The following is a 56425-nucleotide window of genomic DNA, read 5'->3' on the forward strand; positions in this document are numbered from 1 at the left end:
CGACGCTACGGTCGCCGCGCGGTCACCGACAGGGACACGATCGGGGCTCGGGTGACGCGTGTGCCTGATGGTGTGACGCTGGGTTGACGCGGACGCGCGCGGCCCCTCCGCCCGGGGCGGCGCCCTGCGCTCCGCCCGATGACCACGCTCCGACCGCCTGCCGTGGCGCTGGCCGGTTTCCTGCTCGCCGCGGGCTGCGCCGGCGCCCCGCCCGCTCCCACCCCGGCCCCGCCGCTGCCCACGCCGACGACCGCGCCCGCCGCCACCACCGCACCGGTGGACACGACGACCGCCGCCGCCCCGGCCGACCTCGTCGCCGAGGCCTCCGCCGACAGCCCCGGCTTCGGCCTGCTCGAGGCCGTGCGCCTGGCCGGGCAGGACGGCGTCGACCGGATCGTGTTCGAGTTCGACGGCGCCGTTCCCGGCTACCGCATCTCCTACGCCGACCTCCCCGTCACCTCCGACCCCGCGGGCGAGGAGGTGCCGCTGGCCGGGGGCGCGGCGCTGCAGGTGTCGCTGATCGGGTCGAGCTCCTACGCCGAGGTCGGCGACCCCCAGCCCGCCTACACCGTGGCCGGCCGGATCGTCGGTGGCGAGGGCTGTGACCGTCGGAAGTGCGACGTGGTGGTCGTCGCGGGGGCCCTGACGTCACGTTCCCGCCACCCCCTCACCCCGCCGCGTGGATCGCCACCTCCGTGGCCTTCACCGCGAACCACAGGTCGTCGCCCGGCTCCACGCCGAGGTCCGCCACCGCCTCCGGTGTGACGTCGGCCGCCAGCCCCTCGACCCACGTCGGCCCCCCCGGCACGGCACCCGCCCGCAGCCGCACCACGTCCCCGCGCGGTTCGATGGCGGCCAGGCGCACCGGCAGGACGTTGCGGGGGCTGCCGGTGGGGCGGGTCGCGTGCACCGCCACCGCCGACGGCGGGAACACGGCCACCGCGGCCTCCCCGGGCTCGACGCCCTCGGCCCGGCCCGAGACCAGCAGGCCGTCGGGGGTGCGCAGGCCGGCGGCGTCGCGGACGCCCGGCACGAGGTCGAGCCCGGCGATCCGCGCGGTGAACGCGCTGCGCGGGCGGGCCAGGACCTCGCGCACCGGACCCTCCTCGACCACGCGCCCCGCGGTGAGCACGACGACCCGGTCGGCCAGGACCAGCGCGTCGAGCGCGGAGTGCGTGACGAGCACGGCGGTCTGCTCGGCGTCGCGGATGACGCGCCGCAGCAGCCCGCGCATCGCCGGGGTGGCGTCGACGTCGAGCGCGGCGAGCGGCTCGTCGAGCAGCAGGAGCCCGGGCGCGGGGGCCAGCGCGCGGGCCAGCGCGACCCGCTGCTGCTGGCCGCCCGACATCTGCGCGGGCCTGCGGTCGCCGAGCTCGGTCGCGTCGACGCCCGCCAGCAGCTCCTCCGCCCGGGCCCGGGCTTCTCGGCGCGGCACACCGTGGGCGCGGGGGCCGAAGGCGATGTTGTCGCGCGCGGTGAGGTGCGGGAACAGCAGCGCCTGCTGGGCGAGCAGGCCCACCCCGCGCAGGTGCGGCGGCACGTGCACGCCCGCCGCGGTGTCGGTGACGACCCGCTCCCCCACCCGCACCGACCCCTCGTCGGGGCGCAGCAGGCCCGACAGCACGCCGAGCAGCGTCGACTTGCCCGCGCCGTTGGGCCCGAGCACCGCCAGCACCTCGCCGGGCGCCGCCGACAGCGCCACGTCGAGGGTGAAGGCGGGACGCCGGACGACGAAGCGGGCGTCCAGGCCGGTGCTCACGCCCGACACCTCAGGACGGCGCACCTCACGACAGCACCGACCGCGGCCGCGCCACCGCGATCACCAGGATCGCGACGACGACCAGCAGCAGCGACAGCGCCACCGCCGCGTCCACATCGGACTCCCGCGCGAGGTAGACGAGCAGCGGCAGCGTCCGCGTGGTGCCCTCCAGGCTGCCGGCGAACGCGATCGTCGCCCCGAACTCCCCCAGGCACCGGGCGAACGCCAGCACCGCGCCCGACAGCAGCCCGGGCAGCACCAGCGGCACCGTGACCCGCCGGAACGCCAGCCACGGCGACGCCCCGAGCGTGGCGGCCACCGACTCGTAGCGCTGCCCGGCCGTGCGCAGCGCCCCCTCCAGGCTGACGACGAGGAACGGCAGCGCGACGAAGGTCTGCGCGAGCACCACCGCGGCCGTCGTGAACGGCACGGTGATCCCGAACGCCAGCTCCAGCCCCTGCCCGACCAGCCCGGTCCGGCCGACGAGGTACAGCAGCGCCAGCCCCCCGACGACGGGCGGCAGCACCAGCGGCAGCAGGACGACCGAGCGCAGGAACTGCATCCCGGGGACCCGGCCGCGCGCGAGCACCACCGCCAGCGGGCCGCCGAGCAGGATGCACAGCACCGTCGACACCCCCGCGGTGACCAGCGAGAGCCGCAGCGCGCTCAGCGACGCCCGGCTCAGCAGCAGCTCCGGCAGCCGGGCGAGGTCGGTGCGCAGGGCGAGGCCGACGACGGGCAGCGCGATCAGCGCGAACGCGATCCCGGCCGGGATCCAGAGGAACCACGGCAGGCCGACCGGCGCGTCGTGGCCGTCCCGACGCCCGGTCCGCGAGGTGGGGGTCGTGGTCACGGCGCCCCGACGAACCCGGCGTCCGTCAGCACGGCCTGGCCGTCGGCGCCGGTCACCAGCGCGGTCCAGGCCCGCGCCAGGTCGGGCTGCGGGGCCGAGGTGAGGACGCCGATCGGGTAGTCGGTGACGGCCTGGCCGGCCTCGGGGAACGCGATGCCCTCGACCGCGCCGCCCGCCGAGGCGACATCGGTGACGTAGACGAGGCCGGCGTCGGCGTTGCCCGTGGCGACGCGGCCCAGCGTCGAGCGGACGTCGGGCTCCTCGCTGACCGGGGTGAGCACGACGCCGGTGGCCGTCTCGATCCTCTCGACCGCGGCGCCGCACGGGACCTGCGGCGCGCAGACGACGACCTGCAGGTCCGGGCGGGCGAGGTCGGCGAAGCCGGTGATGCCCTCGGGGTTGCCCGGCGCGGTGACGATCTGCAGCTCGTTCCGCGCGAAGACCGCGGGAGCGCCGTCGATCAGGCCCGCGTCGGTGACGGTCCTCATCGTGGCGGCGCTCGCGGACGCGAACACGTCGGCCGGCCCGCCGTTGACGAGCTGCTGGGCGAGGTCGGACGACGCGCCGTAGTTGAGGACGACGTCGACGCCCGGGTTGTCGGCCTCGAAGCGCGTCTCGAGCCCGGTGAACACGTCGGTGAGCGACGCGGCGGCGAACACCGTCAGGGTCCGGTCCTCCGGGCCCGACTCCGCGGGTGCGGAGCCGGTGGTGTTCCCCCCGCAGCCGGCCAGGACCAGCACGGCGGCACCGACGGCCAGCAGGCGCACGTTCACGGGGTTCCTCCCGGGGCCTCGACGACCGCGTCGGTCGACGTGATGACGGCGACCGCGAGGACACCGGGTCGGAGCTCCATCTCGTGCACGGCCTCGGCCGGGAGCAGCGAGACGAAGGGCTGCACGGGCAGCATCCCGGCCTCCACCCGGCGACGGACGGTGTCGTCGCTGACGCCCGGCAGGCGGGCGGCGTCGGCGATCCTGAACTGCGGCACGGAGCGGATCCTAAATGCGCACCTGCGAGTTCGGCCAGTCGGCTCCCGAGGTGTGGTGCAATGCCTGTCGTGGACTTCGAACCGAGTGCCGTCGCCGCCGACCACACGAAGCGCATGCGCGCGTTCCTCGACGAGAAGGTGCTGCCCGCCGAGGCCGTCTACGACGCCTACCGCGCCGAGCGCCGCGGCACGCCCCAGGAGTGGGACCTGCCGCCGGTGGTCGAGGAGCTCAAGGCCGACGCGCGGGCCCGCGGCCTGTGGAACCTGTTCCTGCCCGCCCTGTCCGGGCTGTCCAACCTCGAGTACGCCCAGGTGGCCGAGGTGTCGGGCTGGTCGCCGGTGATCGCGCCCGAGGCGATCAACTGCCAGGCCCCCGACACCGGCAACATGGAGACGCTGCATCTGTTCGGCACGCCCGAGCAGAAGGCGGAGTGGCTGGAGCCGCTGCTGGCGGGCGAGATCAGGTCCGGCTTCGCGATGACCGAGCCCGACGTCGCCTCCTCCGACGCCACCAACGTCCAGACCACGATCCGCCGCGAGGGCGACGAGTACGTGATCTCGGGCCGCAAGTGGTGGATCTCCGGCGCCGCAGACGCGCGCTGCACGATCTTCATCGTCATGGGCAAGACCGACACGGAGGCGGCGACGCACCGGCAGCAGTCGATGGTGCTCGTGCCGCGCGACACCCCCGGGCTGACGATCACCCGCAACCTGCCGACGTTCGGCTACCAGGACCAGCACGGGCACTCCGAGCTGGAGTTCACCGACGTCCGCGTGCCCGTCTCGAACCTGCTCGGCGAGGAGGGCGGGGGCTTCGCCATCGCCCAGGCGCGGCTGGGCCCCGGCCGCATCCACCACTGCATGCGCCTGATCGGGATGGCCGAGCGCGCGATCGACCTCATGGTGCGGCGCGCGCAGTCCCGCGTCGCCTTCGGGCGGCCGCTGTCGGAGCAGGGCGTGGTGCGCGAGCAGATCGCGCAGTCGCGCATCGAGGTGGAGCAGGCGCGGCTGCTGGTCTACAAGACGGCGTGGCTGATCGACCGCTTCGGCGCGAAGGGCGCGGCCACCGAGATCGCCGCGATCAAGGTGATCACCCCGCGGATCGCCTGCGACGTCATCGACCGCGCCATCCAGATCCACGGCGGCGCCGGCATGAGCGACGACACTCCGCTCGCCTACTTCTACGTCTGGGCGCGCGCCCTGCGCCTGGCCGACGGACCCGACGAGGTCCACCTGCGCACCGTCGCCCGCCAGGAGCTCGGCCGCCACAACTGACCGCGGCGTGACCCGGCTCACCTTTAGGAGACCGAGAGCCGGGCAGCTGCGGCCTGTTGCGCAAATCCGATCCGCGTCTGCGGAACACGACATCCGCGCAGGTCATGGGCCGAATGGACCAGAGGACGGGGCCGCTACTCTCGTGTGGTGACGCCATCCGAGCTCGGCCTCCCCGCTGTGCGGAGGGCCACCACCCGAGACCCGGCACGCCCCGACGACGCACGCCTGATCGACACGTTCGGGCGGGTCGCCACCGACCTCCGGATCTCGCTGACCGACCGCTGCAACCTGCGCTGCTCCTACTGCATGCCCGCCGAGGGCCTCGACTGGATGCCGCGCGACGAGCAGCTCACCGACGAGGAGCTGATGCGCCTCATCGGGATCGCGGTGCACGCCCTCGGCATCGAGGAACTGCGCTTCACCGGCGGCGAGCCGATGCTCCGCAAGGGGCTCGAAGGGCTCGTGTCGGCCTCGGCCGCGCTGGAGCCCCGCCCCGACATCTCGCTGACGACCAACGGCATCGGCCTCGCACGGCGCGCCGAGTCGCTGGCGGCCGCGGGGGTCAACCGGCTCAACGTCTCGATGGACACGCTGCGCCCCGAGCGCTTCGCCACCATCACCCGACGCGACCGCCTCTCCGACGTGCTCGACGGCCTCGCCGCCGCCCGCGCCGCGGGCCTCGGCCCCGTCAAGATCAACACAGTGCTGCTGCGCGGCCTCAACGACGACGAGGCCTGCGACCTGCTGCGCTTCGCCGTCGAGGGCGGCTACGAGCTGCGCTTCATCGAGCAGATGCCGCTCGACGCCCAGCACGGCTGGGAGCGCACCGAGATGATCACCGCGGGCGAGATCCTGGAGAAGCTGCAGGCCGAGTTCACGCTCACGCCCGACTCCGTCGCCCGCGGCGGCGCCCCGGCCGAGCGCTGGATCGTCGACGGCGGCCCGGCCGCGGTCGGCGTCATCGCCTCGGTCACGCGCCCGTTCTGCGGCGCGTGCGACCGCACCCGCCTGACCGCCGACGGCCAGGTCCGCTCGTGCCTGTTCGCCCGCACCGAGACCGACCTGCGCGCGATGATCCGCGGCGGCTGCAGCGACGCCGAGATCGCCGAGTCCTGGCGCGACGCGATGTGGGGCAAGCTCGCCGGCCACGGCATCGACGACCCGGGCTTCCTGCAGCCCGACCGCCCGATGAGCGCGATCGGGGGCTAGGAGGATGGACACCATGACCACCACCACCGTCACGGTGCGCTACTTCGCAGCCGCGCGGGCCGCGGCGGGCACCGAGGTCGAGAAGGTCCAGCTCCCGGCGGGCTCCACCGTCGCCGCCGCCCTCGACGCGCTCCGGGCCCAGCACGGCCCGGAGTTCGCGGTGGTGCTGGCGCGGTGCAGCTTCCTGCTCGACGAGGTCGCCGTGCGCGACCAGGCCACCACGCTGGACGCCGACGCCGTCCTCGACGTCCTGCCGCCGTTCGCGGGCGGCTGAGCCCCGCTCAGGCCCCGTTCCGCCCCACCCCGACCGGGCCTACCCCGTCCCGCCCCACCACATCCCGGTAGCTCCGCCACCCGCCCACCGAGCGGGCGGCGAGCACCGCGTGGGCGATGGCCCGCGCCACCACCTCCGCCGCCGCCGCGTGCAGGGCCACGAGCTCGGGCAGCTCGGGGGCCGGGCGGGCGGCGGTGGACAGGCCGAACACGACGTCGCCGTCCATCGCGGTGTGCACCGGCGACAGCGCGCGGGCCATACCGTCGTGCCCCATCGTGGCGAGGCGGCCGCAGCCGGCCTTGTCCAGGGCCAGGTCGGTGGCGACCACCGCGAGCGTCGTGGCCGTGCCCGCCGTGGGCGGGCCCGGCACGGCGAGCGTGCGCAGCTCCGCGAGCGCGTCGGGGCCGACGTCGAGGTCCGGGGCGAGGTCCGGACCGGCGCCGAGCAGCCGCCCGGTGCGCAGGTCGACCGCCGACCCCACCGCGTTGACGACGACGAGCGCCGCCACCACCGCCCCGCCCGCGAGCGCGGTGCTCGCGGTGCCGACACCTCCCTTCAGCCCGCCGGCGACCGCGCCCGTGCCGGCCCCGACGGCGCCCTGCTCGACCGGGCCGTCGGAGGCGGCGTCGAAGGCGGCCGCGCCCGTCGCGGCGCCGGGGCGGGCGGTGAAGTCGCCGCCGCGGCCGAGGTCGAACACGACGGCGGCGGGCACGATCGGCACCACCCCGCCGGGCACGGGGAACCCGGTGCCCGCGGCCTCCAGCCGCTCCACGACGCCGTGCGCGGCGGCCAGCCCGTACGCGCTGCCGCCCGACAGCACGACGGCGTGCACACGCTGCACGGTGGCGCCGGGGTGCAGCAGGTCGGTCTCGCGGGTGCCGGGCGCCGCCCCGCGGACGTCGACCCCGGCGAACGCACCCTCCGGCGGGGCGAGCACGACGGTGGTGCCGCTGAGCGCGCCCGGCCCGGCCAGGGCGGCGTGGCCCACCCGCAGGCCGGGCACGTCGGTCAGGGCGTCGAGGAGGGCCATGGGCCCATCCTGCCGTCGGATTCCCGCCAGCGGGTCCGGCGGGCCGCGGCGATGCTGGGGCGGTGCACACACCCGACTGGACCGCGCTGGAGGCGCGTCTCGACGCCGACGGCGTCGCCCTCACACCCCTGCTGACGCCGGACGAGTGCGCGGGCACCGCCGCCCTGTTCGACGACGACGAGTGCTTCCGCAGCACCGTCGTCATGGCCCGGCACAGCTTCGGCGAGGGCAGCTACCGCTACTTCGCCGACCCGCTCCCGCCGCTGGTGGCGCACCTGCGTGAGGCGCTGTACCCGGCCGTCGCGGCGATCGCGAACCGCTGGGCGGAGCGCCTGGGCGAGCGCGCGTTCCCCGGGACGCACGCGGAGCTGCGCGCCGAGTGCGCCGCGCTCGGCCAGTCGCGTCCGACGCCGCTGCTGCTGCGCTACGGGCCCGGCGGCTACAACTGCCTGCACCAGGACGTCTACGGCGACCTGACGTTCCCGCTGCAGCTCGCCGTGATGCTGAGCCGCCCCGACGAGGACTTCACCGGCGGCGAGAGCGTGTTCGTCGAGCAGCGGCCGCGGCAGCAGTCGCGGCCGGTGGTGCTGCGGCCGCGCCTGGGCGAGGCCGTGCTGTTCCCGGTGCGCCACCGCCCCCGGCTCGGCGCGCGCGGCTGGAGCCGGGTGCAGATGAGGCACGGGGTCAGCGCCGTCCACGGCGGCAGCAGGCACGTGCTCGGCGTGATCTTCCACGACGCCCGCTGAGCCCGGACCGCCCTGATCCCGGACCGCGCCGACCCCGGACGCCCTAGCCGAGGGACCGCGCGAACCCGCTGACGTCCCGCACGGCCGCCAGGTACACGTCGGGCAGCGCGGCGCGGAACAGCAGCTCGCCGACGTGGCACAGGCCCAGGTTGACCTTCCCCACCGAGCTGACGCCCGAGCGCAGCAGCAGCCGGTGGTAGGCGAGCCCCTCGTCGCGCAGCGGGTCGAGCTCGTTGACCGAGACGACGTGCGGCGGCAGCCCCTCCACGTCGGCGGTGCCCGCGCGGTAGGGCCAGCACGTCACGTCGTCGGCGTTGGCGCCCTCGGGGTCGTAGACGGCGGCCAGCAGCGGGAACAGCTCGTGTTGAGCCAGTACTGGTCGTTCTCCCGCAGCGACGCCAGCTCGGTGGGCGTGTCGGCCCAGTTCCCGAGGATGTAGGGGCACTGCGCGTAGACGCCGGCGATCTCCTCGACCCAGCCCTCGCGACGGGCCTTGAGCGCCACGGCGAGCGCGAGGTTCGCGCCGCCCGAGTCGCCCGTGACGAGGACGTGCGTGCCGCCGAGCTCGGCGAGGTGCTCGTGCACCCAGCGCAGCCCCGCGGCGACGTCGTCGAGCCCGGCCGGGAACGGGTGGGAGCCGCGCACGCCGCCGCCGTTGCGGTACTCCACGCCCACGACGACGTTGCCCGCCGCGGCGAGCTCCTCGCGCCAGCGCCGGTAGAGCGGCCCCTCGGTGGACAGCATGACCATGCCGCCGCCGTGCACCTGGTAGATGCAGGGCAGCGGGCCCTGCGCGCCCTCCGGCTTGTGGACGTGCAGCAGGATCTCGTGCCCGCCCTCGCCGGTGATCGTGATGAGCTCGTGCGTGACGCCGGTGAGCGGCGGTGAGCCCTCGGCCAGCGCCGTGAACAGCCCCTCGAACCCGACCTCCACCGCCTCGACGAAGCCGAGCAGCTGCTCGCGCGGCGCGTCCGGGCCCAGCGGTGCGCCGTCGGCGTGGCCGTCGATGCCGATCGCGCGGAACACCGCGACCATGCGCGGGTCGGCCCGCGGGTCGGTGCCGATCGTCAGCGCCGGGTCGCCCAGGCGGCCGGGTGCGGTGGCCGCGCCCACGGGGGTGTCGATGCTCATGCGCTCTCCTCGTCGAGATCTGCGACGCACCGGCCGCTCCTCCGCACAGGTGCGACAGATCGGCGATGCGTCGCATAGTATGAGCCGCGTCACAGTGGGCGTCAACGGAAGCGGGGCGAGGGTGCCGGAGCGGGCCACACCGCTGGAGCGGCAGCTGGCCGGTGGTGCCGCCGGCCGGCCCACCCCGCTCGACGCGTTCGCCGCCGCCCGGCGCGGGTTCCAGGCCGGGGAACGCCTGGACATGCAGGCGCTGGCCACCGGGCTGGGCGTCAACCGCGCCACGCTCTACCGGTGGGTGGGGTCGCGCGAGCTGCTGCTGCGCGAGGTCGTGTGGTCGCTGACGCGGCGCACGCTGGCCGACCGCGCTGACGGGGAGCCGCTCGCCGAGACGCTCACGCGGTTCGTCCGCGACGTCCTCGCGCACCCGGGCATGCACCGGTTCGTCGCCGAGGAGGGCGAGGCGGCGCTGCGGCTGCTGACCATGCGGGGCGGCGGCTACCAGCAGCGGCTGATCGCGCTGGTGCGGGAGATGATCGTGGACGACACGGCGGCCGGGCGGCTGCGCAGCCCGGTGCCGGTGGACGACCTCGCGTACACGCTGGTGCGGGTCGTCGAGTCCTACGTGTACCTCGAGGTGATCACCGGCGAGGAGCCCGACGGCGACCGCGCGGGCCGCGTCCTGCGCGCGCTGCTGCCCGGACCGCAGGACCCCTAGACGAGTAAGTCCTAACGGCGTGGCACCCACGAAGGTGGACGGAGGGTGTTGAAGGTCAGTGTGTGACGACCAACCTCAACACCCTCCTGACCGCACTTTACGTCAAGATCGATGACTATCTCGGGCGCCGCACCCGCACCGGGAGACCACCGAAACTCTCCGACGCCGAACTGCTCACCCTCGCCGTCGCCCAGGTCCTGCTCGGCGTGCGGTCCGAGGCCCGGTGGCTGCGGTTCGTGCCCACACACCTGCCCGGCGCGTTCCCCTACCTGCCCGGCCAGTCGGGCTACAACAAGCGTCTACGCGCGGCGTTGCCCCTGATCAAACAGCTGATCCGGGTACTGGCCACCGACACCGATCTATGGGCCGACCCGGTCTGGGTCGTGGACTCCACCCCGGTCGAGTGCGCCCGTTCCCGCCCCACGGTCAAGCGCTCCAACCTCGCCGGCTGGGCCGGCTACAGCTACTGCGCCTCGCACTCACGGTTCTTCTGGGGACTGCGCCTGCACCTGATCGCCACCCCGTCCGGGCTGCCTATCACCTGGGCCCTGGCCGACCCCAAGATCGACGAACGCCAGGTGCTCATTGCCGCACTGGACCACGACCACACTCTGACCGCCGACCGGCCCGGACTCACCATCATCGCCGACAAGGGCTACGTGTCCCGCGAACTCGACACCTACCTCGCCGAACGCGGTATTGCACTACTGCGACCGTCCTACCGCAACCGCACCCCGCATCCAGCCGAGCATCTGCTCAAACCCGTCCGCCAACTCGTCGAATCGATCTTCGACACCCTCAAAGGACAGCTCGACCTGGAACTACATGGCGGACGCACCATCGACGGGGTCGGCGCCCGGATCGGACAACGCCTCCTCGCCCTGACCGCCGCGATCTGGCACAACCGGGCCACCGGCCAACCGATCACCCGCTCCCTGACCGCCTACGACCACTGATCGCATTCGGACTTACTCGTCTAGGTCGGCTGCTCCTGGGTCGGGTCGACGTCGCATACCGGGAAGGGCAGGCGGCCGGAGACCTTGACCCACCAGACGTCGGCGCCGCGGTGCAGGCGCAGGGCGTAGCGGTCCTCGCCGGTGCGGTCTGGGGGCAGGACCACGCCGATGCGCGCCCAGACGGGAGGGGCGTCCTCCTCCAGCGGGAGCTCGACCCACCACCCCTCGACCATGCCGCGGGCGGTGATGGACATCTGCTCGGTCACCCGGACATGCTGACAGGGCCGGTGCACCGGCGACCACGGGGTCGCCGGTGCACGGGGCTCAGGCGCGGGCGCGCCGGACCAGGAAGACGATCAGGAACAGCAGCGCGCCGCCGCCGAGGACCGGGGCGAGGCGCTTGAGGACCGGGCTGCCCGCCGTGTCGAGCAGGTCGATCGCGTCGATCTCGCTCTTCATCGGGGTGAACTGCTTGGCGGGCGCGGTGGCCGTGACACCGGAGGTGGCCGGGGTCGAGGACAGCGTGGGGCCCGAGGCCGCGGTGCCCGAGGCCGCGGTGCCCGAGGCCGCGGCACCGTTGGTGCCCACAGCGGTGTCGGACGAGGACGCCGCCGCCGGGGTCGGGGCGGGGGCCTCGACCTCGGGCGCCAGCTTCTTCGCCACGCACGCCGCGAACTGGCCGATGATCTTGTCGGCCACATCGGAGATGACGCCGCGGCCGAACTGCGCCGGGCGGCCGGTGATGGTCATGTCGGTGACCATCGTGACGGCGGTCTTGTTCGGGCCGTCGGCCACCATCGTGCCGGTGACGGTGGCGTTCGCCGTGCCGTTGCCGCGCGAGTCGCGGCCGCTGGCCTCGATCTTGACGGTGTGTTTGGCGTCGTCCCGGTCGACGTAGGTGCCCTTGCCCTTGTAGGTCAGGGAGATCGGGCCGAGCTTCACCTTCACGGTTCCGGTGAAGGACTCACCCTCGTACTCGGTGAGCGTGGCGCCCGGGAAACAGGGCGCGATCATGTCGGGGGTGTTGAGAGCGACCCAGGCCTTCTCGATGGGCGCTTCGATGGTGAACTTGTTCTCCAGCTGCATGGGGTCTCCTCACGAGACAGACGCCCGTCCCGGCGGCCGGGACGGGCGTCTGCGGAACGGTACGAGCGGGCGTCAGCCGGCGGCGGTGAGCACCGCACGGCCGGTGAGCACCTTGGCCAGGTGCTCACGGTAGTCCGCGGCGGCGTCGGCGTCACTCGGAGCCGACGTGCCCTCGGTCGCGTGCTCGGCCGCGGCGCGGATGGCATCGGCCGTGGCCGGCTGTCCCACCAGCGCCTGCTCCACGCCGGTGGCGCGGATCGGCGTGGTCCCCATGTTCGTCAGCCCGACGCGGGCCTCGGAGATGGTGCCGCCGTCGACCTTGACGGCCGCGGCGACCGCGCACATCGACCAGGCCTGCGCCGTGCGGTTGAACTTCTCGTAGTGGCTGCCCCAGCCGGTGTACTTCGGGAACCGGATCTCGGTGAGGATCTCGGCCTCACCGATGGCGGTCGTGAAGTAGTCGACGAAGAACTCCGCCGCGCTGACCGTGCGGGTGCCCGAGGCGCCCGCGATGACCAGCTGCGCGTCCAGCGCCAGGGTGGGGGCGCCCAGGTCGCCCGCGGGGTCGGCGTGGGCGAGCGAGCCGCCCAGCGTGCCGCGGTGCCGGACCTGGTTGTCCGCGACGGTCTCGGTGGCCTGGCCCAGCAGCGCGACGTGCTGCTTGACCAGGTCGTCCCGGACGATGTCGTGGTACGGCGTCATGGCGCCGATCACGATCTGGTCGCCGTCCTCGCGGATGCCGCGGAGCTCCGCGATCCCCCCGAGGTCGATGATCACCGACGGCGCCGCGAGGCGCAGCCGGAGCACCGGGATGAGGCTCTGGCCGCCGGCCAGGATCTTGGCGTCGTCACCGCCGTCGGCGAGTGCCTGCACCGCCTCGGCGACCGACGCCGGCTTGACGTAGTCGAACTTGGACGGGATCACTGGACCTCTCCCTGGGGGTTGTTCGGGTCGATCGAGCCCAGGCCGGCACCCGGCGAGTGGGTGTCGATCGGGGTCTCCTGGGTGGCGACGCCCTTGGCGTCCTGGATGGCCCGCCACACGCGCTGCGAGGTGCAGGGCATCTCGACGTTGGTCACGCCGAGGTGGCGCAGCGCGTCGATGACCGAGTTGACGATGGCCGGCGTCGAGGCGATGGTGCCCGCCTCGCCGACGCCCTTGACGCCCAGCGGGTTCGACGTGGCCGGGGTCGACACCGTGGAGGTGTCGAAGCTCGGGAGGTCGGCGGCCGAGGGCAGCGTGTAGTCGACGAACGTGCCGTTGACGAGCGTGCCCTGGTCGTCGTAGTTGGCCTCCTCGAACAGGGCCTGCGCGATGCCCTGGGCGAGACCGCCGTGCACCTGGCCCTCGACGATCAGCGGGTTGACGACGGTGCCGATGTCGTCGACGCAGACGTACTTGCGGAGGTGGACCCGGCCGGTCTCGGTGTCGATCTCGACGGCCGCGAGGTGCGTGCCGTGCGGGAAGGAGAAGTTCTCCGGGTCGTACACGGCGTCGGCGTCGAGGCTCGGCTCCATGTCCTCCGGGTAGTCGTGCGCCATGAACGCGGCGAACGCGATCTCCTGGATGGCCTTGCCCTTGTCGGTGCCCTTGACCGTGAAGGTGCCGCCCGAGAACTCGATGTCGTCCTCGGACGCCTCGAGCAGGTGGGCGGCGATCTTCTTGGCCTTGGCGACGACCTTCTCCGCGGCCTTGACGATCGCGATGCCGCCGACGACGAGCGAGCGCGAGCCGTAGGTGTCGAGGCCCTTCGGCGAGATCTGCGTGTCGCCGTGCAGCACCTCGACGTCCTCGAACGGCACGCCGAGCTGGTCGGCGACGATCTGGCTGAACGCCGTCTCGTGGCCCTGCCCGTGCGCCGAGGCGCCGGTGATGACCTCGACCTTGCCGGTGGCCAGCATGCGGATGCTGGCGGCCTCCCAGCCGCCGGCGCCGTAGGCCAGCGAGCCCAGCACGCGCGAGGGCGCGAGGCCGCACATCTCGGTGAAGGTCGAGATGCCGATGCCGAGCTGGACCTTGTCACCGCTGGCGCGGCGCTCCTCCTGCTCGCGGCGCAGGCCCGCGTAGTCGAAGGCCTCCATCGCCTGGGCGGTGGCCTGCTCGTAGTTGCCCGAGTCGTAGGTCAGGCCCACGACCGTGGTGAACGGGAACTCCTCGTGGGTGATCCAGTTCTTCTTGCGCAGCTCCATCGGCTCCATGCCGAGCTCGACCGCGAGCTCGTCCATGATCCGCTCGATGCCGAACGTGGCCTCGGGACGACCCGCGCCGCGGTAGGCGTCGGTGAGCGTCTTCGTGGTGAACACGTTGGTGCACGTGAACTTCAGCGCCGGGAACTTGTAGATCGAGTTGAACATGAACGCGCCGAGGATCGGCACGCCCGGGCCGACGAGGCCGAGGTAGGCGCCCATGTCGGCGAGCAGGTGGACGTCGAGGCCGGTCACGGTGCCGTCGCGCTTGGCCGTGATCGTCAGGTCCTGGATCTGGTCGCGGCCGTGGTGCGCGGCGAGCAGGGACTCCGACCGGGTCTCGTTCCACTTGATCGGCTTGCCGGTCTTCTGCGCGAGGACGACGCAGAGCATCTCCTCGGGCAGGACGCCGATCTTGCCGCCGAAGCCGCCGCCCACGTCGGGGGCGATGACGCGCAGCTTGGACTCCGGGACGCCGAGCGTCACCGTGGTCATGGTGCGCAGGATGTGCGGCACCTGCGTGGCGGCCCAGACGGTGATCTGCTCACCGGTCGGGTCGACGACGCACGCGCGCGGCTCCATGAACGCGGGGATCAGGCGCTGCTGGATGAAGCGGCGCTTGACGACGATCGAGTCGGGGTCGGCCTCGGCCGCGGAGATGGCGGCGGCGACGTCCTCGCCGGTGCCGGCCGCGCCGGAGTCGAACACCCAGGTGGCGTTCTCGTTGGTGCCGAGGTCCGGGTGGACCAGGGTGGCACCCTCCTTGATCGCGTCCTCCATGTCGAGGACGGGCTCGAGGGGCTCGTAGTCGACCTCGACGAGGTCGGCCGCGTCGCGCGCCTCGGCGGCGGAGCGGGCGAGCACGACGGCCACGCCCTCACCGGCGAAGTGCACGGTGGTGGTGGCGAGCAGCGGGCGCTGCGGGGCCTTCATGTCCGGCGTGATCGGCCAGGCGCAGGGCAGGCCGACGGCCTCGACACCCAGGTCGGCCGCGGTGTAGACGCCGATGACGCCGGGCGAGGCCTCGGCGGCGGACTTGTCGACGCCGGTGATGGTCGCGTGCGCCAGCGGGGAGCGCACCACGTGCAGGTGCAGCATCCCGTTGAGGTTGATGGAGTCGGTGAACTTGGTACGGCCGGTGATGAGGCGCGCGTCCTCCTTGCGGGTACGTGCGCGGCCGAACTCGAGCGTGGTGGGGTCAGCGGTCGTCGTCATGCTCAGTTGCCTCCACCGGCCACGGGGACCGGGGCGTCGGTCTGGGCGTGCGCGCCGGGCTTCATCTTCTGCGCCGCGCTCTGCACCGCCCGGACGATGTTCTGGTAGCCCGTGCAGCGGCAGAGGTTGCCCTCGATGCCCTCGCGGACCTCGTGCTCGTCGGGGTCGGGGTTGTCCCCGAGCAGGTCGATCGCCTGCATGATCATCCCCGGGGTGCAGTAACCGCACTGCAGGGCGTGCTTCTCGTTGAAGGCCTCCTGGACGGGGTGCAGCTTCCCGTCGCGGGCGATGCCCTCGATCGTGGTGACCTCGGCGCCGTCCGCCTGGACCGCGAGGACCGAGCAGGACTTCACGCTCTGCCCGTTGAGGTGGACGGTGCACGCACCGCAGTTGCTGGTGTCGCACCCCACGAGGGTGCCGGTCTTGCCGAGGCGTTCCCTCAGGTAGTGGACCAACAACGTACGGGGCTCGACGTCGTCGGCGTAGTTCACGCCGTCGACGGTGACCCGGACCTGTGCCATGTGTCTTCTCCTAGGCAACGACGTCGGTAGGTGGTGGCTGCGCACACGGGTGTGGCAGCGCCCACATCTCACCGCTGATCATCGGGGCCCGCAACAAAGCTCACCCTGGCTTGGAGCGCGCCGATCGGCGCTCGTCGGACGCCTGTCCGTACGGATCCGCTGACGCGGATCGGATCAGCCGACGACTCCGCAGGAGCGGACGGCTCACATCGACTTTATCAACCGTTCGGACCAACCCGGAGGGCTGGTCCGGAGGGTAGGAGCGGCGCCGCCGTGCGGTGCGCGGCCGCGCCCCACCACAGTCCGGCGCCGTAGGCGAGATCGTCCAGGCGGTGCGCGACCAGGTGCGTGGCGGGGTCGGGGCGCACCCGGGCGTCGCGGTCGCGGTGGCGCCACCAGTCGACGGCCCCCTCGGCCAGCGCCACGGCCAGCACCCGGCGGCGGGCCCGCCGCGACACCGCGCAGGCCACCAGGGACAGCGGCCAGTAGTGGCGCGTCACGGCGTCGGCGGTCTGGGACAGCGCCCCGAGCGCCCCGAGCCCCACCAGCCGCGCGGCCGTGACCCGGGGGCGGCGCACGTCGAGCCGGCGGGACAGGCGCTCGACCGCCACCGCGCCGACCGCACCCGCCGCGGCCAGCGCCCACGGCCGCCCGACCAGCGCCAGCCCCGCGACGGCGGCCGAGGTCGGACTGAGCACCATCGGCGGCACGGCGCCGTGGTGGCGCAGCGCGAGCGGCGCCGCGCCGGTGCCGTACTGCGCCTTGCGCCACCACCACGCCCGTAGCGTGGTGCGGTGGTCGTGCGCGACGCGGGAGCCGGGCACGTACCGCAGGCGGTGTCCGCCGGCGTGCAGGCGCAGGACGAGGTCGACGTCCTCGGCCACGTGCATCGCCTCGTCGAACCCGTCGCCCACGGCCCCGCGGCGCACCACCACCGCCGCGCTGGGCACGTACGCGACCCGGGAGCGCGGGACGACGAGCGCGGGGTCCGGCCCGAGGTCGAGCGAGGAGTGCACGGCCTCGTAGCGCCCGAGCCAGCCGACGACCGGTGCGAGGGCGACGATCCGCGGCGCGGCCAGCGCCACGGCCGGGTCGGCGAACACCGCCAGCAGCGGCGCGAGCCAGCCCGGCTCGGGCACGACGTCGGAGTCGAGGAAGGCCACCAGCGGCGTCGTCGCGGCGCGCAGCCCGGTGTTGCGCGCGGCCGAGGCGCCGCGGCTGCGCTCGTGGCGCAGCACCCGCGCCCGCGGACCCGCCGCCGCGCGGATCGCCGCGGGGTCGGCCGAGCCGTCGTCGACGACGACGAGCGCGCCGACCTCCCCCACCGCAGCCACCAGCCGCGTCAGCCCGTCGACGCGGTCCTTCACCGGCACGACGACGGTCACCGCGTCCGGACCCGGGCCCGCCGGCCCGCCGACGGGGTGGGCGATGCCGACGTCGAGCAGCCGGCGGGCGAGCGCGCGCGAGGTCGGGCCGTCGACGGTGAAGCCGCCGGGGGCCAGCAGGTCGCGCCCGGCCCGGGCGAGCCGCAGCATCCGCGGCGGCGCCCCGCCCAGCAGCACCGCCCCGTCGTCGACGCTGCGGGTGCGGCGGTCGAGCGCCACCCGCAGCCCCTCGGGGAGCACGGTGCTGGTGGGTCCCCGCTCCCCGGCGTGCTGGTGACCGGCGGGCGTTCCGTGCATGGGGGGAGCGTAGGGCGTGTCTGGCACGCTCCACCCGTGTTCCCGCTCCCGCTCTACGGCCACCGCTCCCTCGCCGAGGTGCTGCCCGCGCTGCTGCGCGCTCTGGGCCTGCCGGAACCCGCGTCCGACCTCGTCGTGGAGCCGGCGCGGGCCGCGGCCCTGCTCCTGATCGACGGGCTGGGCCGGGAGCTGCTCGACGCGCACGCCGCCGACGCCCCGTACCTGTCGTCGATGGCCGACGCCGGCCCGGTGACGGTCGGCTTCCCGTCCAGCACGTCCATCTCGCTGACGTCGGTCGGCACCGGGCTGCCGCCGGGCGCGCACGGCGTCCTGGGCATCTCCTTCCGGGTGGCGGGCGAGCTGCTCGACTCCCTGAAGTGGACCTCCCACGGCGCCGGCGAGGCCGTCGACCTGCGCGAGTCGCTGGTGCCCGAGCAGGTGCAGCCCTCGCCGACGGCGTTCGAGCGGGCGGAGGCGGCCGGGATCGGTGTCACCGTGGTGTCGCAGCGGGTGTTCCGCGGGTCGGGGCTGACCCGCGCGGCGCTGCGCGGCGGCCGGTTCCGCGGCACGCACGCGCTGGGCGACCTGGCCGCCGAGGTGCTCGCCGCGCTCGCCGGTCCGGGGCGGCGGCTCTGCTACGGCTACCACGCCGATCTCGACGCGATGGGGCACCTGCACGGCCCCGGCAGTCTCGCCTGGCGGATGCAGCTCGCCCAGGTCGACCGCCTCGTGCAGCGGATCGCCGAGGACCTCCCGCCCGGCGCGGTGCTGGCGGTGACCGGTGACCACGGGATGGTGGCCGTCGACCGCATCCACGACGCCGACACCGATGACGCCCTGCGCCAGGGCGTCCTGCTGCTGGGCGGCGACGCCCGCGCCCGCCACGTCTACGCCCGCCCCGGCGCCGCCGACGAGGTGCTGGCCGCGTGGCGCGCCGTGCTGCGTGACGACGCGTGGGTGGTGCCGGGCGAGCAGGCCGTCGCCGACGGCTGGTTCGGGCCGGTCGCCCCGGCGATGCGCGGGCGGGTCGGCGACGTCGTGGTCGCCGCGCGCGGCACGGCCGCCGTCGTCCGGTCCGAGGCCGAGCCGCTGATCTCCCGGATGCCGGGGCAGCACGGCTCGCTGACCACGGCCGAGCAGCTGGTGCCGCTGCTGCTGAGCCGGTCGTAGGGGCCCTCAGGTCGTGACCCGGTAGCGCAGGTGCGTCACCGCCGGGGAGACGACGACCTCCTCCTGCTCCAGCACGAGCCCGTCGAGGCCGTCGAACAGCCGCTCCCCCGCCGCCTCCCGCGCCCAATCCAGCGCCGCCCTGATCCCGTCGGTGACGAAGTGGAACGTCGTGCCGCCCGCCATCTCCAGCGGCTCCCGCGCACGGTGGGCCAGGACGAACACCGGCGCGTGGAAGGGCGGGTCCTCGCCCCACCAGCCCGTCCACGACGGGTCCCACGGCCCACGGTCGGGGCCGAACATGTTGCGCCCCATGACGAACGCGCCCACCCCGGTGAGCGACTCCTCGACGATGCGGGCGTCGGACTCCGGGCCGTCGGGCACGAACATCCACTCGTGCAGGCGCTCCCCGCCCCGGCCGAGGGGGTCCTCCGGGCTCTGGTCGGGCCCGGCGACGTAGCCGTCGAGGGAGACGGCGAGGTGGCTGCTCACGATGCTCATGCCGGGACGGACCGCCGTCCCGGCCGGAACTCGTCGGACCGCGTCAGCCCAGGCGGCCGCGGTCGTCGGGGAGCCAGCGGTCGAGGCGCTCGCGCAGCTGCCCGACCATCTCCTCCAGCAGCTCCTCGCCCTCCCGGGCCGTGGCGCCGCGCGGGTCGCCCAGGACGCCGTTGGCGCTGGCCGCGGCCACCCCGCCGCGGACCAGGGTGGGCAGCAGGTCGCGCAGCGGCGCGGTGTTGCCCGGCTCCAGCGCCTCCCGCCGCACCACCGACGGGTCCAGGGCCAGCAGGATCGCGGTCTCGGTGCGTCCGGCGTGGGCGTCGCCGCGGGGCACCGCGCAGCCGAACCAGGCCACCTCGCGCCCCTCGTGGCGCAACTGCGCGACGGCGTCGGGCACGGTCGGGAGGTTGCCGCCGTGGCCGTTGACGAACACCAGCTTCGCCGCCCACCGCGCCGCGCTGCGCCCCAGCTCCACCAGCACCGCGCGCAGGGCCTCGTGCCCGATCGACAGCGTGCCCGCGAAGCCCTCGTGCTCCCCGGACGCCCCGTAGGCCAGCGGCGGCGCGACCAGCAGCGTCGGGTCGCCCTCGGCCGCGCGGCGGGCGACGGCCGCGGCGATGCGGGCGTCGGTGTCCAGCGGCAGGTGCGGGCCGTGCTGCTCCAGCGACCCGACGGGGACCAGCACCGTCCGCGGTTCGTCGAGGTCGGTCCAGGTGCGCTCGCCCAGCCGCAGCGCACCGCTGCTCACCGGTCCGCTGCTCACCGGTCCGCTGCTCACCGGTCCGCTGCTCACAGGCCCACCGCCACGCGGTCGCCCTCGACGACGGCGGCGTGCGCGCGGCGTGGGGCCAGGCAGTCGCCGACGCGGTGCACCGGGCGCGGCCCGTCGCGCAGCGCGCTCCACAGGGCGTCGTCCGGCTCGGGCGGCACGACCGCGACGACGAGGTCGTAGCGCCGCCGCTCCTCGGTGCCGGTGGTGTGGTGCAGCACCGTCACCTCCAGCGGCGCGGCCGGCCCGGGCCCGGGCGCGACCCCGGTGACGACCCGGTCGGTCGTCAGCACGATGCCCGCCGCGTGCGCGCGCCGGTGGAACAGCTCCGCGTCCAGCGTCGTCCCGAGGTCCTGAGCGACCACCAGCCCCGGCGTCATGAGCTCCACACCACTTCCCCCCGCCGCCAGCCACTCCGCCGCGGCGGGTGCCTGGTGGAAGCCCAGCTCGTCGTACACGAGCGCGTTCCGCACGGGTGCCACCCTCCCCGACAGCACGTCCCGCACGTCCACCACCCCGGGCACCGGCCACCGCCGGGCCGGCCGCGCACCCGTCGCCAGCACGACGACGTCCGGCGCCAGGGCCTCCACCAGCGCCGCGTCGACCTCCACGCCCGTCCGCACCTCGACGCCCGCCGCGCGGCACTGGCCGAGCAGGTCGCGCACGACGTTCCCGAACTCGGCCCGCCCGGGCGCGGCGGCGGCGAACCACACGGCCCCGCCGGTCGTGGCCTCGCGCTCGCACAGGACGACGCGGTGCCCGCGGGCCGCGGCGGTGGCGGCCGCGCGCAGCCCGCCCGGCCCACCGCCGACGACCAGCACCCGCTTCGGCACGCCGGGCGCGGGCAGCGGCACGGACTCGCGGCCCGCGCGCGGGTTGACGACGCAGCCCAGCCACCGGTTGCGCCCCACCCGCCCGACGCACTCCTGGTTGCACCCCACGCACGCCCGCACCGGCGCGGAGCCGAACGCGGGCTCGGCGATCTGCCCGCGGACGACGCCCACGAGGTCGCAGCGCCCGGACTCCAGAGCGGTCCCGGCCTGTTCGGGCGTGGTGAAACGCCCGATCCCGATCACCGGCACGTCCACGGCGCGCTTCAGCGCCTCCGGGATCGACAGCGCGTAGCCCGGCGCGAACCGCAGCGACGCCTCGACCAGGTACAGCGTGGAGGTGGCCACGCCGATCGCCGTGCCCAGGAGGTCCACGCGCCCGGCGAGCGCGCGGGCGGTGGCGACGGCGTCGTCGATCCCGATGCCGTGCGGGACGCCCTCGTCGCCGCACAGCCGCACGCCGAGCACGCGGTCCGGCCCGATCGCGTCGCGCACGGCGTCGACGACCTCGAGCAGGAAGCGGTCGCGGTCGCGCCCGTAGGCGTCGGTGCGGCGGTTGGTGAGCGGGGAGAGGAACTGCCGCACGAGCGACGAGTGGGCGCCCTGGATCTCGACGCCGTCGAAGCCGCCCGCGACGCACCGGGCCGCGGTGGCGGCGTAGCCGTCGACGATCCGGGCGATGCCCGCGACGTCGAGCTCGACCGGGACCTCGCGGAACAACGGGTCGGGCACCGGCGACGGCGCGAGCACGGGACGGCGGCTGTGCATCCCGCTGGACTGCCCGCCGTTGTGCGTGAGCTGCGCGAGCACCGCCGCGCCCTCGGCGTGCACGGCGGCGGTGAGCGCGCGGTAGCCGGGCAGGGCGTCGTCGCGGGGCTCGATGAGCTTCTCGTAGGGCCGGTCGCGCGGGTCGACGCCGTGCTCCTCGGTGATCACCAGACCGGCGCCGCCCGCGGCCCGCGCGGCGTAGTAGGCGGTGTGCTGCGGCGTCGGGAGGCCGTCGACGGCGTAGTTCGTCAGGTGGGCGGGGAACACGAGGCGGTTGCGCAGCACCAGGGGCCCCACCTGCAGCGGCTCGTTCAGCACGGTCGCCCGGCCACGGCCTCGTACGCCGCCCGGCGGCCCTCCAGCACGGCCTCGTGGACCGTCCGCGGCGCCACGCAGTCCCCGGCCCGCGGCAGGTCGGGCCGGGCACGCCACAGCGCGTCGTCGGGGAGGCGGTGGCCGCAGTCGACCACCGCGGCGCAGGCGAGGTCCCATCGCTCCCCCGTCCACACGTGCTCGAGCTCCGCCCGCCCCCCGGCGACGCCGACGAGCCGGGCGTACCGCTCACGGGCCACGCCGGCGCGGTCGAGGCGGGCGTTCGCGGGGGCCAGGTCGCCGGTGAGCGCGAGCTGGGTGCCCGCGACGGGGTCGGGCGTCACGAGCGCGACCGCCCGGCCCGCCGCCGCGAGCTGCTCCGCGACCCCGACGCCCGTCCAGTCCCCGACCGGGTCGTGGACGACGACGGGCCCCGGCGGCAGCGGGGGCCCGCCGGCGAGCACGGCCGCCTCGAACTCCGCTGCGGCGAGCACCGGCACCTCGGCGGGGTAGGCCCGCGGCGCGGGCCGGGAGCCGGTGGCCAGCACGACCGGGCCGACGAGATCGCCCGGGGCGGCCGTCACGCCGGTCTCGACGCGCACCCCGAGCCGGGCCAGCTCGCGCTCCCACCAGGGCACGAGCACCCCCATCCGTGCCCGCCCGGCGACGGCGGCCGCGAACCGCAGCGCCCCGCCGAGCACCGGCTCCCGCTCGACGAGCCGCACCCGGTGCCCGGCCAGCGCGAGGACGCGCGCCGCCTCCAGCCCCGCCGGACCGCCCCCTACGACGAGCACGTCGCGCGGCGGCCCGGGCGGCGCGGGCACCGGCTCGGTCTCGTGGCCGGCGTCGGGCTCGGCGTCGTCGGACACGACCGGGTTGCGCGGGTCGCGCACGGCGGTGCGCCGGTTGGACAGCGTCGAGTGCCGGATCCGCTCCGGCCTCCCGGCCCGGACGTGCGCGACCAGGTCGGGGTCGGCGATCTGGGCGCGCGTCATCTCGACGAGGTCGCACAGCCCGTCGTCGAGGGCGGCCTGCGCCATCGCCGGGTCGACCACCGACCCCTGCAGCACCACCCTTTGCTCTGCACACCCATACGCACCGGGCGAGCCGGTGCGTATGCGTGCGCAGAGCAAAGTGTTGAAGCCGGGCGGGGTGTGCAGGTCCGGGCGGGTGGCGCCGACCGAGAGCCCGCTGCCCCGCACCGGCACGACGTAGTCGACAGGCGGGAGAGCGGCCAGGGTGTCCGTGGCCGAGTCCGGCGTGATGCCGGCCCACGGCGCGAGCTCGTCGCAGCACAGGCGCAGGCCCAGCACGGGCCCGTCGCCGAGGGCGGCCCGCACGGCGGTGAGCACCTCGCGCAGCAGCCGCGCGCGGTCGCGGCCGTGGGCGTCGGTGCGGTGGTTGGTGAGCCCGGAGAGGAACTGCCGCAGCAGCGAGTGCTGCCCGGCACCGATCTCGACGCCGTCGCAGCCGGCGTCGACGGCGAGCGCGGCGGCCGCGGCGAACCCGTACACCAGCGCCTCGATCTCGGGCTCCTCCATCGCCGTCGGCACCTCGCGCGAGGAGACGTCGGCGACGCGCGAGGGGGCCCACAGGGCGCGCTGCCCGTACGCCGACGAGCCCTGCGCACCCGCGTGGCCGAGCCCGGCGAGCACGAGCGCTCCGTGCGGGCGGCTGGCGCCGGCGACCGCGCGCCAGCCGTCGGCGCAGTCGGCCGCGAGCGGGGCGCGTTCGTAGGGGTGGTCGGAGTCGTGCACCGACGCCACCTCGGTGACCACCACGCCCGCACCGCCGGCGGCCCGCCGGGCGTAGTACGCGACGTGCCGCGGCGACAGCGAGCGCCGGTGCCCGAGGTTGGTGACGTGCGGGCCGAACAGCACCCGCGACGGGGCGGTGCACCCGCCCAGCACCACGGTCCCGGCCAACGAGCGAACGGCACTCCCACCCAGCGCTGCTGGGTGGGAGTGCCGTTCGTCGCGGGAGGTCGGGCCGCTCAGGCTCGTGCCGACGCCTGGGTCAGCGCCGCGGGCGCCGCGAGCGGGCTCGGGTCGCACGACTTGTCGGGACGGCCCATGCCGATCTGCAGCATCACCGGGGCCTTCGGCGTGCGGGAGTTCCGCGGGGCCGAGCGCGAGTGGTCGACGTCGGACTTCGGGATCTCGACCCCGTCGCGCGCCGCGAGCGCCTGCTCGCCGAACCCGCGGACGCACTCCGGGTCGGGCCCGTCGAGCGGGAGGCCGGTGAAGAACTTGGCCGCCATGCACCCGCCCTGGCACGAGTCGTAGTGCATGCAGGAGGCGCAGGCGCCACCGGTCTGCGGCTGGCGCAGCTCGGTGAACAGCTCCGAGTTCTCCCAGATCTCCTGGAAGCCGCCGGGCGAGCGCAGGTTGCCGGCGAGGAAGTTCTCGTGGATCGCGAACGGGCAGGCGTAGACGTCGCCGACCGGGTCGATCAGGCAGACCACGCGCCCGGCGCCGCACAGGTTGAGCCCGGGCAGGGCCTCGCCGAACGCGGAGAGGTGGAAGAACGAGTCGCCGGTGAGCACCGAGTCGCCCTTGGCCACGAGCCAGTCGTACATCTGCTTCTGCTGCGAGGGCAGCGGGTGCAACTCGTCCCACACGTCGGCGCCGCGGCCCGACGGGCGCAGCCGCGTGATGCGGAGCTGGGCGTTGTACTTGTCGGCGATCGACTTGAACTCGTCGAGCTGGTCGACGTTCTGGCGCGTCATGACCACGGAGATCTTCGGCTGGCCGAACCCGGCCTCGGCGAGGTTCTCCAGCGCGCGGATCGCGGTGTCGTACGAGCCGGGGCCGCGGACGTGGTCGTTGACCTCGGCGGTGGCGCCGTCGAGCGAGATCTGCACGTCGACGTAGTCGGTGCGGGCGAGCTGCTGCGACCGCTGCTTGTCGAGCTTGATCCCGTTGGTCGAGAACTTGACGCCGACGTTGTGGTCGATCGAGTAGTCGAGCAGCTCCCAGAAGTCGGGACGGACCGTGGGCTCGCCGCCACCGATGTTGATGTAGAAGACCTGCATCTTCTGCAGCTCGTCGATGACGCCCTTGGCCTCGGCGGTGGTCAGCTCGCGGGGGTCGCGGCGGCCCGAGGACGACAGGCAGTGCACGCAGGCGAGGTTGCAGGCGTAGGTGAGCTCCCAGGTCAGGCAGATCGGGGAGTTCAGGCCGTACTGGAAGTGGTCGACCAGCTTCACAGGAGCTCCGCTCTTCGAGGGTTGTGGACCCTCAGGTGGTGGGGCGGGGTTCGATCGTGCCGCTGGCGGCCAGGCCGGCGAGCGCACGGAGGTAGGCGGGACGCTGCGACTCCTCGACGCCCGCTGCCTCGATGGCGGCGTGCACGTCGGGGTGCTGCTCCAGGCCGCGGACGACCTCGACGAGCGGCAGCGTCTTCAGGAACGACAGCTTGCGCGTCCCGAAGTGGTAGACGAGCGCACCGAAGGGCTCGGGGCGCAGCGCCACGCTCGGGCTGCAGCGGAACGGCTGCGAGGGGTCGAACGCCGGGTCCGCGGCCTGCGCGGACCCGGCGTCGGATGCAGCCGCCACGGTGCTAGTAGACACCGCACATGCCGTCGATCGAGACCTCTTCGACGAGGGTCTCCTCGACCACGGGCTCCTCGGGGGCGGACTGGGCGTCGGGTGCGGGGGCCATGGGCGGCTCCTGTCGTCGAGCGATGCGGACGCCCACGACGCTAAGTGGCACCGGGTGCCAAAGACAAGACCCGCCCGCCGATCGACCACCTCCGCCCCTCCGATCGGAGGGGCGGAGGATCGCTCCCGTGACCGACGTCCTGCTGCACCTCGCCACCACCGCCGAATGGCGCACGCACCTCGGGCGCGGGGAGGTCCGCCCGTCCGTCGCGGAGTTCGTGCACCTGTCCGGGCCCGACCAGGTCGCCCTCCCCGCGCAGCGGCTGTTCGCCGGACGAGCCGACGTGAACCTGCTCGTGCTCGACCCGGCGCGGATCGGCGTCGAGGTCCGGTACGAGCCCGGCCTGCCCACCGACCCCGCCTCGATGCTGTTCCCGCACGCCTACGGCCCGGTGCCCACCTCGGCCGTACTGGCCGTGCTGCCCTACCGGCCGGAGTTCGCGGCGCCGGTGCTTCCCGCGCTCGACACCGCCGGGCGCGCCCTCGCGGTGCTCACGTCGGTGCTGCGCCGGACGGCCACCGCGGAGGAGCCGGTGACGGGAGGGGTGGCGGTGCGGACGTCGTCGGTGCCCCGGTCCAACCAGCACAACCAGGTCCTCGTGGACGGTACGGCCGACGCCGCGGCGGTCGCCGATGACGCCGCCCGGGTCCTGCACGACCGGCCCCGACCTGCGGCGCTGCTGGCCGGCGACCACCTGGAGGGCACGGCGAGCGCGCTGGCCGCGGCCGGGCACGCCGTCGACGCGCTGACCGTCATGGCCGCGCCGGCGGGCGGTCACCGCTCCCCGGGCGTCCGCACCGTCGAGCCCGGCGCGCTGCGCCCGTTCCGTGACGCCGCCTGGCGCCGCGGGGTCCCCGACGTCGACGAGGAGTCCCTGGCCCAGCTCTCCGACCGCTGGCTGCGCGAGGCCGAGGTGGTCGACCTGCGGTGCCTGGCGGTCGAGCACGACGGCGCCGTCGTGGCCGCGGCGGTGCTCAAGGTCGACGGGGCGACGGCCGTGCTCGACGCCGTCGAGACCGACCCCGCGCACCGCCGACGCGGCCACGGCGACGCACTGGTGGCCGAGGCGCTGGCGCAGGCCGGCGACGCGGGCTGCGACCTCGTCGTGCTCGAGGCCGACGCCGTCGGCCGGCCCCGCCACTGGTACGCGCGCCGGGGCTTCCGCGTGGTCGCCCGCGCGTGGCAGGCCACCTTGTCGCAATAGAATGGCAACTGCGGGAACGGGGTCACAGGAGGGGGTCAGCTACCCGATCAGACGGGCTACCCCCGTCCCTCCTCATGGTTTTCCTGTGCCCCGGGCCACACGGGTCCTAGCGTCGCGGCGACACACCCGCACGCAGAAAGGGCTGCCATGCAGGTCGAAGAGATGCTCCCGCAGTTCCCGATCAAGGAGTTCCACCCGTTCCCGCGGGCGCTCATGGGTCCGGGAGCGCACGAGCTGATCGGTCCGGAGGCCCTCAAGCTGGGCTTCAAGAAGACGCTGGTGATGACGTCGGGCCTGCGCGGCTCCGACATCGTCCACAAGATCGTCGAGTCGATGAAGTACCACGGCCTCGAGGTCGTCGTGTACGACAAGGTCGAGTCGAACCCCAAGGACTACAACGTCATGGACGCTGTGGGCCTCTACCAGCAGAACAACTGCGACAGCTTCGTCTCCATCGGCGGCGGCTCCTCGCACGACGCGTGCAAGGGCGCGCGCGTCTCCGTCGCGCACGACGGCCGCAACGTCAACGAGTTCGAGGGCTTCAACAAGTCCGAGAACCCGAAGAACCCGCCGCACATCGCGGTGTCGACCACGGCCGGCACCGGTTCCGAGACCTCGTGGGCCTACGTCATCACCGACACCACGACGGACCCGGACAACCCCCACAAGTACGTGGCGTTCGACGACGCGTCGGTCACGACACTGGCGATCGACGACCCGGTCCTCTACTACTCCTGCCCGGTCGACTACACCGCGCAGTGCGGGTTCGACGTGCTCGCGCACGCCTCGGAGCCCTACGTCTCGCGCATCAACTTCGACCCGTCGCTGGGCAACGCGCTGCACGCCATCAAGCTCACCGCGCGCAGCCTGCGCGAGGCCGTGTGGAACCCGCAGTCCTACGCGGGCCGCGAGGGCATGATGAACGCGCAGTACATCGCGGCGCAGGCGTTCAACTCCGGCGGCCTGGGCATCATCCACTCGATCAGCCACGCGGTGTCGGCGTTCTACGACACCCACCACGGCCTGAACAACGCCGTCGCGCTCCCGCGCGTGTGGGCGTTCAACATGCCGGTGCACTACAAGCGCTTCGCCGACATCGCCTCGGCCATGGGCGTCGACACCCACGGCATGACCGACGTGCAGGCCGCCGAGGCCGCGCTCGCCGCGTCCATCCGGCTGCTGCGCGACGTGGGCATCCCGGAGCGCTTCGTCGACGTCAAGCAGGACTCGTACTCCAAGAACCGCCTGGGCCAGGGCCCGACCAAGTTCTACGAGAACGAGTCGATCATCAAGGGTGACGCGGCGGACGTCGACCGCATCACGAACCACGTCCTCGGCGACGCCTGCACCCCGGGCAACCCGAAGGAGTGCACCTTCGAGACGGTGCGCCCCGTGGTCGACCACTGCATGAACGGCGATCTGGACGACCTGCTCACCTGATACATCCCGCTTACAGTCATCAGGGGCGCCGGCCGTGGCCGGCGCCCCTGACGCGAGTCACGATCGGAGCAGCGCGTGTTCGAGTCCGGCACTGGACAGTTCGATTCCGTCGACGAGGTCGTCGACGCCCTGGGCGAGCAGGGCTACATCGCCGACAGCCGCCTCGCCACCACCGTGTTCCTGGTCAACCGACTCGACAAGCCGCTGCTGATCGAGGGCCCGGCCGGCGTCGGCAAGACGGAGCTGGCCAAGGCGCTCGCGAAGGCCACGGGCCGGCGCCTGCTGCGCCTGCAGTGCTACGAGGGCCAGGACGAGACCAAGGCCCTCTACGAGTGGGACTACGGCAAGCAGCTGCTCTACACCCAGATCCTGCGCGAGAAGATCGGCCAGGTCGTCGCCGACGCGCCCACGCTGGAGGACGCCGTCGACCGCATCGGTGCCCAGGAAAGCGTGTTCTTCTCCGAACGCTTCCTCGCCTCGCGCCCGCTGCTGGAGGCCATCCGCTCCGACGAGCCGGTCGTCCTGCTGATCGACGAGGTCGACCGCGCGGACGAGGCGCTCGAGGCGGTGCTGCTGGAGACGCTGGCCGAGTACCAGGTCTCCGTGCCCGAGGTCGGCACGTTCACCACCAAGACCCCGCCCTACGTGGTCCTGACCAGCAACAACACCCGCGACCTGTCGGCTGCGCTCAAGCGCCGCTGCCTGCACCTGTTCCTGGACTACCCCACCGCCGAGCGCGAGCTGGAGATCGTCCGGAGCAAGAAGACCGGGCTGCCGGACGCGCTCGCCGAGCAGCTCGTCGGCATCGTGCGCGGGCTGCGGCAGCTGGAGCTGCGCAAGTCGCCCTCGATCTCGGAGACGATCGACTGGGCCCGCACGCTCGCCGTGCTGGGCGTCGAGGAGCTCAACGCGACGATCCTGTCCGACACCGTGTCCGTCGTCGTCAAGTACGACAAGGACGTCCGCAAGGCGATCGGCGCGCTGCCCACCCTCGTCGACCCGAACGCCACCGTCCCCGAGAAGGGCCACGGACACGGTCACGGGCACGGCCACGGCCACGACGACCAGGACCCGCCCGCGCCGGCGTCACGGCAGTCGTCCCCCCGCGACGACGACGACGACGAGGACGACGACGGGGGCCGCGCCGTGCGAGCGGCCAAGGACACCCCCGGCCGCTTCGGCAACACCTACGGCAGCAACCCCCTCGGGGGCGACACCGGCGCGAAGCCGATCACCCCGCCGAAGGTGCCCGCCGAGCGGGGCACCCGCAGCTTCGGTGCGGGCCTGGGTCGGAAGCGGGCGCTGTGACCACCCCCGTGAGCGGCGACCGTGCCCAGGGGCACGGTTGCCGCTCACGAGCACCGGAGGTGCACTGATGGAGAACGCGCTGCACCGCTTCGTCCGGCTCCTGCGGCTGCGGGGGATGCGCATCTCGATCCCCGAGGCCCTCGACGCGATGGCCTGCGCCTCGCAGCCCGGGATGATGGGCGACAAGGAGCAGCTCCGGGCCGCCCTGCGCGTCGCCCTGGTCAAGGACCGGCGCGACGAGGAGGTCTTCGACGACATCTTCGACCGCTTCTTCGCGCTGGTGAAGGTCGGTGACGACGCCACCGGGCACGGCCACGGGCACGGGCACGGCGACCTGTCCGACACCGGCGAGCTGGAGTCGTTCACGCTGTCGGAGGAGCCGAGCAACACCCCCGAGCAGGGCCACGAGCACGGCAAGCCGGCCGACATCCGCGACTACTTCGACCCCGACGACCTGGCGCAGCAGTACAACCTGCACCAGGAGGCCAACAAGATCGACATGGCCGCGATGACGGACGAGATCGTGCTGTCCAAGGACAGCCAGGGCATCGACGGCGAGGGCCAGCGCGTCCAGATCGAGACCGACAGCCTGCACAACGCCGGCATGCCCGGCGACATCTCCCAGCAGCAGGGCACGAAGGTCGACGCCGACCTGTCGGTGGCCCAGCAGGAGATGCTGCTGGGCTGGCTGAACGCGACCGACGGCGAGTCGCAGGACGGCACCGAGGACGACGCCGCGGCCCTGCGCCGTCGCATGACCGGCGTGCTCGCCGGGCTCCCCGAGGCGCTCAAGAAGCACCTCGAGGCGCTGATGGCGCTGGAGAACAAGGTCGTCGAGGGGGCCGAGGCGGAGAAGGTCCGCGAGGTCGACCGCGTCGGCGAGCACGAGCGGATGGAGCTCGAGGAGTCGATCCGCCGGCTCGCGCACACGCTGCACGGCGGGCTGACGCACAAGCGCAAGGTCTCCAGCCGCGGGCGCATCGACTCCGGCCGCACGATGCGCCGCAACATGCGCTTCGACGGCATCCCGTTCTCCCCGATCACGGTCACGCGCTCGGAGGACAAGCCACGACTGGTGATCCTGGCCGACGTGTCGCTGTCGGTGCGGGCCACCGCGCGGTTCACCCTGCACCTGGTGCACGGGCTGCAGAACCTGTTCGGCCAGGTGCGGGCGTTCGCGTTCGTGGCCGACATGGTGGAGGTCACCGACCTGTTCGAGGACCACCCCGTCGAGCAGGCCCTGGGCCTGATCTTCGGCGGCGACGTCCTCGACGTGGACGCCAACTCCGACTACGGCAAGGCCTTCGGCACGTTCCAGGAGGAGTACGCCTCGGCGGTCAACCGGCGCTCCACCGTGATCGTGCTGGGCGACGGGCGCGGCAACGGCAACGACCCCAACACAGAGGCGTTCGCCGAGATCACCCGCCGCGCGCGGGAGACGATCTGGCTCACCCCCGAGCCCCGCTACTCCTGGGGCCTCGGCGCGTGCGACCTGCCCGAGTACGCCGAGTACTGCTCGCGGGTGCGCGTGGTGCGCGACCTCTCGGGCCTGGAGACCGCCGCCCACGAGATGGCCGCGGAGCTCGTGGGCCGTTGACGCAGCGGCCCCGTCCGCACACCGCGCGGGCGGGGCGGAGGCGGGGCGCGGGTGGGGCCGGGCGCGGGTGGGGCCGGGCGCGGGTGGGGCCGGGGCGCGGGCCGCGATCACAGGCAGAAGGTCGCCCGAGGCAGCCCGTCCCGACGGCCTGACCGTTCCGGCAGGTGCTCCGGCCCGCCCCCGCGCCTAGGCTCGGGAGATGACCACCGCGACCGCGCCCCGGCTCACGATGGGCGCCGACGGCCGGCTCCGGCACCGCATCGGCCCGGGCGAGATCAGCAACGACCTCGCCGGCTGGATCGCCGACGACCTCGTCGCGCCCGGCCACATCGAGGCCACCGCGTTCGAGCGCACGTTCGTCTCGGTGGTCGCGTCGGTCGACCCCGGCTGGACCGCGTTCTACCGCAACACCCTCGACGAGCTGGGCCGCGGCGGCGCCCCCGGCGGCACGAACGCGGGGATGGCGCCCGTGCACGACCGCGCCGTCGAGCTGGCCGTCGGGTCGGTCGTGGAGCTCGGCTGCTGCTTCGGGTTCCTGTCGCTGCAGCTCGTCGCGGCCGGCCACGAGGTCACGGCCGTCGACCTCTCGGCGGGCACGGTCCGCCTGCTCTCCCGGGTCGCGCCCGCGCTCGGCCTCCCGCTGCACACCCTCACCGGCGACGCCACCGCCGTGCCGATGGCCGACGGCGCCGCCGACACCGTGTTCGCCGTGCACCTGCTGGAGCACCTGCCACCCGCGCTCGCCCCGGTGGTCGTCGGCGAGATGCTGCGCCTGGCGCGGGAGCGGGTGGTCGTCGCCGTGCCCTACGAGGACGAGCCCAACGCGGCCTGGGGCCACGTCCGCACCTTCGACGCCGCGGCGCTCGACGCGCTCGGCGCCGCCACCGGGCGGCCCTACCGGATCGAGGACCACCACGGCGGTTGGCTCGTCGTCGACGTCTGATCAGACCGCACCGCGCCCCGGTGCAGGCGGTGCGCGAGCGGCGAGGGCGCCGTGAACAGCCAGACGTCCGACGCGAGCGTTCCCCGGATCGCGACGCCGTGCAGGACGTCGAGGGCGGGGACCCGCGTCCGCTCAGCCACGGACCGGTTCCCGCGGCGGCGCGAGCGTGGCCCACAGCGGGCCGACGCCGAACCAGATGACGACGACGGGCACCAGCCGTGCGCCCCAGCTCCACATGGGGTCGGTCGTCCACGCCACCGGCTCGGGTACCGCGGTGCCCGCCACCAGCGCCGTCAGCCCCATGACGGCCAACGCGACGCCCCAGCCGAGCGCGAGCTTCCCCCACTCGACCCACTCGTGGCGCACCTTCGTGATCCCGTACCGCGGGGCGCCCGGTGGGGGCGGCCCGTCGGCGAAGCGGTGGGCGAACCGGCCGTCGGCCCAGCGGATCACCGAGTGCCCGAACGCCACTGTGAACCCGAGGTAGACCGCGGCCAGCCCGTGCGTCGCGCCCGGTGGGGAGCCGCCCGCCACGTCCAGCAGCGACGCCGGGACGAGCACGACGTCGAGCACCGGCACCGACACCAGCAGCACCGTGCTCAGCCGCCGGGCCCGCAGCACGTACCGCGTGGCGAGCCCGGCGAGCAGGAGCACCCAGAACAGGACCTCGCACGCGCCGATCAGGAGCACGAGGGGTTGCGTCAGCATCTCGGCCATGCCGCGAGCGTGCCGCGTCGCGGCGCCGCGGTCGTCGGGCGCGAGGACGACCCGGTGTACCTCCTTCGATCGACGCACGGGCCCCGCAGCCGTGGTGGGATGAGGAGCGTGACCGCCCGCGAGAGGTTCGAGGACGTGCTGCGCGCCGTCGCGTTCCTGGTGGTGGGCGTGATCCTCTACGCCGTCCTGCCCGACGGCGTGATCCGCTGGCGCCCCGACCTGCCCGAGCCGTCGACGGCGGTCGCCCTCGGCGTGCTGGCGGTGTCGTGCTCGGGCATCGCGCTGCGCCGCGGCCACCCCGTCCTCGGGCTCCTCGTCACCGTGGTGGCCATGCTCGCGGGGCCCTTCGCCGTCGGCGTCACGCACACCGGGTCGCTGCTCGCGCTCGGCGAGGCGCTCTACAACGCCGTCCTGCACTCCACGCTCCGCGCGAGCCGCTGGGTGGCCGCGTGCACCGGCGTGCTGACGGCGCTGGTCGCGCTGCGCATCCTGCTCGTCGAGGACGCCGCGTCGGCCGTGCGCACCGTCATGAGCCTCGGGCTGCTGCTCGCGATCCCGGTCTTCTGGGGCCTGGAGGTGCGCCACCTGCACGAGCGCGCCGAGGCCGAGCACGACCGCGCCGAGCACGAGCGGCGGGTCGCCGAGCGCGACCGCACCGCCGCGGTCGCCGCCGAGCGCAACCGCATGGCCCGCGACCTGCACGACGTCATCGCCGGGCAGCTCTCCGCCATCGCGATCCAGTCGGAGGCGGCGCTGACCGTCCCCGACGCCGACCCGGACGTCCTGCGCCGCGTGCTCGCGCAGGTGCGCCAGGGCAGCGTGGCGTCGCTGGCCGAGATGCGCACGCTGATCGGGCTGCTGCGCGCGGGCCAGGACGACGAGGAGCGCACCTCCCCCGGCGGGCTGGAGCGGGTCGGGGCGCTGGCCGACGTCGGGCGCGCCACGGGCCTGACCGTCGAGGTCGACGACCGCCGCCCGCCCGGCGACCTGCCCGCCGCCGTCGACCTCGCGGCCTACCGGATCGTGCAGGAGTCGCTCACGAACGCGGCCAAGCACGCCCCCGGCTCGGCCGTGCGGGTCGTGCTGCGCCACGACGGCGACGAGCTGAACGTCGAGGTGGCCAACGACCTGGTCGACGGCGCGGCCGACGGCGGCGGAACCGGCACCGGCCTGCTCGGGCTGGCCGAGCGCGCGGCGGCGGTCGGCGGGCGGATCGACGCCGGGCCGCGCGGCCGGTCGTGGTCGGTGCGGGCGGTGCTGCCCGCCCCGTCGCCCGTCGCGGTGCCGCGGTGAGCGTCCGCGTCGTGGTCGCCGACGACCAGGCCGCGATCCGCACGGGGCTCGTGATGATCCTCGGCTCGGTGCCCGACGTGGAGGTCGTCGCGGAGGTCGGCGACGGCCTGGCCGCCGTCCGCGCCGCCACGGAGCTGCGGCCCGACCTGGTGCTCATGGACGTCCGGATGCCGGGGATCGACGGCATCGAGGCGACGCGGCGGCTCGTCACCGACGAGGTGTGCGCGGTTCTGGTGCTGACGACGTTCGACATCGACGCCTACGTCGACGACGCGCTCGCCGCCGGCGCCGCCGGGTTCCTGCTGAAGTCGGTGTCGGCCCCCCAGCTGCTCGACGCCGTGCGCGCGGTGGCGCGGGGAGACGGCGTGCTCGCGCCGGAGGTCACCCGCCGCGTGCTGGCCCGCCTCACCGCACCCGCGCGGCGCCCGGAGCCGCCCGCGGGACTGGCCGACCTGACGCCGCGCGAGACCGACGTGCTCGCGTGTCTGGGCCGCGGCCTGTCCAACGCCGGGATCGCCGACGCGCTGATGATCACCGAGGCCACCACGAAGACGCACGTGTCGCGGGTGCTGGCGAAGCTCGGCGTCCGCTCGCGGGTGCAGGCGGCGATCGCCGCGCAGGACGCGGGCCTCGTGCCCTGACCGCGTCTCAGGGCGCGGCGGGTGCGGCCGGGGTGCTGGCGGTCGCCGGGACCGGCGGCGGGGACAGCAGCGCCACGGCGCCGAAGCCGGCGGCCAGGAGCAGGGCGGCGGCGGCTGCGACCGGCAGCGCGGCGCGGCGGGCCGGGCGGCCGGGCGCGGCCGAGCGGCGGTGCCGCGCACCGCGGCGGTGGCGCGACGGCGCGGTGAGGGCGGCGGCGACCTCGGCCGCCGTCGGCCGGGTCGCCGGGTCGTCCTGCGTCATCGCGTCGAGCACGGCACCGAGCCCGTCGGGCAGGTCGGCGGGCACGGTCGGTCGCCGGTGCAGGCGCGCGGTGGCCGACTCGGCCGCCCGGCCCGGGTACTCCCGGCGCCCGGTGAGGGCCTCGAGCAGGACCAGACCCAGCGCGTAGACGTCGGCGGGCGGGCCGACGTCCTGCCCGCGGGCCTGCTCGGGGGCCAGGAACGCGGCGGTGCCGACGATCATCCCGGCCTCGGTGGAGTCCGCGCCGTCGAGCCCCTTCGCGATGCCGAAGTCGGCGAGGTGCGCGCGGCTGCCGTCGCCGAGCAGGACGTTGGCGGGCTTGACGTCCCGGTGCACGATGCCGCCCGCGTGCACGTGCGCCAGCGCGTCGGCGAGCTGCGCGCCCATGCGCCGGACCCGGTCGGCAGGCACCGGGCCGGACCCGATGCGCTGGGCGAGCGTCGGGCCCTCCACCAGGTCGGTGACCACGAAGGGCCGGCCGGACACGGTGCCGCCGTCGCGCAGGCCGACGAGACCGGGGTGGTCGAGCCGCGACAGCGCGTCCATCTCGCGCCGCTGCTGGCGGCGGTCGTCGGCGGTGGCGCCGGGGTGGAACAGCTTCACGGCGACGCGCACCCCGTCACGGAGGTCCCGGCCGCGGCGCACCACGGCCGAGGACCCGACCCCGATCACGGGACCGAGCCGGTAGCGGCCCGCGACGACCTGACCCTCGGGATCCTCGCCGCCGGTGCTCACGCCGTCCACGTTCCCCCGTTCGCGGCGTTCCATGCGTGATCGACACGCAGGGGGGCCACTCTCAGTTGCGACCCGACGCGCCGTCGCGGCCGTGTCCCTGGCCGCGCGACCCGCCGCTGCCGCTGCTGTCGTCGGCGCTGCCGCTGTCGCTGTCGCTGTCGTCGTCGGCGCCGCCGCTGCCGTCGTCGCGGGCCCGGTCGTCGCTGCCGGCGCGTTCCCGGCCGCTGTCGTCGGCCCGCTCCTCGTCGTCCCGCTCCTCGTCGTCCCGGTCCTCGTCGTCCCGGTCCTCGTCGGCCCCGTCGTCGCCGCTCCGCTCCTCGGCCGTACCACCGGTGCCGCTGTCCCGGACCGCCACCGGTGACGCACCCCCGGTGGCGGGCGCGGTCGTGCCGGCCACCGGGGAGGCGACGACCGGCTCGGGCACGGTCACGGCCGGCGCGCTCAGCTCGGGCGTCGCGACCAGCGGCGCGGCCGCGGGCGGGGGCGCCGGTGCCGCCCCGGTCAGCAGCACCGCGACCAGCGTCGCCGCGGCCGCGCCGAGCGCCCCGGCCAGGAAGGCCCACGGACGCCGCACCGCCGCCACCGGCGCCGTCTCGACGGCCGGGTCGGCGCCGAGCAGCGCGGCGACCGCCGCAGCGGTCAGGCGGCGGGCGGGGTCGGCGGTCGTCATCGAGCGGAGCGCGCGGGCGAGTGGTCGGGGCAGGTCGCGCGGCACGTCCGGCGGGCGGTGCAGGCGGGCGGTGGCCGACTCGACCGACCCGCCCGGGTACTCGCGGCGACCCTTCAGCGCTTCGAGCAGGACCAGGCCCAGCGCGTAGACGTCGGCGGCACCGGTGACCTCGTGCCCGCGCACCTGCTCGGGCGCCAGGTACGCGGCGGTGCCCAGCACGGCGCCGGACTGCGTCATCGTGGTGGCGTCGAGCGCGCGGGAGATGCCGAAGTCGGTGAGGCGCGGCGTGCCGTCGGCCTCGAGGAGAACGTTGGCCGGCTTGATGTCCCGGTGCACGATCCCGGCGGCGTGCACGGCGGCCAGCGCCGCGGCCATCCGCGCGCCGAGCGCGACGACCGCGTCGATGTCCAGCGGCCCGTCGAGGGCGATGCGCTCGGCGAGCGACGGCCCGTCGACGAGGTCGAGCACGAGGTAGGGCGTGCCGGCGTCGACGCCGCCGTCGTGCAGGGCCACCAGCCCGGTGTGCCGGACGCGCGTGAGGGCGTCCATCTCCCGGCGGTGCCGCCGCGGGTCGTGCACCTCGGCGCTCGCGTGCAGCACCTTCAGCGCGACGACGGCACGGCGCTCGCGGTCCCACGCGCGGTGCACGACCGCCGACCCCCCGGTCCCGACGACGGGGCCGAGCTCGTAGCGGTCGGCGATCACGCCCGGGGAGGACGACAGCGGGCCGGTCACCCGTCGATGGTGTCGGACCGGAGGCCGGTCCGCACGATCGGGCGACCGGCCCGCGTCGTCAGCGCGTCGGCGTCAGGCGCCGGCTGCGGTCGTGAGCGCCCGCTTGGTGAGCACGCGCGCCAGGTGGCGGCGGTACTCGGCCGTGGCGGTGAGGTCGGCCGTGGGCTCGGTGCCCTCGGCCGCCAGTGCGGCGGCGTCGGCGATCGAGGCACCTTCGGCCAGCGCGGCCTCGGTGGCCGAGGCCCGCAGCGGCGTCGGGCCCATGTTGACCAGCCCGACCCGGCCGTCGACGGCGGCGACCGCGACGATCGCCCAGTCGTTGGCCCGGCGCGTGAACTTCTCGTACGCCCAGCCCGCCGCGCCCGTGCGGGGCACGCGGACCTCGGTGATGAGCTCGTCGGGCTCCTTCACCGAGGAGAACACCCCGGTGTAGAAGCCGGTCATCGGCACCGAGCGCTCGCCGCGCGGCCCGCGCAGCACGACCGTGCCGCCCAGGGCCAGCACCGCGGCCGGCAGGTCCGACGCCGGGTCGGCGTGGGCCAGCGAGCCGCCCAGCGTGCCGCGGTGGCGGATCTGCGGGTCGCCGACCGTGCGGGCGACGGCGGCCAGGAGCGGGCACTCGGCCTGCACGACCTCCGACGACTCCACGGTGCGGTGCTTGGTGCCCGCGCCGATGGCGAGCTCGTCGCCCTCGACCCGGACGTAGTTCAGCTCGGCGAGCCGGCCGATGTCGATGACGAGCTCGGGGGCGGCGAGGCGCAGCTTCATGACGGGCAGGATCGAGTGCCCGCCCGCCAGGACGGTGGCGTCCTCCCCGTGCTGGGCGAGCAGGGCCAGGGCACCGTCGAGGGTGTCCGGGCGCTCGTAGGCGAAACCGACGGGGATCATGCGCCACTCCCGGTGGAGAAGCCGGGCGCCGCCTCGACACCACCGGAGGGCGCCTCCTCGGCGTGCCCCCCACCGGTGACGGAGTCGGGGTCCTGGCCGCTCGCGGCCAGCACCGCCCGGACGATGTTGTGGTAGCCGGTGCAGCGGCAGAGGTTGCCCTCCAGGCCCTCGCGGACCTCCCGCTCACTGGGCTTGGGGTTCTCGGCCAGCAGGCTGACCGTGGCCATCACCATGCCGGGCGTGCAGAACCCGCACTGCAGGCCGTGCTCCTCGCGGAACGCGGCGGCGACGGGGTGCAGCGACTCCGGGTCGGGCGAGAGCCCCTCCATCGTCTGGACGGAGGCCTCGTCGGCCTGCACCGCGAGCATGGTGCAGGACTTCACCGACTCCCCGTCGACGAGGACGGTGCACGCCCCGCAGGACGTGGTGTCGCACCCGACGTTGGTGGCCTTGAGGCCGAGGGTGTCGCGCAGGTAGTGGGCGAGCAGCAGGCGCGGCTCGACGTCGGCGCTCGTGTCGGCGCCGTTCACGGTCATCTGGACCTTCACTTCGTGCCCTCCGCGGACGCAGCGTTGATGGCTTCCCAGACCCGCAGGGGGCTGGTCGGCATGTCGATGTGGCGGACGCCGAGGTGCGAGACGGCGTCGACCACCGCGCTCTGCACGGCGGGCGTGGCACCGATGGTGCCCGCCTCGCCGATCCCCTTGACGCCCAGCGGGTTGACGTGGGTCGGCGTGGCCATCTCCAGCAGCGTGAAGCTGGGGAGCTCGGCCGCCGACGGGAACGCGTAGTCGGCGAACGTCGCCGTCAGCGGGTTGCCGTCGGCGTCGTAGACGACCTCCTCGAGCAGGGCCTGCGAGATGCCCTGCGCGATGCCGCCGTGCCGCTGGCCCTCGCACAGGAGCGGGTTGAGGACGGGGCCGGCGTCGTCGACGGTGATGATCCGGTCGACCACGGCCTTGCCCGACTCGACGTCGACCTCGACGACGGCGACGTGCGCGCCGAACGGGAACGTGGGCGCCCCGCTGTCGAAGTTCGAGTCGATCTGCAGGCGCTCCTTCTCCGCGAGCGCCGCGAGCGTGATGCCCTTGTCGGTGCCGCGGACGTTGACCGAGCCGTCGGCGACCTCGAGGTCGTCGACGTTCGCCTCGAGCAGGTCGGCCGCGCGCTGCTTGGCCAGCTCCACGAGCTCGCCCGCCGCCTGGTAGACCGCGATGCCGCCGGTCTGGAGGCTGCGCGAGCCCATGGTGCCCGCGCCGCGCGGGATCAGGTCGGTGTCGCCGTGCTTGACGGTGATCCGGTCGATCCCGATGCCGAGGTGCTCGCTCGCGAGCATCGCCCACGCCGTGGCGTGGCCCTGCCCGTGCGGGGAGGTGCCGGTGAGCACGGTGACGCTGCCGTCGGGGTGGACCTCGACGCTGGCGTCCTCGCTGAACGCGCCGCCGCCGGTGATCTCGACGAACACCGAGACGCCGATGCCGAGCTGCACGACCTCGCCGTTGTCGCGGCGGCGCTTCTGCTCCGCCCGCAGGTCGGCGTAGCCGGAGGCCTCGAGCACGGCGTCGAGCGCCTTCTCGTACTCGCCGCTGTCGTAGGGCGCGCCGCCCTTGGTGACGAGCGGGAACTGCTCGGCCTGGAGCAGGTTGCGCCGGCGGACCTCGGCCGGGTCCATGCCGATCTCGGCGGCGAACATGTCCATCGCCCGCTCGATGGCCGCGGTGGCCTCGGGCCGCCCGGCGCCGCGGTAGGCCGCGGTCGAGGTGGTGGTGGTGACGAGCACCCGGGCCCGCGACTCGACCTTCTCGATGTCGTAGACGCCCGGCGCCATCATGCGCGTGAACATCGGCAGCACCGCGCCCAGGCGCGGGTAGGCGCCGGCGTCGGCGAGCACGTCGAGGCGGTAGGCGGTGACCCGGCCGTCGCGCGAGCCGCCGATGGTGACGGTCTGCAGCTGCGCGCGGCCCTGCACCATCCCGGTCATGTTCTCGGAGCGGGTCTCGTTCCAGCGCACGGGGCGGCCGGTGTGCTTGGCGAGCCACGAGACGAGCGCGAACTCGGGGTCGGCGCCGATCTTCGCGCCGAAGCCGCCGCCCACGTCGGGGGTGATCACGTGCACCTGGGCGGCGTCGACGCCGAGCCAGCCGGCGACCTCGTCGCGGGAGGCCTGCGCGTTCTGCGTGGAGCACCAGAGCGTCAGTCGCCCGTCCGCGCCCCACACCGCGCTGGCGGCGCGGGTCTCCAGCGACGCCGCGGCGAGGCGCTGGTTGACGATCTCCCGGGTGACGACGACCTCGCAGTCGTCGAACAGGTGCTCGTCGAACTCGTCCTTCAGCCCGAAGCCGTTGGAGGTGTTGGTGCCGGCCTCCTCGAACAGGAGGACCTCGTCGGTGGCCGCGGCCTTGAGGTCGACGACGGCCGGGAGCGGGTCGTAGTCGATCTCGACCAGGTCGGCGGCGTCCTGGCCCTGGTAGGCCTCCTCGGTGAGCACGGCGACGACCGGCTCCCCGACGAAGCGGACCTTGTCGGTCGGCAGCCAGGACCGGACCATGCTCTTGTTCGCGCCCGGGAACAGCAGAGCCGGGGCGAGGTCGATCTCCGCGCCGGTCACCACGGCCACGACGCCGGGGGCCGAACGGGCCTCCTCGACGTCGATCGAGGTGATCCGGGCGTGTGCCAGGGGGGACCGCACGAGGGTCAGGTGCAGTGCACCGGTGAGCCGCTCGTCGGTCAGGTCGTCGGTGTACGTGGCACCCCGCGAGAGGAACAGGGGGTCCTCTCGTCGGACCACACGCGTGCCCATGATGCTCATTCCGGCGACACTAGCCGGACGTGGTGGCTCCCGCCCACGGCCGCCGGGCGCTACTCCTCCCACCACCGCCGCACGGTCCAGAGCGGCGACACCGGCCCGTGGCCGGCGCCCAAGGGGTAGGAGTGCCGGACCGCCTCGACGATGTAGCGCTTGGCCAGCGCCACCGCCTCGGGCACCGCCAGCCCGCGCGCCAGCCCGCACGCCACCGCCGACGCCATGTTGTCGCCGCCGCCGTGGGTGTTGCCCGTGTCGAAGCGCGGTCCGGGCAGCTCGGTGAACGTGCTGCCGTCGTAGAGGAGGTCGACGCAGCGGTCGGCGTCCTCCACGAGGTGGCCGCCCTTGACGAGGACGGACCGAGGGCCGAGCGCGTGCAGGACCTTCGCGGCCTCGTACTGGCTAGCGCGGTCGTGCACGTCGACGCCGACGAGCAGGCGGACCTCGTCGAGGTTGGGAGTGACGAGCGTCGCACGGGGGAAGAGCAGCGAGCGGAAGGCGTCGAGGGCGTCGTCGGCGAGGAGGGGGTCGCCGTGCATCGAGGCGGCCACCGGGTCGACGACGAACGGCGTCGTCCCGCCGGCGCCGATGCCGACCCGGTCGCACGCCGCCGCGACGGCCTCGATCGTCGCCCGCCCGGCCAGCATCCCGGTCTTCGCCGCCCCCAGGCCGATGTCGAGGGCGACCGACTCGATCTGCGCCGCCACCGTCTCCGGCGGCAGCACGTGCACCCCGGTGACGCCCAGGGTGTTCTGCACGGTGACCGCGGTGACGGCCACGCACCCGTGGGCCCCGCAGGCCGCCATCGCGCGGAGGTCGGCCGCGACGCCGGCCCCGCCTCCGGAGTCGGTGCCGGCGATCGTCAGCACGCGGGGCGGGGTGACGCCCGCGGTGGGCTCCATCGTGACCTCCGTCGGGGGCGGGTGTTGAATCGGATCATGCCGCTTGAAGGAGAGTACGAGCTCAGCCCGGAGGGCTGGGTCCGCGACCAGACCGAGAAGATCCTGGAGACCGGGACGACGGAGAGCGTCGACATCAAGGGCCGTCCGGTGATCCTCCTGACGACCCGGGGCGCAAAGTCGGGCAAGCTCCGCAAGGTGCCCCTGATGCGCGTGGAGCACGACGGGCAGTACGCGATCTTCGCCTCGCTCGGCGGCGCCCCGAAGCACCCCGTCTGGTACTTCAACGTGCAGGCGGAACCGCACGTCGAGCTGCAGGACGGCACGGTGACCAAGGACTACGACGCCCGCGAGGTCACCGGCGAGGAGAAGGCCGTGTGGTGGGAGCGGGGCGTCGCGACGTTCCCCGACTACGACGACTACCAGCGCAAGACCGACCGCCCGATCCCCGTCTTCGTGCTGACCGAGCGCAGCTGACCCACGCGCGGCGCGGGTCGGTCCTCCCGCGCCGCGCCGGTCGTCACCGACCGCAGCAGTGGCCGACTCGCCGCCGACGCGGCCACCACCAGCAGCACCCCCACCACGACCACGCCCCCGACCAGCAGCAGCCCGTCCGGGGCGAACGCGTCGGTGGCGGTGACGGTCCGGCTGCTGGAGTACTTCACGGCGCCGTCGCGGCCCGCGGCCGTCGACGACGGGGCGCTCTCCCCGCGCGGAGCTGTTCGTCTCGCTGTCGACGGTCAAGACGCACCTGACGAACGTGCAGCACAAGCGCGACGCGCGGAACCGCACGGAGATCGCGGTGTGGGCGTGGGAGCACGGGCTGGTGCGCTGACCCGCCCGTGAGCGGCAACCGTGGCCAGAGCCACGTTCGCCGCTCACGAGGGGTCGGTGCATCTCGCGCGGCACCGCCGGCCCGAGCCCGACGCTCCCAGCGTTGCACCGAGCGTGCGCCGGAACGCGTCAGACGTCCTCGGCATGCTGCGTCGACGGGTCCCAGGACAGGCCCGGCCGGCCCCAGCCCGCCCGCCGCAGCGCCTTCTTCGCCGCGCGGGCGTTGCGCCCGACGAGGCGGTCGACGTAGATGACGCCGTCGAGGTGGTCGACCTCGTGCTGCAGGCACCGCGCGAGGAACCCGTGCCCCTCGACCTCCACCGGCGCCCCGTCGAGGTCGACGCCCGTCACCTTGGCCCACTCCGCGCGCCCCGTCGGGAACTGCTCGGCGGGCACCGACAGGCAGCCCTCCTCGTCCTCGTCGGGGTCGGGCATTCCCTCGGGCCGCGGCGAGGTCTCCAGCACCGGGTTGACGACGACGCCGCGCACACGCGTCCGGGTGACCTCGTCCGGGCAGTCGTAGACGAACACCCGCCGGTCGACGCCGACCTGGTTGGCGGCCAGGCCCACGCCCTCGGCCGCCCCCATCGTCTCGAACATGTCCTCCACCAGCGCTTTCAGCTCCTCGTCGAACGTCTCGACGGGGCGCGTGGGGGTGTGCAGGACGGGATCACCGATGATGCGGATCGCGCGGACGGCCACGTCGGGGAGCCTACCGGCGGCCCCGATCCTCACCCGTCGGGTGGCGCGTCCCTGCCCCGGTCCTGTCGGTCCCCCGTGGTTGAATGGCCGCCGTGAATGACACGCGTGTCATTCAGTTGAGCGAGGCCGCGAGGAGCGTGATGGAGTCCGCCACCGAAGCCAGTGGGGTGTCCGCCACGGGCAGCAGTGCCCGTGTCCTGGACCGCCGGGAGCGCGAGATCCTCGCCTTCGAGGGTCAGTGGTGGAAGTACGCGGGCGCCAAGGAACAGGCGATCCGCGAACTCTTCGACATGTCCGCGACACGCTACTACCAGGTCCTCAACGCGCTCGTCGACAAGCCGGAGGCGCTGGCCGCCGACCCGCTGCTCGTCAAGCGACTGCGACGACTCCGAGCGAGTCGTCAACGCACCCGTGCGGCGCGTCGGCTGGGCATCGAGCCCTGGTAGGGACACCATGATCCTCCGACCGCACTGACGAACCTCCGGAGGACGCCGTGACCGCACCCGCCCCGTCCGGGGGCCCGTCGCCCCTGCGGATCGGCGGTCTCGCCCTGCTCGGGGTGGGGGCCGTCGCCGGCATCATCGGCCTGGCCACGCTCGCCACCGGCGGCGGCGACGGCAGCTCCAGCGCCGCGCCCTCCACCAGCGTCACCGCGTCCCCGGGCGACGGCTTCACCGAGACCGACGGCGTCACGCCCCCCGGCGGCGTCGCCCCCACCGACGGCGCCGCCCCCGGCCAGCCCGGCGCCACGCCCGGCCAGCCCGGTGACGGGAGCGGTGACGGCACCGGCGACGGCGCGGGCGGTGTCCCGATCCCCTCCTTCGGCCCCACCCCCACCGGTGGCATCGCGGCGCCCGGTGACGGCAGCGGCGGCACGGGCACCGGCGGCACCGGCAACGGGTCCGGCAGCGGCAACGGCTCGGGCGGCGGCTCGGGCGGCGCGGCGGCCGCCGGCAGCGGTTCGGGCGGCGGCTCCGGCGGCGCGGAGAGCGTCCGCATGCCGCTGCGCGTCTACAACAACAGCACGATCCCCGGGCTCGCGGCCCGCGCGGCCGCCGACTTCGAGGCGGCCGGCTGGACCGTCGCCGACACCGGCGGCTACAACGGCCTGATCCCGACCTCCACGGTCTACTACCGCGCGGGCACCGCCGAGCGCGACGCCGCCGAGTTCCTGGGCTCCGCTTTCGGCCTGCGGGTCGAGGAGCGCTTCGAGGGCATCCAGAGCTCGAGCCCCGGCGTCATCGTCATCCTGACGAAGGACTACCAGGGCGCCTGACCGGCACCCCGCGGCGCCGGGAGTGGCGGCGCCGCCGCTACCCCCGGCGCCGCTCCGCGTACGCCGCCAGCTCGGCCAGCTGCACCGGGTCGAGCGACGCCGGCACCGCGGCCCGGGCCGCGGCGATGTGCGCCCCCGTCACCTCGGCCGCCTCGCGCGACTCCCGCATCGCGGTGAGCGCGGCCTCGCGCAGCACCGCGGCGCAGTCGGCCGCGGAGTAGCCGTCGAGCTCGGCGCCCAGGGCGTCGAGGTCGACGTCCTCGGCGAACGGGGTGTTGCGCCCCGCGGCGCGCAGGATGTCGGCGCGGGCGGCCGCGTCCGGCGGAGGCACGTAGACGAGCCGCTCGAGCCGCCCGGGACGCAGCAGCGCCGGGTCGATGAGGTCGGGCCGGTTCGTCGCCCCGACCACGACGACGTCGCGCAGCGGCTCGGCGCCGTCGAGCTCGGTGAGCAGCGCGGCGACCACCCGGTCGGCCACCCCCGAGTCGGTGGAGCCGCCCCGCCGGGGCGCCAGCGCGTCGACCTCGTCGAGGAAGACCAGCGCGGGCGCGGCGTCGGCGGCGCGCCGGAACAGCTCCCGCACGGCCCGCTCCGACTCCCCCACGTACTTGTCCAGCAGCTCCGCGCCCTTCACCGCGATCACGTTGAGCTGCCCGGTACCCGCGAGCGCGCGCAGCAGGAACGTCTTGCCGCAGCCGGGCGGGCCGTAGACGAGCACTCCCCGCGGCGCCGCGACGCCGAGCCGGGCGAACGAGTCGGGGTACTGCAGCGGCCACAGGACGGCCTCGGTCAGCGCCTGCTTCACCTCGACCATGTCGCCGACCTGGTCGAGGGTGATGCCGCCGGTCCGCAGCGTCGCCGACGACGACATCGACAGCGGCCGGACCGAGCCGACGGCGTCGAGCAGGTCGGGCTGCCCGATGTCCTCCGCCCCGCGCAGCGCCGCGCGCACCGCGGCCTCGCGGCGCAGCGCGACGAGGTCGGCCACGACGAAGCCGGGCGTCCGCTCGGCCACCGCCCGGAGGTCGACGTCGTCGGTCAGCGGCACGGACGCCAGCAGCCGGCGCAGCAGCTCGGTGCGCACCCGCAGGTCGGGCAGGGCGAGGCCGAGCTCGCGGTCGGCGAGGTCGGGGGCGCGCAACCGGGGGTCCAGGGCCTCGGGCGCCGACGTCGTGGCCACCAGCACGAGCCCGGGCGTCGCGAGGGCCTCGCGCAGGGCGTCGAGGACGAGCGTCGACAGCGGCGGCGGGGCGGCAGCGGGCAGCAGGGCGTCGACGTCGGTGACCAGCAGCAGCACGCGCTCGCCGCCGCGGGCCGCGGTGCGCGCGACGGCCAGGGCGTCGTGGACGCGCTGGGCGGCGTCCGCCGTGGCGACGACGCCGGGCCCGGCGATCTCGACGCACCGCGCCCCCACCGCGGCGGCGACGCTGCGCACCAGCGTCGTCTTGCCCACACCCTCCGGACCGACGACGAGCACGCCCAGGCGCGCCGACCCGCCCAGGCGCGCCAGCAGATCGGGCCGGTCCAGGCTCAGCTCCAGCCACTCCGCGAGCCGCCGCGCGGGCTCGGTGTTGCCCACCAGGTCCTCGACGGCGACGACGGGCTCCGGCGGCGGCGCGGGGGCGGAGGGCCGCGCCGCGGCGGGTGCGCCCGCCGGAGCCGCCGGGACGGCACCCGCGGGGCGCGCCGGCTCCGCGTCGGCCGTGCTCGGGCCGTCCTGCCAGCCGACGACGCTGCTCGGGCCCACCGCCACGGCCCCCACGGGCTCGACGGAGGCCACCGTGAGCAACTCGGTGGTCCAGGCCCCGCCCAGCGCCCCGGCGACGCGCCTGCGCGCGACGGAGGGGTCGAGGCCGGGCACGGGCTCGAGGTCCTGCGGGAGCAGCGACACGGCGTCGCCGGGGGTGACGATCTTGCCGAGCAACGCCAGCCGCAGCGTCTCCGGCGGCACCGACGCCCGTGCGAGCCGCGACCCGGTCAGCAGCACCCGCCGGGCGGGCTCCACACCCGCGGCCGCGACCACCACGCCCGCCCCGTCGGCCAGTCCGGCGTTGGAGAGCGTCACGTCGTCGAGCGTGGCCTGCCCGGGCGGGCCGTCACCGGGGGCGGCGAGCGCGGTCGTCACGCGGGCGCCGGTGAGCGTCACCGCGTCCCAGGAACGCAGGCCCAGGGCGTCGAGGACCTCCGGGTGCAGCCGGACGACCCCCCGGCGGGCATCGGCGGCGGACGCGGCGAGCCGGGCGACGAGCGTGATCACGGCGCCACGCTACCCACCCGACCGGGAGCGTCAGCGGCGGCGGACGCGGCGCAGTCCCAGCCGCATCCGGTTGGGCGGCTGGGCCGCGGGGCCGGGGGCGCGCCGCGGCGGCGGGCCCTCGTCGCCGAGCCGGCGGACCGCACCGGCGACGGCCCCGCGCGCCCGCCCGGCCACCTCGCCCGCCCGGCCCGCGACGCGGCGGCGCAGCGGCGGGCGCAGCCCGAGGCGGCGGGCCGAGCGCGCGGCCCGGGCGACGGCCCGGCGCTCGCGCCCGGCCACCTCCCACGCCTCGGGGTGGCGGGCCAGCCAGCGGTAGCGGTGCACCGTGTAGGGCAGCGCGAGGACGTAGAGCACCCCGATGCCCGCGAGGGTGAGGAACGGCGCCGTGACCAGCACCGCGGCCAGCAGCCCGACCAGCACCAGCAGCGGCGCGATGAGCTGCGGCGCCACCCGCACGGTCTTGAACGACAGCGTCGGCAGCCTGCTCACCATCAGCGCGGCGGCGACCAGCGCCCACAGCCCGACGACGACGGGCGCCGACCACCAGCCCTCGCCGAAGTGCAGCGAGGCGAACAGCGGGATCCCGGCGACGAGCGCGGCCGCCGGCGCCGGCACGCCGACGAAGAACTCCTTGGCGAACGGGTACGGGTCCTCGGCGTCGAGCAGCGTGTTGAACCGCGCCAGCCGCAGTGCCATGCAGACCGCGAACACCAGCGCGACGACCCAGCCGAAGCGGCCCTCGCTGCCGACCTGCCACTGGTCGAGCTGCCAGACGTAGAGGACGAGCGCGGGCGAGACGCCGAACGACACGAGGTCGGCCAGCGAGTCGAGCTCGGCGCCGATGCGGGTGCTCGCGTCGAGCAGGCGGGCCAGGCGTCCGTCGAGGGCGTCGCACAGCGCTGCCACGCCGACGGAGAACACGGCGAGGTCGAAGCGCTCGCCGAGCGCGAAGTAGACCGACGACAGCCCTGCGCACAGGGCGACGACCGTGACCGCGTTCGGCAGCAGCCGGACGCCTGCGGAGTAGGGGGCGGGCACGGCTCAGCCCACCGGCGGCAGGGCCGCGAGGACCGTCTCGCCGCCGACGGTCCGCTGTCCGACCGCCACCTCCACGCGGCTGCCGGGCGGGAGGTAGGTGTCGACGCGCGAGCCGAAGCGGATCAGCCCGAACGTCTCGCCCGCGGCGACCTCGTCGCCGGGCGCCAGGTCGCAGACGATCCGGCGGGCCAGCAGCCCGGCGATCTGGACGACGCCCACGCGCGCCCCGCCGGTGCTCTCCAGCAGCACGGAGTTGCGCTCGTTGTCCTCGCTGGCCTTGTCGAGGTCGGCGGAGAGGAACACCCCGGGCGAGTACTCGACGGCGACCACGCGGCCGTCGACCGGCACGCGCTGGGTGTGCACGTCGAGGACGGAGAGGAAGACGCTGACGCGCGGCACCGGGACGTCGGCCGGCAGGCCCAGCTCGGGCGGGGGCAGCACCTCGGACACGGTGGCGACGGTGCCGTCGGCGGCGGCGAGCACGACCCCGGTGCGCGGCGGCGGCACGCGGTGCGGGTTGCGGAAGAAGGCCGCGGTGGCCGCGGTGGCCAGGAGCCCGGTGGCGGTGCCCCGGCCGGAGAGCGCGCGGACGAGCCCGGACGCGAGCGCGACGGCCGCGACGATCGGGCGGCCGCCGGGGTGCATCGGCGGGATCGCCTCCCGCACGAGCCCGGCGACGTGGCGCGGGGAGAAGCCGGACGGGACGGCGGGATCGGACATGGGGTGCGCTCTCGACTCCTCCGGCGAGGGTGGTGCTCGGCGGCGGCTACGGTACGCGACGGTCGGGACACAAAAGGGCCGGGGCCGTCATCCCCCGAGACGACGACCCCGGCCGTGGAACCGCCTGTCCGCTCCCCAGCGACGGGCGGTAGGTCCTTTGCGACTGGCCCTGGTTACCCGGGCCTGCGAAAAGTATCCCTGAGCGTGCGATCGATCGTCCAGATCACGGGGAGAGGAAGCCCGCGATGTGCACCGATCGGCCGAACGCTCACCGGTATGACGTCCCCGGACGGCGAAATGTTGCACCACTTGACTGTGACGTCGATCACATTCAGCCGAGCCGTCACCCGTCGAGCAGCCACACCTCGACCGGAGTGCCCGCCTCCAGCTCGGTCGTCTCGGCCGGGACCGACACCAGGCACTCGGCCCTCGCGAGCGCGGCGAGCAGGTGCGAGGCCGGGTTGCCGACCTCCGAGACGGTCCCGCGGACCGCGTCGAGGGCGCCACGACGGAACTGCCTCCGCCCCGACGGTGAGGTCCACCGCTCACCCAGCGTGGCGGTCACGACCGGCCGTTCCGGGTGCGGGTGCCCCATCGCCGCCCGCAGCGCGGGGCGCAGGAACACCTCGAACGACACCTGTGAGCTGACGGGGTTGCCGGGCAGCGTCACGACCGCGACGCCGCCGAGCGCGTCGACCCGCCCGGCCCCCTGCGGCCCGCCCGGCTGCATCCCGACCTTGACGAACTCGACGCCGCGCCCGGTGAACGCGTCCTTGACGACCTCGTAGGCCCCGGCGCTGACCCCGCCGGAGGTGACGACGAGGTCGACCCCCTCGACCTGCTCGCGGAGCCGGCCCAGGAACTCCTCGACGTCGTCGGGCACGAACCGCAGCAGCCGCGCGACCCCGCCCGCCTCCTCGACGGCCGCGGCGAGCATCGGGCCGTTGGACTCGTAGATCTGCCCGGGCCGCAGCGGCGTGCCCGGCGCCACGAGCTCGGAGCCGGTGGAGAGCACGAGGACGACCGGACGGCGGCGCACCGGCACCTCGGCCATCCCCACGGCGGCGGCGATGCCGATCTGCGCCGCCTGCATCACCGTGCCGGCGTCGACGACGACCCGGCCCTCCTCGACGTCCTCGCCGATCCCGCGCACGTGCGTGCCGGCCTCCGGCGCGTGGTGCAGCGCGACCCGCTCGGTGCCGCCGTCGGTGCGCTCGACCGGCACCACCGCGTCGGCGCCCTCGGGCATCGGCGCGCCGGTCATGATCCGGGCGACGCTGCCGGGCGCGAGCGGGGGCACGTCGGTGCGCCCGGCGGGGATGTCGGTCGCCACCGGCAGCACGACGGGCGCGTCCTCGGTCGCCCCGGCGAGCTCCGCGGCCCGCACGGCGTAGCCGTCCATCGCCGAGTTGACGAACGACGGCAGCGAGACGCCCGCGACCAGGTCCTCCGCCAGCACCCTCCCGCGGGCCTGCGCCAGGGGCACGACCTCCACGGGCTGGGCGGGGACGAGGGCCGCCACGACGGCCCGGTGCTGCTCCACGGTGCGGGTCACGACCAGCATCCTTCCGCACCGGTGCGGCTTGCACTCGGCCCACCCGAGTGCTAGAACCGGGCTTGGCACTCGGCACGGTAGAGTGCCAGATGTCGGGCCGGTGAGATCGGCGCAGGGTTGCCGGTCGTCCGTCGCGGGCGCCACCCGACACACGAGACTTTCCCGGTCATCCCATATTCGGAGGACTACACACCCATGGCGAAGATGATCGCTTTCGACGAGGAGGCGCGCCGCGGGCTCGAGCGCGGCATGAACACCCTCGCCGACGCCGTCAAGGTGACGCTCGGCCCGCGTGGTCGCAACGTCGTCCTGGAGAAGAAGTGGGGCGCGCCCACCATCACCAACGATGGTGTGTCGATCGCCAAGGAGATCGAGCTCGAGGACCCCTGGGAGAAGATCGGGGCCGAGCTCGTCAAGGAAGTTGCGAAGAAGACCGACGACATCGCGGGTGACGGCACCACCACCGCCACCGTGCTGGCGCAGGCGCTCGTCCGCGAGGGTCTCCGCAACGTCGCTGCGGGCGCCAACCCGATGGCCCTCAAGCGCGGCATCGAGAAGGCCGTCGAGGCCGTCTCGCAGCAACTGCTGAAGACCGCCAAGGAGGTCGAGACCAAGGAGCAGATCGCCGCCACGGCGTCGATCTCCGCGGCCGACTCCACGATCGGCGAGCTCATCGCCGAGGCGATGGACAAGGTCGGCAAGGAAGGCGTCATCACGGTCGAGGAGAGCCAGACCTTCGGTCTGGAGCTCGAGCTCACCGAGGGCATGCGGTTCGACAAGGGCTACATCTCGCCCTACTTCGTCACCGACGCCGAGCGCATGGAGGCCGAGCTGGAGGACCCCTACATCCTCCTGGTCTCCTCCAAGATCTCGACCGTGAAGGACCTGCTCCCGCTGCTGGAGAAGGTCATGCAGGGCGGCAAGCCGCTCGCGATCATCGCCGAGGACGTCGAGGGCGAGGCCCTGGCCACGCTCGTCGTCAACAAGATCCGCGGCACCTTCAAGTCCGTCGCCGTCAAGGCGCCGGGCTTCGGCGACCGCCGCGAGGCCATGCTGGCCGACATCGCCATCCTCACCGGTGGCGAGGTCATCTCGGAGAAGGTCGGCCTCAAGCTGGAGAACGCCGACCTGTCGCTCCTGGGCACCGCCCGCAAGGTCGTCGTGTCCAAGGACGAGACCACCATCGTCGACGGGGCCGGCGACGCCGACCAGATCGCCGGCCGGGTCTCGCAGATCCGCAACGAGATCGACAAGACCGACTCGGACTACGACCGCGAGAAGCTGCAGGAGCGCCTGGCCAAGCTGGCCGGCGGTGTTGCGGTCATCAAGGCCGGAGCCGCGACCGAGGTCGAGCTCAAGGAGCGCAAGCACCGCATCGAGGACGCCGTTCGCAACGCGAAGGCGGCCGTCGAGGAGGGCATCGTCGCCGGTGGCGGCGTGGCGCTCATCCAGGCCGGTGCGGGCCTGTTCGAGGGCCTCGGTCTCGACGGTGACGAGGCCACCGGCGCCAACATCGTCAAGGTCGCGCTGGAGGCTCCGCTCAAGCAGATCGCCATCAACGCCGGCCTCGAGGGCGGCGTCGTCGCGGAGAAGGTCCGCGGCCTGCAGGCCGGTCACGGCCTCAACGCCGCGACCGGTGAGTACGTCGACCTGATCGAGGCCGGGATCATCGACCCCGCCAAGGTCACCCGATCGGCGCTGCAGAACGCGGCCTCGATCGCGGCCCTGTTCCTCACCACCGAGGCGGTCATCGCCGACAAGCCGGAGAAGAACGCCGCACCGGGTGGCGACCCCACCGGTGGCATGGGCGGCATGGGCGGCATGGACTTCTGAGTCCCGCCCACCGGTAGCACCGCACGTCCCGCAGGGGCGGCATCCCGCAGTCACGTCCGTGACCGGGGTGCCGCCCCTGCGGCGTTCTCGCACCGAGCACGGCCGGACGCCGCCCACCCCTGGGCCGAACGGCCGCAATCACCGCCGGACGGAGCACGCGGCGCCGCCCTCTGCCACTGTCGGGGGCGTGGAGGGACTCTGGTTCGTGCTGGCCGCCGTCTGCGTCGTCGCGGGCGTCGCCCTGCTCGTGCTCGACCGCAGGCGCCGCCGCGCCCCCGCCGCGCCCGCCGCCACCGCGACGGAGCGGGCGGGCCAGCAGCCCCGCGAACGACCGGCCGAGCCGTCAGCCGGCGAGCCCGGCGACCTGTTCCGCGAGCACCCGCCGCGCTGAGGCCGGCCCGACGCGCTCAGGCCCCGACGTAGAGCGCCGCCGTCGCCGCCGCCCGCTCGGCCAGCGCCGCCCGCAGCTCGGGCGGATCGAGCGCCTCCGCGTCGGCACCCATCGCCCAGACCGTCACGAGCGCGTGCCCGATGTCGCCGAAGCGCAGGTCGAGCTCCAGCCGGTCGCCCACCACGCGCTCGGCGTCGAGCGTGGCCGCCGTGCGCAGCAGGCCGTCGCGGCGGTCGGGCCGCACGCGCACCCGCACCGCGTACCGGGGCAGGGACGCCCGGAACGCCGAGCGCCTGCGCTTCCACAGCTCCTCCAGATCGACGTCGCCGACGGGCGCCGCAGCCTCGTCGAGCACCTCGGCCTGTTCCATCCGCGACAGCCGGTAGATGCGCTCCGCGCCGTCGTGTGTGGCGAGCAGGTACCACTGCCCGCCGGCGTCGACGAGCCCCACCGGGTCGACCGTCCGCGACCGCGCCTCCTGCCCGGATGCCGCGTACCGGATGCGCAGCCGCCGCGAGGCGAACACCGACTCCTGCACCGTGCGCAGCACCGGCGGCGCGGGCGAGCCGGTGCGCAGCATCCGGTCGGGGGTGAGCAGCACCCGGCCCGCCGCGCGGGTCGCGGTGTCGCGCTGGGCATCGGGGAGCGCCGCGACGACCTTGCGCATCGCCGACGCCAACGCCGGTGACGGCGCCCGCGACCCGGCCACGAGCAGCGCCCGCGCCTCGTCGTGCGTCAGGCCGGTGAGGTCGGTCGAGTAGCCCGGCAGCAGCGCGAACCCGCCGCTGCGGCCGCGCTCGGCGTACACGGGCACCCCCGCGGCGGACAGGGCCTCGACATCGCGCAGCACCGTGCGCGTCGAACACTCCAGCTCGCGGGCCAGCGCCGCCGCCGACATCCGGCCGCGGTGGCGCAGCAGCAGGAGCAGGGACAGGAGGCGGTCGGCGCGCACGACCCGAAGACTGCCACGTATACACGACAGGAGATGTCGTGATTCACGGACAGACTCCTCCCATGACGACGACCACCACGGACCCCCGCCCCCACTACGCCTCCGCGATCGACTGGGTGTGCACCCTGCTCCCCGGCGCGACCGACCTCGACGCCCCCACGCCCTGCGCCGGGTTCGACGTCCGGGCGCTGCTCGGGCACCTGCTCACCACCGTCGAGCGCGCCCACGTCGTCGGCGAGGGCGGCGACGTGCACTCCGTGCCGCTCGTGATCACCGGCGTGGCCGACGAGGTGTGGGCCGACACCTACCGCGCCGCGGCCGACAAGGCACTCGCGGTGTGGACCGACGACGCCCTGCTCGACAGCGACGTCGTCGTGCCGTGGGGCACCGTCCCGGGCCGCGGCGCCCTCTGGGGCTACCTCAACGAGACCCTGGTGCACGGCTGGGACCTCGCCGTCGCCACCGGGCAGGACCCGGAGGCCGACCCGGACCTGGCCGCCGTCGCGCTCGGCGCGGCGCAGGGGTTCCTGCCCGCCGACCTCCGCGGGGGCCCTGTCCCGTTCGCCGCGGTCGTCGAGCCGCGCGAGGGCGCCGGCCCGACCGAGCGGCTCGCGAACTGGTCCGGCCGCACGCCCTGAGGCGCGCCGGCCGGCCACGCGCCGGCGCCGACGCCGAGCAGCGCCACGAGATCCGCCACGCCGAGGGGCACTGACGCGAGGTCACCGGGCCCGCGCTCAGAGCGCGGCGTCCTCCTCGGGCACCAGGATCCAGGCGGCGGCGTAGGCGATCGCGCCCGCGCCCGCCCCGAACACGGTGAGCAGGACGAGGCCCAGGCGCACCAGCGCCGGGTCGATGCCCAGCGCGCGGGCGGTACCGCCGCAGACGCCGGCGACCATGCGGTCGTCGCGGCTGCGGGTCAGGCGGACGGTCGGGCGGGTGGCGGGGGTGAGGGGGCCGGTGCTCTGTTCCATGACCACGAGCCTGCCGTCCCGGCGGGACCGGGACCTCGGGGACGACCCCGGCCCCGACCCCGGACTCCGGCCCCGGGAAGGCCGCAGGGCCCCGGGGTCGAGACCCGGGGCCCTGCGGTGCGAACGGGTGGAGCGGATCAGCCCTGCTGGAACGGCGCCGTGTAGGACTCCGCCTCCGGCGAGGTGAACAGCGGAGCGACCTCGGTCAGACCACCCTCGGCGGCCGCGTCGACCTGCGCGATGTAGACACCGCGCGTGGGGGGCGCTCCCGGCGAGCTGTAGTCGAGCACGTCGACCAGGCCCTCGGTGTCGACCTCGGTCAGGGTGCCCAGCGCGGTCTTGACACCGGCCCTGGTCAGGTCACCGGCCTCGCAGGCCGCCTCGAGCACGTTCTGCCACACGAGTCCCTCGGTGTAGCCCGTGGTGATGCCGGCGTTGCGCGGGAGGTCCGGGTACGCCTCCTTGTACGCGGTCGTCACCTCGACGGCCTTCGGGTTCGGCGAGGAGAACGGCGCGTTGGACGCCGAGACGTAGAGGTTGCCCAGGGCACCCGCGGCCGGCGTCTCGAGCAGCGCCGGGTCGAAGGTCGGGTTGTTGCCCAGCACCGGGACGTTGAGCCCGAGCGCCTGGTTGGCGGCCAGCGCCGACGCGGTCTGGCCGGGCGTCGTGGTCAGCACGATGAGCTTGACGCCCGCGCCGCGCATGCCGGTGACGATGCCGGTCAGGTCGTTGTCGGTCGAGGTCACCTTGGCCTCGTTGATCGTGATGCCGTGCTGCTCGGCGTAGTACTTCGAGCCCTTGAGCCCGTTGCCGCCGTACTCGCCGTCGATGTAGATGTGGCCGATGGTGTCGCCGTCGGCCAGCAGGCCCTGCTGCTGCAGGTAGGCGAGGCCGTTGACGATCTCCAGGTCGTAGGTGGTGCCGATCATCATGATGCCCGGGTTGTCGAGCACCTCGGAGCTCCACGACGCGGGCGCCGCGAGCATGTCGTCCTCGATGAGGTTCGGCTCCAGCGCCGCGAGCACCGGGGAGCCCAGCAGCTGCACCATGCCGAGCACGTTCGGCTCGAGCTGCGGGTACAGCGTCTTGGCGACGTCGGCCTTGTAGCCGTGGTCGACGGTCTCGATCGCGATCTGGCGGCCGCAGATGCCGCCGGCGGCGTTGATGTCGTCGGCCCACAGCTGGTTGCCGGCGTTCAGGCCCGCACCGAGGTTCTTGAACACGCCGGAGGTGTCGCCCATGATGCCGAGCGTGATCGTGGTGTCGGTGACGCCGAAGTCGGTGGTCACGCCACCCGCGCCCTCGGTGCCGCCGGACGTGTCGGCCGTGCTGCCGCACGCGGCGAGCACGAGCGTGCTGGTCAGGACGCCGGCGATCAGCGCCGACCGCCCGGCTCTCCGTGCTGCGATCATCATCGATCCTCTCGGGGGGTGGTCCGGTCACCGTCGGCGGTGGCCGGGACATCTGGGGAGCGGCGACGGCCGAGCAGCCGCCTGCCGATGGCGGCCATGCCGCCGGGTTCGAACAGCACGACGAGGACGATCGCCCCGCCGTAGACGAACGCGCTGACGACGACGGCGCTGAAGCCGCCGAACTGCGCGTCGGCGAACCAGCCGAACTGCTGGGAGCCGAGCAGGAAGAACTGCTGCAGCCCGAAGACCAGCGCCGCGCCGATCACCGCGCCCGGCACCGAGCCGAGCCCGCCGATGATGACGATCGCGAGGAACGCGATCGCGACCGTCAGCGAGTAGGTGCCGGTGAACTCGTTCTCGTCGGGCTTGACGAGGTCGAGCCACAGGGCCGTCATGACGCCGGCGAGGCCGGCGAACGCCGAGGAGATGACGAACGCCCCGGCCTTGACCCGGGTGACGTGCACCCCCATCGACGTGGCGGCGGCCTCGTTGTCGCGCACCGCGCGCCACGAGCGGCCGATCCGGCTGTTCACCGCGCCGCGGGCCAGGAAGTAGCTGCCCAGGGCGAACGCGAGGAACAGGTACCAGAGGCGCTGCTGCTTCTGGATGGCGACGCCCGCGATGGTGGGGGCGGGCTGGGAGTTGGCGAACTCGAAGCCGAACAGCTCGAACACCGGGGCGTTGCGCCCGCTGGACGTGCCGCCGGAGAACAT

At 74.6% G+C, this 56425-nt stretch carries 56 protein-coding genes and 3 pseudogenes (1 of these 59 running past the window's edge); 22 read left to right on the forward strand and 37 right to left on the reverse strand.

Features of this window, described 5'->3' with window-relative positions:
• Positions 1–138: 138 nt before the first annotated feature.
• Positions 139–765, forward strand: a complete 627-nt coding sequence (locus I4I82_RS11240) for an AMIN-like domain-containing (lipo)protein (RefSeq protein ID WP_218595683.1) — start codon at positions 139–141, stop codon at positions 763–765.
• Here I4I82_RS11240 and I4I82_RS35155 read toward each other — a convergent pair.
• From I4I82_RS35155 to I4I82_RS11260, 5 genes and pseudogenes are all read right to left on the reverse strand, one after another.
• Entirely contained in the window at positions 668–1234 is a 567-nt protein-coding gene (locus tag I4I82_RS35155; RefSeq protein ID WP_443690131.1) for a TOBE domain-containing protein, read from the reverse strand. The genes I4I82_RS11240 and I4I82_RS35155 overlap by 98 nt on opposite strands.
• Before the next feature lie 39 nt (positions 1235–1273).
• Positions 1274–1699, reverse strand: a pseudogene (locus I4I82_RS35160) (ATP-binding cassette domain-containing protein); the annotation flags it as partial.
• A gap of 85 nt (positions 1700–1784) precedes the next feature.
• The gene (locus I4I82_RS11250) at positions 1785–2552 is read right to left on the reverse strand and encodes an ABC transporter permease (RefSeq protein WP_218594009.1); all 768 of its coding nucleotides are present in this window, start codon (positions 2550–2552) and stop codon (positions 1785–1787) included.
• A gap of 56 nt (positions 2553–2608) precedes the next feature.
• On the reverse strand, positions 2609–3385 hold the full coding sequence (modA, locus tag I4I82_RS11255) for a molybdate ABC transporter substrate-binding protein (protein WP_226369991.1): 777 nt from the start codon (positions 3383–3385) through the stop codon (positions 2609–2611).
• Complete coding sequence (locus I4I82_RS11260; RefSeq protein WP_218594007.1) at positions 3382–3600, reverse strand: MerR family transcriptional regulator; 219 nt, start codon at positions 3598–3600, stop codon at positions 3382–3384. Before I4I82_RS11260 ends, modA begins: the two co-directional genes overlap by 4 nt.
• Before the next feature lie 69 nt (positions 3601–3669).
• Here I4I82_RS11260 and I4I82_RS11265 point away from each other — a divergent pair, with 69 nt between their 5' ends.
• From I4I82_RS11265 to I4I82_RS11275, 3 genes are all read left to right on the forward strand, one after another.
• A complete protein-coding gene (locus tag I4I82_RS11265; RefSeq protein ID WP_226369992.1) occupies positions 3670–4875 on the forward strand; it encodes an acyl-CoA dehydrogenase family protein in 1206 nt (401 codons plus the stop codon).
• 147 nt (positions 4876–5022) lie between these two features.
• Positions 5023–6084, forward strand: coding sequence for a GTP 3',8-cyclase MoaA (moaA, locus tag I4I82_RS11270; RefSeq protein WP_218594005.1), 1062 nt, complete (start codon positions 5023–5025; stop codon positions 6082–6084).
• A gap of 13 nt (positions 6085–6097) precedes the next feature.
• Positions 6098–6358: a MoaD/ThiS family protein gene (locus tag I4I82_RS11275; RefSeq protein WP_275948773.1), complete on the forward strand. Its 261-nt coding sequence runs from the start codon at positions 6098–6100 to the stop codon at positions 6356–6358.
• Between the two features lie 7 nt (positions 6359–6365).
• Here I4I82_RS11275 and I4I82_RS11280 read toward each other — a convergent pair whose 3' ends face one another.
• Positions 6366–7388: a P1 family peptidase gene (locus I4I82_RS11280; protein WP_218595685.1), complete on the reverse strand. Its 1023-nt coding sequence runs from the start codon at positions 7386–7388 to the stop codon at positions 6366–6368.
• A gap of 62 nt (positions 7389–7450) precedes the next feature.
• Here I4I82_RS11280 and I4I82_RS11285 point away from each other — a divergent pair, with 62 nt between their 5' ends.
• Positions 7451–8134 carry a 2OG-Fe(II) oxygenase gene (locus tag I4I82_RS11285; protein ID WP_218594516.1) on the forward strand — a complete coding sequence of 228 codons (684 nt, stop codon included), beginning with the start codon at positions 7451–7453 and terminating at the stop codon, positions 8132–8134.
• Positions 8135–8177: 43 nt separating this feature from the next.
• On the opposite strand, the pseudogene I4I82_RS11290 reads toward I4I82_RS11285, so the two are convergent.
• Positions 8178–9265, reverse strand: a pseudogene (locus I4I82_RS11290) (alpha/beta hydrolase fold domain-containing protein).
• Between the two features lie 79 nt (positions 9266–9344).
• Between I4I82_RS11290 and I4I82_RS11295 the strand changes: the two are divergent.
• Together I4I82_RS11295 and I4I82_RS11300 are read left to right on the forward strand one after the other, a co-directional pair.
• Positions 9345–9980, forward strand: coding sequence for a QsdR family transcriptional regulator (locus I4I82_RS11295; protein WP_218594515.1), 636 nt, complete (start codon positions 9345–9347; stop codon positions 9978–9980).
• Positions 9981–10042: 62 nt separating this feature from the next.
• The gene (locus I4I82_RS11300; protein WP_218595225.1) at positions 10043–10936 is read left to right on the forward strand and encodes an IS982 family transposase; all 894 of its coding nucleotides are present in this window, start codon (positions 10043–10045) and stop codon (positions 10934–10936) included.
• Positions 10937–10956: 20 nt separating this feature from the next.
• On the opposite strand, the gene I4I82_RS11305 is transcribed toward I4I82_RS11300, so the two are convergent.
• From I4I82_RS11305 to mftF, 6 genes are all read right to left on the reverse strand, one after another.
• On the reverse strand, positions 10957–11202 hold the full coding sequence (locus I4I82_RS11305; RefSeq protein WP_218592927.1) for a hypothetical protein: 246 nt from the start codon (positions 11200–11202) through the stop codon (positions 10957–10959).
• A 58-nt stretch (positions 11203–11260) separates the two neighbouring features.
• Complete coding sequence (locus tag I4I82_RS11310; RefSeq protein WP_218592926.1) at positions 11261–12022, reverse strand: SRPBCC family protein; 762 nt, start codon at positions 12020–12022, stop codon at positions 11261–11263.
• A 72-nt stretch (positions 12023–12094) separates the two neighbouring features.
• Positions 12095–12946 carry an FAD binding domain-containing protein gene (locus I4I82_RS11315; RefSeq protein ID WP_218592925.1) on the reverse strand — a complete coding sequence of 284 codons (852 nt, stop codon included), beginning with the start codon at positions 12944–12946 and terminating at the stop codon, positions 12095–12097.
• Positions 12943–15423 carry a xanthine dehydrogenase family protein molybdopterin-binding subunit gene (locus I4I82_RS11320; protein ID WP_218592924.1) on the reverse strand — a complete coding sequence of 827 codons (2481 nt, stop codon included), beginning with the start codon at positions 15421–15423 and terminating at the stop codon, positions 12943–12945. Before I4I82_RS11320 ends, I4I82_RS11315 begins: the two co-directional genes overlap by 4 nt.
• A gap of 2 nt (positions 15424–15425) precedes the next feature.
• Complete coding sequence (locus I4I82_RS11325; RefSeq protein WP_172157298.1) at positions 15426–15944, reverse strand: (2Fe-2S)-binding protein; 519 nt, start codon at positions 15942–15944, stop codon at positions 15426–15428.
• A 218-nt stretch (positions 15945–16162) separates the two neighbouring features.
• Positions 16163–17626 (reverse strand): mycofactocin biosynthesis glycosyltransferase MftF, encoded by a 1464-nt coding sequence (gene mftF / locus I4I82_RS11330; protein ID WP_218592923.1) that lies wholly within the window; start codon positions 17624–17626, stop codon positions 16163–16165.
• A gap of 36 nt (positions 17627–17662) precedes the next feature.
• Between mftF and I4I82_RS11335 the strand changes: the two genes are divergently transcribed.
• Positions 17663–18796, forward strand: coding sequence for an alkaline phosphatase family protein (locus tag I4I82_RS11335; RefSeq protein ID WP_218592922.1), 1134 nt, complete (start codon positions 17663–17665; stop codon positions 18794–18796).
• A gap of 6 nt (positions 18797–18802) precedes the next feature.
• Here I4I82_RS11335 and I4I82_RS11340 read toward each other — a convergent pair whose 3' ends face one another.
• The 7 genes from I4I82_RS11340 to mftA form a co-directional block, all read right to left on the reverse strand.
• Complete coding sequence (locus tag I4I82_RS11340) at positions 18803–19294, reverse strand: dihydrofolate reductase family protein (protein ID WP_218592921.1); 492 nt, start codon at positions 19292–19294, stop codon at positions 18803–18805.
• A 43-nt stretch (positions 19295–19337) separates the two neighbouring features.
• A complete protein-coding gene (mftE, locus tag I4I82_RS11345; protein ID WP_226369993.1) occupies positions 19338–20057 on the reverse strand; it encodes a mycofactocin biosynthesis peptidyl-dipeptidase MftE in 720 nt (239 codons plus the stop codon).
• A 26-nt stretch (positions 20058–20083) separates the two neighbouring features.
• On the reverse strand, positions 20084–21979 hold the full coding sequence (locus I4I82_RS11350) for a mycofactocin system FadH/OYE family oxidoreductase 2 (RefSeq protein WP_218595686.1): 1896 nt from the start codon (positions 21977–21979) through the stop codon (positions 20084–20086).
• A complete protein-coding gene (locus I4I82_RS11355; RefSeq protein WP_225920574.1) occupies positions 21973–23898 on the reverse strand; it encodes a mycofactocin system FadH/OYE family oxidoreductase 1 in 1926 nt (641 codons plus the stop codon). Before I4I82_RS11355 ends, I4I82_RS11350 begins: the two co-directional genes overlap by 7 nt.
• A 68-nt stretch (positions 23899–23966) precedes the next feature.
• Positions 23967–25181, reverse strand: coding sequence for a mycofactocin radical SAM maturase (gene mftC / locus I4I82_RS11360; RefSeq protein WP_172157273.1), 1215 nt, complete (start codon positions 25179–25181; stop codon positions 23967–23969).
• Positions 25182–25212: 31 nt separating this feature from the next.
• Positions 25213–25530, reverse strand: a complete 318-nt coding sequence (gene mftB, locus I4I82_RS11365) for a mycofactocin biosynthesis chaperone MftB (protein WP_218589979.1) — start codon at positions 25528–25530, stop codon at positions 25213–25215.
• Positions 25531–25534: 4 nt separating this feature from the next.
• The gene (mftA, locus tag I4I82_RS11370; RefSeq protein WP_141279391.1) at positions 25535–25636 is read right to left on the reverse strand and encodes a mycofactocin precursor MftA; all 102 of its coding nucleotides are present in this window, start codon (positions 25634–25636) and stop codon (positions 25535–25537) included.
• A gap of 127 nt (positions 25637–25763) precedes the next feature.
• Here mftA and I4I82_RS11375 point away from each other — a divergent pair, with 127 nt between their 5' ends.
• From I4I82_RS11375 to mftM, 5 genes are all read left to right on the forward strand, one after another.
• Positions 25764–26840 carry a GNAT family N-acetyltransferase gene (locus tag I4I82_RS11375; protein ID WP_226369994.1) on the forward strand — a complete coding sequence of 359 codons (1077 nt, stop codon included), beginning with the start codon at positions 25764–25766 and terminating at the stop codon, positions 26838–26840.
• Positions 26841–26987: 147 nt separating this feature from the next.
• Positions 26988–28280: an NDMA-dependent methanol dehydrogenase gene (gene mdo, locus I4I82_RS11380; protein WP_218593993.1), complete on the forward strand. Its 1293-nt coding sequence runs from the start codon at positions 26988–26990 to the stop codon at positions 28278–28280.
• Positions 28281–28355: 75 nt separating this feature from the next.
• Entirely contained in the window at positions 28356–29588 is a 1233-nt protein-coding gene (locus I4I82_RS11385) for an AAA family ATPase (protein WP_218593992.1), read from the forward strand.
• 67 nt (positions 29589–29655) lie between these two features.
• A complete protein-coding gene (locus tag I4I82_RS11390; RefSeq protein ID WP_218595688.1) occupies positions 29656–31185 on the forward strand; it encodes a VWA domain-containing protein in 1530 nt (509 codons plus the stop codon).
• 199 nt (positions 31186–31384) lie between these two features.
• On the forward strand, positions 31385–32128 hold the full coding sequence (gene mftM, locus I4I82_RS11395) for a mycofactocin oligosaccharide methyltransferase MftM (RefSeq protein ID WP_218592298.1): 744 nt from the start codon (positions 31385–31387) through the stop codon (positions 32126–32128).
• A gap of 132 nt (positions 32129–32260) precedes the next feature.
• Here mftM and I4I82_RS11400 read toward each other — a convergent pair whose 3' ends face one another.
• Positions 32261–32845, reverse strand: coding sequence for a hypothetical protein (locus I4I82_RS11400; RefSeq protein ID WP_218592299.1), 585 nt, complete (start codon positions 32843–32845; stop codon positions 32261–32263).
• A gap of 108 nt (positions 32846–32953) precedes the next feature.
• On the opposite strand from I4I82_RS11400, the gene I4I82_RS11405 reads away from it, so the two are divergent.
• On the forward strand, positions 32954–34138 hold the full coding sequence (locus tag I4I82_RS11405; RefSeq protein ID WP_218592300.1) for a sensor histidine kinase: 1185 nt from the start codon (positions 32954–32956) through the stop codon (positions 34136–34138).
• Positions 34135–34779, forward strand: coding sequence for a response regulator (locus I4I82_RS11410; RefSeq protein WP_218592301.1), 645 nt, complete (start codon positions 34135–34137; stop codon positions 34777–34779). The genes I4I82_RS11405 and I4I82_RS11410 overlap by 4 nt, the downstream gene beginning before the upstream one ends.
• A 7-nt stretch (positions 34780–34786) precedes the next feature.
• On the opposite strand, the gene I4I82_RS11415 is transcribed toward I4I82_RS11410, so the two are convergent.
• The 6 genes from I4I82_RS11415 to thiD all read right to left on the reverse strand — a co-directional run bounded on the left by I4I82_RS11415 (position 34787) and on the right by thiD (position 41774).
• Positions 34787–35776, reverse strand: a complete 990-nt coding sequence (locus tag I4I82_RS11415; protein ID WP_218592302.1) for a serine/threonine-protein kinase — start codon at positions 35774–35776, stop codon at positions 34787–34789.
• Between the two features lie 61 nt (positions 35777–35837).
• A complete protein-coding gene (locus I4I82_RS11420; RefSeq protein ID WP_218592303.1) occupies positions 35838–37181 on the reverse strand; it encodes a serine/threonine-protein kinase in 1344 nt (447 codons plus the stop codon).
• A gap of 72 nt (positions 37182–37253) precedes the next feature.
• A complete protein-coding gene (locus I4I82_RS11425; protein WP_218592304.1) occupies positions 37254–38069 on the reverse strand; it encodes an FAD binding domain-containing protein in 816 nt (271 codons plus the stop codon).
• Positions 38066–38617 (reverse strand): (2Fe-2S)-binding protein, encoded by a 552-nt coding sequence (locus tag I4I82_RS11430; RefSeq protein ID WP_226369995.1) that lies wholly within the window; start codon positions 38615–38617, stop codon positions 38066–38068. Before I4I82_RS11430 ends, I4I82_RS11425 begins: the two co-directional genes overlap by 4 nt.
• On the reverse strand, positions 38614–40878 hold the full coding sequence (locus I4I82_RS11435; RefSeq protein WP_218592306.1) for a xanthine dehydrogenase family protein molybdopterin-binding subunit: 2265 nt from the start codon (positions 40876–40878) through the stop codon (positions 38614–38616). Before I4I82_RS11435 ends, I4I82_RS11430 begins: the two co-directional genes overlap by 4 nt.
• Before the next feature lie 50 nt (positions 40879–40928).
• On the reverse strand, positions 40929–41774 hold the full coding sequence (gene thiD, locus I4I82_RS11440; RefSeq protein WP_218592307.1) for a bifunctional hydroxymethylpyrimidine kinase/phosphomethylpyrimidine kinase: 846 nt from the start codon (positions 41772–41774) through the stop codon (positions 40929–40931).
• A gap of 36 nt (positions 41775–41810) precedes the next feature.
• On the opposite strand from thiD, the gene I4I82_RS11445 reads away from it, so the two are divergent.
• The gene (locus tag I4I82_RS11445) at positions 41811–42248 is read left to right on the forward strand and encodes a nitroreductase family deazaflavin-dependent oxidoreductase (protein WP_218592308.1); all 438 of its coding nucleotides are present in this window, start codon (positions 41811–41813) and stop codon (positions 42246–42248) included.
• Here the strand turns inward: I4I82_RS11445 and I4I82_RS11450 are convergent.
• Positions 42191–42436 carry a hypothetical protein gene (locus tag I4I82_RS11450; protein ID WP_218592309.1) on the reverse strand — a complete coding sequence of 82 codons (246 nt, stop codon included), beginning with the start codon at positions 42434–42436 and terminating at the stop codon, positions 42191–42193. The two genes, I4I82_RS11445 and I4I82_RS11450, sit on opposite strands and share 58 nt — an antisense overlap.
• 50 nt (positions 42437–42486) lie before the next feature.
• On the opposite strand from I4I82_RS11450, the pseudogene I4I82_RS11455 reads away from it, so the two are divergent.
• Positions 42487–42606: pseudogene (locus tag I4I82_RS11455) on the forward strand (LuxR C-terminal-related transcriptional regulator); the annotation flags it as partial.
• 128 nt (positions 42607–42734) lie between these two features.
• Here I4I82_RS11455 and I4I82_RS11460 read toward each other — a convergent pair.
• Complete coding sequence (locus I4I82_RS11460; protein ID WP_218592310.1) at positions 42735–43307, reverse strand: peptide deformylase; 573 nt, start codon at positions 43305–43307, stop codon at positions 42735–42737.
• 140 nt (positions 43308–43447) lie between these two features.
• On the opposite strand from I4I82_RS11460, the gene napA reads away from it, so the two are divergent.
• Together napA and I4I82_RS11470 are read left to right on the forward strand one after the other, a co-directional pair.
• On the forward strand, positions 43448–43753 hold the full coding sequence (gene napA / locus I4I82_RS11465) for a nucleoid-associated protein NapA (RefSeq protein ID WP_218592312.1): 306 nt from the start codon (positions 43448–43450) through the stop codon (positions 43751–43753).
• Between the two features lie 47 nt (positions 43754–43800).
• Entirely contained in the window at positions 43801–44583 is a 783-nt protein-coding gene (locus I4I82_RS11470; RefSeq protein ID WP_218595689.1) for a LytR C-terminal domain-containing protein, read from the forward strand.
• 37 nt (positions 44584–44620) lie between these two features.
• On the opposite strand, the gene I4I82_RS11475 is transcribed toward I4I82_RS11470, so the two are convergent.
• From I4I82_RS11475 to moeA, 4 genes are all read right to left on the reverse strand, one after another.
• Positions 44621–46840, reverse strand: coding sequence for an AAA family ATPase (locus tag I4I82_RS11475; protein ID WP_218594135.1), 2220 nt, complete (start codon positions 46838–46840; stop codon positions 44621–44623).
• A gap of 30 nt (positions 46841–46870) precedes the next feature.
• On the reverse strand, positions 46871–47878 hold the full coding sequence (locus I4I82_RS11480) for a CDP-alcohol phosphatidyltransferase family protein (RefSeq protein ID WP_218595690.1): 1008 nt from the start codon (positions 47876–47878) through the stop codon (positions 46871–46873).
• 3 nt (positions 47879–47881) lie between these two features.
• A complete protein-coding gene (locus I4I82_RS11485) occupies positions 47882–48598 on the reverse strand; it encodes a phosphatidylserine decarboxylase (protein ID WP_218594137.1) in 717 nt (238 codons plus the stop codon).
• Positions 48599–48941: 343 nt separating this feature from the next.
• The gene (gene moeA, locus I4I82_RS11490) at positions 48942–50162 is read right to left on the reverse strand and encodes a molybdopterin molybdotransferase MoeA (RefSeq protein ID WP_218595691.1); all 1221 of its coding nucleotides are present in this window, start codon (positions 50160–50162) and stop codon (positions 48942–48944) included.
• A gap of 186 nt (positions 50163–50348) precedes the next feature.
• On the opposite strand from moeA, the gene groL reads away from it, so the two are divergent.
• The gene (gene groL / locus I4I82_RS11495; RefSeq protein WP_218594217.1) at positions 50349–51986 is read left to right on the forward strand and encodes a chaperonin GroEL; all 1638 of its coding nucleotides are present in this window, start codon (positions 50349–50351) and stop codon (positions 51984–51986) included.
• Between the two features lie 187 nt (positions 51987–52173).
• On the forward strand, positions 52174–52377 hold the full coding sequence (locus I4I82_RS11500; RefSeq protein ID WP_218594218.1) for a hypothetical protein: 204 nt from the start codon (positions 52174–52176) through the stop codon (positions 52375–52377).
• A gap of 16 nt (positions 52378–52393) precedes the next feature.
• On the opposite strand, the gene I4I82_RS11505 is transcribed toward I4I82_RS11500, so the two are convergent.
• A complete protein-coding gene (locus I4I82_RS11505) occupies positions 52394–53329 on the reverse strand; it encodes a helix-turn-helix transcriptional regulator (protein ID WP_218594219.1) in 936 nt (311 codons plus the stop codon).
• 62 nt (positions 53330–53391) lie between these two features.
• Here I4I82_RS11505 and I4I82_RS11510 point away from each other — a divergent pair, with 62 nt between their 5' ends.
• The gene (locus I4I82_RS11510) at positions 53392–53967 is read left to right on the forward strand and encodes a TIGR03086 family metal-binding protein (RefSeq protein ID WP_218594220.1); all 576 of its coding nucleotides are present in this window, start codon (positions 53392–53394) and stop codon (positions 53965–53967) included.
• A 96-nt stretch (positions 53968–54063) separates the two neighbouring features.
• Here I4I82_RS11510 and I4I82_RS11515 read toward each other — a convergent pair whose 3' ends face one another.
• From I4I82_RS11515 to I4I82_RS11525, 3 genes are all read right to left on the reverse strand, one after another.
• Positions 54064–54300, reverse strand: a complete 237-nt coding sequence (locus I4I82_RS11515) for a PspC domain-containing protein (RefSeq protein ID WP_218595692.1) — start codon at positions 54298–54300, stop codon at positions 54064–54066.
• 137 nt (positions 54301–54437) lie between these two features.
• Positions 54438–55712, reverse strand: a complete 1275-nt coding sequence (locus tag I4I82_RS11520; RefSeq protein ID WP_218594759.1) for an ABC transporter substrate-binding protein — start codon at positions 55710–55712, stop codon at positions 54438–54440.
• Positions 55712–56425, reverse strand: partial view of a branched-chain amino acid ABC transporter permease gene (locus tag I4I82_RS11525; RefSeq protein ID WP_226369996.1) — the 3' portion only. It continues 492 nt past the right edge of the window; the window shows 714 of its 1206 coding nt (coding positions 493–1206); its start codon lies off the right edge, out of view; its stop codon occupies positions 55712–55714. The genes I4I82_RS11520 and I4I82_RS11525 overlap by 1 nt, the downstream gene beginning before the upstream one ends.

Source organism: Pseudonocardia oceani (assembly GCF_019263585.2).
In the GTDB taxonomy this organism is placed as follows: domain Bacteria; phylum Actinomycetota; class Actinomycetes; order Mycobacteriales; family Pseudonocardiaceae; genus Pseudonocardia; species Pseudonocardia oceani.

Coding starts and splice junctions, on each gene's coding strand:
- I4I82_RS11275 (WP_275948773.1), top strand. CDS start 6,098: ATGACCACCACCACCGTCACGGTGCGCTACTTCGCAGCCGCGCGGGCC.
- I4I82_RS11240 (WP_218595683.1), top strand. CDS start 139: ATGACCACGCTCCGACCGCCTGCCGTGGCGCTGGCCGGTTTCCTGCTC.
- I4I82_RS11425 (WP_218592304.1), bottom strand. CDS start 38,069: ATGATCCCCGTCGGTTTCGCCTACGAGCGCCCGGACACCCTCGACGGT.
- moeA (WP_218595691.1), bottom strand. CDS start 50,162: ATGCTGGTCGTGACCCGCACCGTGGAGCAGCACCGGGCCGTCGTGGCG.
- I4I82_RS11435 (WP_218592306.1), bottom strand. CDS start 40,878: ATGAGCATCATGGGCACGCGTGTGGTCCGACGAGAGGACCCCCTGTTC.
- mdo (WP_218593993.1), top strand. CDS start 26,988: ATGCAGGTCGAAGAGATGCTCCCGCAGTTCCCGATCAAGGAGTTCCAC.
- I4I82_RS11520 (WP_218594759.1), bottom strand. CDS start 55,712: ATGATCGCAGCACGGAGAGCCGGGCGGTCGGCGCTGATCGCCGGCGTC.
- I4I82_RS11485 (WP_218594137.1), bottom strand. CDS start 48,598: ATGTCCGATCCCGCCGTCCCGTCCGGCTTCTCCCCGCGCCACGTCGCC.
- napA (WP_218592312.1), top strand. CDS start 43,448: ATGGAGTCCGCCACCGAAGCCAGTGGGGTGTCCGCCACGGGCAGCAGT.
- I4I82_RS11295 (WP_218594515.1), top strand. CDS start 9,345: ATGAGCCGCGTCACAGTGGGCGTCAACGGAAGCGGGGCGAGGGTGCCG.
- I4I82_RS35155 (WP_443690131.1), bottom strand. CDS start 1,234: ATGCGCGGGCTGCTGCGGCGCGTCATCCGCGACGCCGAGCAGACCGCC.
- I4I82_RS11280 (WP_218595685.1), bottom strand. CDS start 7,388: ATGGCCCTCCTCGACGCCCTGACCGACGTGCCCGGCCTGCGGGTGGGC.
- mftM (WP_218592298.1), top strand. CDS start 31,385: ATGACCACCGCGACCGCGCCCCGGCTCACGATGGGCGCCGACGGCCGG.
- groL (WP_218594217.1), top strand. CDS start 50,349: ATGGCGAAGATGATCGCTTTCGACGAGGAGGCGCGCCGCGGGCTCGAG.
- I4I82_RS11400 (WP_218592299.1), bottom strand. CDS start 32,845: ATGGCCGAGATGCTGACGCAACCCCTCGTGCTCCTGATCGGCGCGTGC.
- mftA (WP_141279391.1), bottom strand. CDS start 25,636: ATGGCCCCCGCACCCGACGCCCAGTCCGCCCCCGAGGAGCCCGTGGTC.
- I4I82_RS11445 (WP_218592308.1), top strand. CDS start 41,811: ATGCCGCTTGAAGGAGAGTACGAGCTCAGCCCGGAGGGCTGGGTCCGC.
- I4I82_RS11325 (WP_172157298.1), bottom strand. CDS start 15,944: ATGGCACAGGTCCGGGTCACCGTCGACGGCGTGAACTACGCCGACGAC.
- I4I82_RS11340 (WP_218592921.1), bottom strand. CDS start 19,294: ATGAGCATCGTGAGCAGCCACCTCGCCGTCTCCCTCGACGGCTACGTC.
- I4I82_RS11515 (WP_218595692.1), bottom strand. CDS start 54,300: ATGGAACAGAGCACCGGCCCCCTCACCCCCGCCACCCGCCCGACCGTC.
- thiD (WP_218592307.1), bottom strand. CDS start 41,774: ATGGAGCCCACCGCGGGCGTCACCCCGCCCCGCGTGCTGACGATCGCC.
- I4I82_RS11510 (WP_218594220.1), top strand. CDS start 53,392: ATGACGACGACCACCACGGACCCCCGCCCCCACTACGCCTCCGCGATC.
- mftF (WP_218592923.1), bottom strand. CDS start 17,626: ATGCACGGAACGCCCGCCGGTCACCAGCACGCCGGGGAGCGGGGACCC.
- I4I82_RS11320 (WP_218592924.1), bottom strand. CDS start 15,423: ATGACGACGACCGCTGACCCCACCACGCTCGAGTTCGGCCGCGCACGT.
- I4I82_RS11310 (WP_218592926.1), bottom strand. CDS start 12,022: ATGCAGCTGGAGAACAAGTTCACCATCGAAGCGCCCATCGAGAAGGCC.
- I4I82_RS11390 (WP_218595688.1), top strand. CDS start 29,656: ATGGAGAACGCGCTGCACCGCTTCGTCCGGCTCCTGCGGCTGCGGGGG.